Here is a 46,697-nt window from a genome sequence, read left to right as displayed (position 1 = left end):
AGGTCCTCGACTGGAAGACGCCCGCCGAAGCTCTCGACGAGCAGCTACGGTTGCTCCAACCGGCAGGTGTTGCAACGACCGGTTGAACCTAGGCAGTGAACGAAGGTGGCATCGGTTCCAAGCGTGCTAGGGGGCCACCTCTGCCAAGCCCCAGGATCGGTAGGCCTGGCATCCGGCTGAGGGGCAGTCTCGGGGCGTTGGCGTGCGGCGACGACGAGGCCGGCCGTCCAGCCAGGTGCTCGTCCTTGCGGCGGCGGCTGAACCGCTGGTCCTACCGGATGGCCGCTCATCGCCAGCGCCCACGAGACCAGCGAATTGGAGTTCCACATCTCGCCGGTGTGGAGCTCATCGCGGCCCCACGTGGCACACGGGAACTTCGGCAGGATCTCGAGGAGCTGCTCAGCATGGGCCGCGTCGACACCAACGAGTTGCGGACCTGCGACGGCAGCGGCGAGGTCAGGGATGCTGCCGTTGCGCCACCGTCGGACCTCGTAGCGGAACAGGCGCGAGCGGCCCAGCAGGCGGTGACCTACCGGCCCCTCAGCGACCACACCCCGGTTGTCAGCTGTGCTGCTCCAGACCGGGGCCATCTCGACGGTGTACAGGTCACCGCGTACATGGACCCGAAGGGCTGAGTGATAGAGAGACAGCGGGTTCCGATGGGTACGTCGTGCTGCGACGCTCTCGTAGAGGCGTCCTGCGCAACGGACGGAACGCTGACCTCCGGCACCGAGCGGCAACCAATAGAGCTCGACGCACGTGCCGGCCCGGTGCTCGGTCGCACCGCGGGTGCCGAAGCCGACCGAAGATTTGGGCTGCACCGCACATCACCTTCATCGATGCGTGAGACGCTGCACGCCGTGCGCGGCCGCATCGACGACAGCGGCGACCGCGACGACCGCAACTGCGATCAGCGGGAAAAGTGCGCCTACCCCCATGGCGAGCAGCTGACGCTTCATGATGCCCTCCTCGTGCCCAGTACCGACGTTCTCCTCCCAGCAGACCGCTCCTCCACGCCGGGCCGGCAGGGCTCAAGGACGGGAAAGCGGGGGCCTTATGGCTCCTGCTGCTCGACTCGAGTCTCTCGGCCCTGACGGTGGTCCCGACCGGCGCCCTACCGTCAGTGAAGAGGGCTGGGCCGAGCTCAGCCACGGACGAGGAGCCGAGATGGGCGTCTTCAGGAAGGTGCTGTGCGGCCTGGGCCGGCATTCCGGGCAGTGGTCATATCCCGGCAGTCGCTGCGAAGTCGTTCGGACCTGTGACTACTGCGCCAAGACCGAGGAGATCAGCCGCCATACGTGGGGCGAGTTCGCCTACATCGATGCAGACGGCTGTGTTCAGGCTCGTCGCTGCGGACGGTGCGGTGCCACGGAGTCTCGAATGGAGCACGTGTGGGGACCATGGCTGTATCTGAACACCGAGTTCAATTCGCCGCAGACCCATACCTGCCGACGCTGCCATACGACCGAGAGGACCGCTCCCACGGGGCGGTGATCAGCCTGTGCGCGGGCCTCGGGAGCACTGGTCGCCGCGCCGTTCCGCGCGGTGCTTGATCCCGAGCAGCATCCGGCGTTCCATGATCAGGCTGCCGGGAGTCATCGCCAGGTCATAGAGGAACCGGCGGATTCGTCCTGCGCTCCGGAGCTGGATCCGGTTCCGGCTGATGAGCCGCGTTCCGGAAGCCTCTGCGCGCAGCGTGAAGCTCCACACCCAGGCACCGTCGGTCGAGCGGATCGCGAGGGTCCGCTCGGGTTCGCAGATTTCGACGCGCATGTCCGGACCGGTCTTGCCCAACGGCAGGACGTCGCCGACATCGAGCTTCTGGAACTGCGGGAGGATGTCGTCGGCGCTGTGCATGTCGAGGCCGAGCAGGTTCTCGATCCAGTCGTAGGTGTACGCGCCGCCGCGGCCGCTGCCCATCTGCACCAGCCAGGGCCAGACGGCCGCCGGGGTGGCACCGATGGTGATCGCGCGGGTGGAGACCAACCCGGCGTCCGGCAGCAGGTCGTCACCGGCGAGCGGGCCGGCCGCCTCCTGCGAGGTGGCGCCCCAGGTCAGCAGTCGGCGCCGGACCGGTCGTGTGCCGGCCACGGCCGCCGCCGTCACAACGGCGGCGGCGAGCAGTCCTCGGGTTCTCATCGCGACAGCACTACCTTGAGCGCGCCCGAGTGCGCGGGGTCTGCGAACACGTCGTACGCCGTCATGAACTCGTCGAGGGCGAAACGGTGCGTGACCATGTGGCCCAGGTCAAGCTGCCCGGCCATCAGCATGGTCAGCAGCTTCGGCGTCGAGGACGTGTCGACCAGGCCGGTGGTGATGGTGACGTTACGAATCCACAGGTCTTCCAGGTGCAGCGTCGCGGGCTTGCCGTGCACGCCGATGTTCGCCACGCGGCCGCCGGGCCGTACCAGTGCGGCGCACAGCTCGAAGGTCTGCGGCGTGCCGACGGCTTCCATCGCCACGTCCGCGCCCAGCCCGTCGGTCAGGGCATGCACCACTGCCATCGGATCCTCCGCGCCCGCGACCACGGTCGTGTCCGCGCCGAACATCTTCGCGGCCTGCAGCCGGCTTTCCGCCTTGTCGACAACGACGATGTGGGCCGGCGAGTAGAGGCGCGCCGTCACCACGGCGGCCAGCCCGATCGGTCCGGCGCCCACGATCACGACGGTGTCGCCGGGGCGTACCCGGCCGTTGAGCACGCCGACCTCGTACGAGGTGGGCAGGATGTCGGCAAGCAGCACCGCCGCCTCGTCGCTGACCTGATCCGGCAGCTTGTACGTCGACAGGTCGGCGAACGGGATCCGCGCGTACTGCGACTGCACGCCGTCGATGAGATGGCCGAGGATCCAGCCACCACCGCCGCGGCACTGTCCGTACGCACCCTCCCGGCAGTAGCGGCAGGTTCCGCAGGCGGAGATGCACGAGGCGAGCACCCGGTCTCCCGGCGTCAACCCGGCGACGCCGCCACCGGCCTCGACGACCGTGCCGACCGCCTCGTGGCCGAGCACCCGGCCGGGGACCACCTCGGGCACGTCACCGCCGAGGATGTGCAGGTCGGTGCCGCAGATGGTGACGGCGTCGACCCGGATGACCGCGTCTCTCGGATCCTGGATCCGGGCGTCGGGGATCTCCGTCCAGGACCGGACTCCCGGCCCGCCGTACACAAGGCCCTTCATGACCGACTCCTCTCGCTGTCGTCACCTCCACGCTCGTCCTGCCGCAGCCCGCCCAGTAGGGACGTCCGGCCCTACTGGGTGGGTCGTCGGCCGGGCTACCAACGGGGAAAGAGAAGGGGTGCGACCACGATGACCGGATATGTCTACGACTTCGTCGAGGGCAACAAGGACCTCAAGGACCTGCTGGGAGGCAAGGGCGCCAACCTGGCTGAGATGACCCGGATGGGGCTGCCCGTGCCGCCCGGCTTCACCGTCACCACCGAAGCATGCCGGGAGTACCTGCGCACCGGCGCCATGCCCGCCGGACTGTTCGACGAGGTGGAGCACCACCTGCACCTCATGGAGACCCGGATGGGCAAGAGGTTCGGCGACGCCGACGATCCCCTGCTGCTGTCGGTGCGCTCCGGTGCGAAGTTCTCCATGCCCGGGATGATGGAGACGATCCTCGACATCGGCCTCAACGACGCGAGCGTGGCAGGCTTGGGCCGGCAGAGCGGCGACGAGCGGTTCGCCTGGGACTCCTACCGGCGGCTCATCCAGATGTTCGGCAGGACCGTGTCCGACGTACCCGGCGAGGCCTTCGAGACGGAACTGGAGGCCGCCAGGGCCACCGCCGGCGTCGCTGTGGACCCCGAGTTGAGCACGGCCCAACTGCAGGATCTCGTGTACGCGTACAAGAAGGTGTTCGCGGAGCACACCGGCCGTGACTTCCCGCAGGCTGTGCACGAGCAGCTGTTCCTGGCGATCGGGGCGGTGTTCCGGTCGTGGAACGCCGAACGCGCGAGGGTCTACCGCCGGCAGGAACGCATTCCGCAAGACCTGGGCACCGCCGTCAACGTGATGGCCATGGTCTTCGGCAACCGCGGCGAGAACTCCGGCACCGGGGTGGCCTTCACCCGGGACCCGGCCACCGGGCGCCGCGGCGTCTACGGCGACTATCTGCGCAACGCGCAGGGCGAGGACGTGGTCGCCGGGATCCGGAACACGGTCGGCCTGAGCGAGCTGGCGACCATCGACCCGGTGAGCTACCGGCAGTTGCTGTCGATCATGCAGCGTCTCGAGCAGCGCTACCGCGACCTGTGCGACATCGAGTTCACCATCGAAGACGGCAAGCTGTGGATGCTGCAGACCCGCGTCGGCAAACGCACGCCGGCCGCCGCCTTCGTGATAGCCGCGCAGCTGGTCGACGAGGGCGCGATCAGCCTCGACGAGGCGCTGCAGCGGGTCACCGGCGAGCAGCTCGCCCAGCTGATGTTCCCCAGCTTCGACACCGACGCCGCTCCCCCGCCGCTCACCGTCGGTGTCCCCGCCTCACCGGGCGCAGCGGTCGGCGCGATCGTCCTCGATTCCGCCGCGGCGGCCGCGGCCACGGGGCCGGTCATCCTGGTACGCCGGGAGACCAACCCCGACGACCTGCCCGGCATGATCGCCGCGCAGGGCATCCTCACCGCGCGCGGCGGCAAGACCTCGCACGCCGCCGTCGTCGCCCGCGGCATGGGCAAGACCTGCGTCTGCGGCGCCGAGGGGCTGATCATCGATGGCGACGCCGTCAGCGTGGCCGGCCGCTTCCTGCACGCCGGAGACGTCATCTCGATCGACGGCACCACCGGCAAGGTCTACCCGGGTGCCGTCGCGGTGCGGCCTTCACCGGTCGTGCGCTACTTCGAGGGTGAACTGACCGCCCATGGCGACCCGCTGCTGGCCGCGGTGCAACGGCTGACGATCCACGCCGGCCACCTCGCGCGGCTGCGGGTGCACGCCAACGCGGACACCGCCGCGGACGCCGCCCGCGCCCGCCGCTTCGGCGCCACCGGCGTCGGCCTGTGCCGCACCGAGCACATGTTCCTCGGCGACCGAAGGGAGCTGGTCGAGCGGCTGATCCTCGCCGACGACGACACCGAGAGGGAAGAAGCCCTTGCCGCACTGCTGCCGTTGCAGCGCAACGAATTCGAGGACCTGCTCGCCGCCATGGACGGCCTGCCGGTGACCATCCGGCTGATCGACCCGCCGCTGCACGAGTTCCTGCCACCGTTGGAGGAGCTGACCGCGCGAGTGGCCCGTGCGGAGGCGCTCGGCGAGGACCCCGGTCGCGACGGCACGCTGCTCGCGGCGGTGCGCCGCATGCACGAGCAGAACCCCATGCTCGGCCTGCGCGGCGTACGCCTCGGGCTGGTCGTGCCCGGCCTGTTCGCCATGCAGGTCCGGGCGATCGCGGAGGCCGCGGCGGCGCGGGTCGCCGACGGCGGCGACCCGCGGCCGGAGATCATGGTTCCGCTGGTCGGCGCCGTCCAGGAGCTCGAGACGGTACGCGCGGAAGCCGACTCCGTCCTCATCCGCGTGCCCGGCGCCCCTCCGATCCGTATCGGCACCATGATCGAGGTGCCGCGCGCCGCCCTGACCGCCGGGCAGATCGCCGCCGCGGCGGAGTTCTTCTCCTTCGGCACCAACGACCTCACCCAGATGACGTGGGGGTTCTCCCGCGACGACGTGGAGGGCGCCTTCTTCGGCCGCTATCTGGAGCTCGGCATCTTCGCGGCGTCGCCGTTCGAGACGATCGACGCGGACGGCGTCGGTGAGCTGGTGCGCATCGCCGTCGACCGCGGACGCGCCGTGCGGCCCGAACTCACCGTAGGAGTGTGTGGCGAACACGGCGGCGACCCGGCCTCGGTGCGGTTCTTCCACGACGCCGGCCTGGACTACGTGTCCTGCTCGCCGTTCCGCGTACCCGTCGCCCTGCTCGAAGCCGGACGCGCCGCGACCCGCACGACCGGCTCGGACAGCAGGTAGGAGCAGGGCCCTGAGGTCCCCCCGGAGGGGACCTCCGGCCCTGAGCAGCGGGCGCGGCCCTCGGGAACGCTGGAGGGAGAAGAAGGAGGGGCCATGGCCACCACGCTCCACGACGCCTGGCGCGGCTTCCGCGGCACCGGCTGGCGCGAGACCATCGACGTCGGCGGATTCATCCACGACAACATCGAGCCGTACACCGGCGGATCGGAGTTCCTGACCGGCCCGACGCACCGCACCGAGCGGATCTGGCAACAGCTGCAGCGGATGTTCGTCGAAGAGCGCCGCCGCGGAATCTACGACGTCGACGCCCACACGCCGTCCACGATCACCTCGCACGAGCCCGGATACCTGGACCGTGACCATGAGCTCATCGTCGGCTTGCAGACCAGCACGCCGCTGCGCCGGGCCATCATGCCGGGAGGCGGGCTGCGGATGGTGGAGGCCGGCCTGGCAGCGTACGGCTACAGCCTGGACCCGACGGTCAAGGCGATCTTCAGCCGGTACCGCAAGACGCACAACGACGGCGTCTTCGACGCCTACCCCGCGGACGTGAAGGCGGCACGGCGATCGCACATCATCACCGGCCTGCCCGACGCGTACGGTCGGGGCCGGATCATCGGCGACTACCGCCGGGTCGCGCTCTACGGCGTGGACCGGCTCATCGCCGAGCGGCAGGTACGCAAGGCGGAGCTGGACGCGCAGCTGTCGTCCGAGGACGTCATCCGCGACCGCGAGGAGCTCGCCGAGCAGATCCGTGCCCTCCAGGAGCTGCGGTTCATGGCGGGTCGCTACGGCCACGACATCTCGGGCCCGGCCGCCACCGGCCGCGAGGCGATCCAGTGGCTGTACTTCGCCTACCTCGGGGCCATTAAGGAGCAGAACGGCGCCGCGATGTCGCTCGGCCGCACCTCGTCGTTCGTCGACATCTACCTGCAGCGTGACATCGCCGAGGGCCGGCTCACCGAGCAGGACGCGCAGGAGCTCGTCGACGACTTCGTGATCAAACTGCGGATCGTCCGGTTCCTGCGTACCCCCGCGTACGACGAGCTGTTCTCCGGCGACCCGACCTGGGTCACCGAGGCGCTCGGCGGCATCGGCTGCGACGGCCGGCCCCTGGTCACCCGCACCAGCTACCGATACCTGCAGACCCTCTACAACCTCGGTCCCGCCCCGGAGCCGAACCTCACCGTGCTGTGGTCGCCGCGGCTGCCGGAGGGCTTCAAGCGGTTCTGCGCCCAGGTGTCGATCGACACCAGCTCCATCCAGTACGAGAACGACGACCTCATCCGCCCCGCGTACAGCGACGACACCGCGATCGCCTGCTGTGTCTCGGCGATGCGCGTCGGCAAGGACATGCAGTTCTTCGGCGCCCGCGCCAACCTGGCCAAGGCGCTGCTGTACGCGATCAACGGCGGCCGCGACGAGATGACCGGCGAGCAGGTCGCCCCCGCCTCGCCGCCCGTGACCGACGACGTCCTGGACTTCGACGAGGTGATGTCGGCCTACGACCGGACGCTGGACTGGCTCGCGGAGACGTATGTGGACGCGCTCAACGTCATCCACTTCATGCACGACAAGTACGCCTACGAACGCCTCGAGATGGCCCTGCACGACTACCCTGTGCACCGGTTCCTCGCCACCGGCGTCGCCGGCCTGTCCGTCGCCGCCGACAGCCTCAGTGCCATCCGGTACGCCCAGGTCAAGGCGCTGCGGGACGAGACCGGGCTGGTGGTCGACTACTCGGTCGACGGCGAGTTCCCGATGTTCGGCAACAACGACGACCGCGCCGACGCCATCGCGGTCGACCTGGTCGAACGGTTCATGGCCAAGATCCGCCGGCAGCCCACGTACCGCGACGCCGAACCTTCGCTCTCGGTTCTCACGATCACCTCGAACGTCGTCTACGGCGCCCACACCGGCAACACCCCGGACGGCCGCCGAGCCGGCGAGCCGTTCGCACCCGGCGCCAACCCGATGAACGGCCGCGACAAGCACGGCATGGTCGCCGCCGCGCTCTCGGTCGCCAAGCTGCCCTACCGCTGCGCCCGCGACGGCATCTCGCTGACCATCACCGTCACCCCCGACGGCCTCGGCCACGCCCGCGGTGAACGAATCATCAACCTGGCCGGTGTCCTCGACGGCTACACCGACAGCGGCGGCTTCCACATGAACGTCAACGTTCTGCTCCGCGAAACCCTCGAGGACGCCATGGCGCACCCCGAGAACTACCCGCAGCTGACCATTCGGGTGTCCGGCTACGCGGTCAACTTCGTCAAGCTGACGACCCAGCAGCAGCGCGACGTGCTCTCCCGGACCTTCCACGGGTCGCTGCGATGACCACCGGCTCCGTCCACTCGTTCGACATCTCCACCGGGGTGGACGGACCGGGCACCCGGTTCGTCGCCTTCCTGGCCGGCTGCCCGCTGCGCTGCCTGTACTGCCACAGCCCCGACACCTGGTACCGGCGCAGCGGGAAGCCGACCACCGCCGCCGCACTGCTCACCGAGGTCGGCCGCTACGAACGCTTCCTCAAGGTCGCCGGCGGCGGGGTCACCATCAGCGGCGGGGAACCCCTGCAACAGGCCGCCTTCACCCGGGAGGTGCTGCGCGGATGCAAGGACCTGCGTCTGCACACCGCCCTGGACACCAGCGGCTTCCTCGGAAGCTACGCCGACGACGCCCTGCTCGACGTGACCGACCTGGTGCTGCTGGACATCAAATCCGGTGACCCCGCCACGTACCGGCGGGTGACCCGCACTGGGCGTCTCGAGCCGACCGTACGGTTCGCCCACCGCCTGGCCGACCGCGGCATCAGCATCTGGATCCGTTTCGTGCTCGTGCCCGGCCTCACCGACGATCCGGCCAACGTCGACGAGGTCGCCTCCATCGCGGCCGGGATGCCCACCGTCGAGCGTGTCGAAGTGCTGCCCTTCCACCGCCTCGGTGCGGCCAAGTACGCCGCCCTCGGCATACCGTTTCCCCTGACCGGCACGCCGGTCCCGGACGGGACACTGCTCGAACGGGTACGCGGACAATTCCGCGATCACGGGCTGACCGCGTATTGACCGGTCAATGGTGCGGCCGGTCACCGAGCAGACGGGTGGCGAGCACCGCCGCCTGGGTGCGCCGTTCCAGGCCGAGCTTCGCGAGCAGGTTGGACACGTAGTTCTTGACCGTCTTCTCCGCCAGGAACATCCGCCCCGCGATCTCGCGGTTGGTCAGCCCTTCAGCGATGCCCTCGAGGATGCGGCGCTCCTGGTCGGTCAGCGCCGCCAGCTCCGGCGGCGGGTCGTCACCGTGCCGGATGCGCTCGAGCACCCGCCGCGTCAGCGCGGGGTCCAGCAGCGACTGCCCGGCCGCCACCCGGCGTACCGCGTCGACGAGGTCGGTGCCACGGATCTGCTTCAACACGTACCCTGAGGCGCCGGCCATGATCGCCGCGAAGAGCGCCTCGTCATCCTCGTACGATGTCAGGATCAAGCCCTTGATCGACGAGTCGGCGGCCCGCACGTCGCGGCACACGTCGATGCCATTGCCGTCCGGAAGTCGTGCGTCCAGAATCGCCACGTCGGGCCGCAGCGCAGGGATGCGCCGAGTCGCCTCCCGGGCGAGACCGGACTCGCCGATCACCTCGATGTCACCCGCGGCCTGCAGCAGGTCGACCAGGCCGCGGCGGACCACCTCATGATCGTCGAGCAGGTAGACACGTATCACTTCTTCTTCCTACCGCGTCGCGGGAACCAGCCCAAGCGCCGCGACCCTGTTGCCCGTCCCTGACCGGGACTACCCTGACCGGATGGCCGAAGAGGACCGGCACAGCCCGCCGTCGCTCGGACTCCGCCCTCTGTCACGCGTACGGCTCGACGAACTCCTGCAGGAAATGCTCGACCGGGTCGGTGACGTCATGGCCAGCCGGGAACGGCTGCGCTCCCTGCTCGACGCGGTGGTCGGAATCGGCACTGACCTCGATCTGCGCAGCACTCTGCAGCGCATCGTCCAGGCCGCCTGCGCGCTGGCGGGCGCCCGTTACGGCGCGCTCGGCGTGATCGGTGCCGACCGCACCGAGCTGGTCGACTTCATCACCCATGGCATGGATCCGGCGATCCACGCCAAGATCGGGGACCTGCCGCGCGGCCGGGGCGTGTTGGGCCTGCTCATCAACGCTCCCCACCCGGTACGTCTCCCCGACATCCGTAAGCATCCCGACTCGTACGGCTTCCCACCGCACCACCCGCCCATGCACAGCTTCCTGGGCGTGCCGGTCCGCACGCGGGATCAGATCTTCGGCAACCTCTACCTGTCCGAGAAGCGAGGCGCCGAGGAGTTCAGCGACGACGACGAGGAGATCGTGGTCGCCCTGGCCGCGGCCGCGGGCGTCGCCATCGACAACGCCCGCCTGTACGCCTTGGCGAAGCGCCGAGAACGCTGGCTCGCCGCCACCGCCGAGATCACCGGGGTGCTGCTGGGCACGGTGCACCGCACCGAGGCGCTGCGGCTGATAGCGCGCCGGGCCCGCGAGGTCGCCGACGCGGAGCTGGTCCTGGTGATGCTCTACGACGAGGACGACGCCCAGTACACCATCGAGGTCGCCGACGGTGCGCAGCCGTCCTACGCCGACCTCCGCGGTCGCACCATCCCGGTGGATCAGGCGGCCGCCGCGGAGTTCGGTCGGGAGAAGTACCGGGCCCTGGACGATCTGCGTAGCGTCACCGAATGGCCCGGGACCGTGCCCGAGAGTCCGGCGATGGCCGTCCCTCTCGCCGGTCCGGACACCCTGCACGGGGTCCTCATCGTCACCCAGCCCGCCGGACAGCCACCCACCGATGAGGACGCGGTGCAGCTGTCGACCTTCGCCGGGCAGGCGGCGCTGGCGCTCGAACGGGCCCGGGCGCAGGAAGAGCGCCAGCAGCTCGTCCTGCTGGAGGATCGGGAACGCATCGCGCGGGACCTGCACGACGTGGTAATCCAACGGTTGTTCGCCACCGGCATGCACCTGCAGGGTGCTGTGCACCAGGCGGTCAAGCCGGAGGTGGCCAAACGCATCAACGCAGCAGTCGACGACCTGGACACCACCATCCGCGACATCCGCCGTTCGATCTTCGAACTACGCGCCCCGACGGGGCCGTCGCTGCGAACCGACCTGCACGATGTCATGGAGGCCGCAAGCGAAAGCCTGGGGTTTCGACCGGTTCTGGAGACGTCCGGGCCGGTCGACAGCGCCATTCCCGACGACATCCAACCGCAGCTGCTGGCCGTGCTGCGCGAGGCCCTGTCGAACATCGCCCGGCATGCCCGTGCCACCACGGCCAGGGTTTCCGTGCGGGCCGCAGACGGTGAGGCCGTGCTGTGCGTCGAGGACGACGGGATCGGCTTCGACCCCGCGCGGGCCCGCGGCGGTGTGGTGAACATGGGTGAGCGGGCGCAGGACCTCGGCGGAACGTTCCGGGCCGAGCCCGGTCCGGACAGCGTCGGAACGGTGTTGACTTGGCGGGTTCCCCTCGGCGGCGGAAAAGGGGACTTTGGACCCTGAGCGGCAGGTGCCGGTAGACGGCACGGTGGTGGGAGATCCCGACACAGGAGGGTTCCCACCATGAGCACCACGGTGACCTCGATCGCGGCCGGCATGGGTGGGGCCGGCGGCTGGCAGGCGCTGGCATGGGCCGTCGAGCACGCCGAGCGGACCGGCGGGCGACTCGTGCTGCTGCACGTCTGCCCACCCGGTTCGGCGCTGGCGCGGATGACCGGCGACCCGGTGGTCCCTCAGGTGGAGCTCGTCGATCCCGCACTCGCCCGTGCTGTGGCGAAGGCCCGGGCCGGCCTGGGCGGGCAGCGCGTCGCTCTGCGCATCCGCAGTGGCGAGCCGGCTGCCTGCCTGGCCGAGGCGACGGCCGGGGTGCGCCTGCTGGTCATCGGTGCCGGCAAGGGAGGCCGCACGGTACGCCAGGTGCTCCGGCATGCGCACTGTCCGGTCGTGGTGGTCAGGCTGGCCACATCGATGATCTCGCAACCGATCGAGGTGCCGGCCGCTCGCAACCAGCTGCGCCGCTCGCTGGGCCGTACCGGTTTCCCGCAGCTGGCGCTGCGCTTCGGCTACGGCCTGCCGGGGCGACCGACGCCGCGCCGGGACGTCACGGACGTCCTGCTGCGCTGAGGCCGGCCGACGTCGAGGTGACACCGACGGGAGGAGACGACGTGGGCACGACCACAGCGCAGGCCGGCAGCGGACTCACCGCCGCGAAGGCGGCGAAGCTGCTGATGTCAGAGGGCCCGAACACAGTGGCCACTCCGGCACCGCGTCGCCTGCCCGGCCGCATCGGACGGCAGCTCGCCGACCCGTTGATCGCCCTCCTGCTCGCCGCCGCGGTGGTCACCACGCTGCTCGGGGACTTGCCGGACACGGCGGTCATCGTCCTGGTCGTCACGGTCAACACGTTGATCGGGGTGATCCAGGAGGTCCGTGCGGATGCGGCGATAGCGGCCCTCGACCGCCTGGCGGCGCCGACGGCGAGGGTCGTCCGAGACGGCAAAGATCTGATCCTGCCCGCCGCCGATCTGGTCCGTGGTGATCTGGTACGCCTGGAGGCAGGCGACGTCGTGCCGGCCGACCTGCGGCTGACCGACGCCCAGCGGGCCACCTTCGACGAGTCCGCGGTGACCGGCGAATCGGTGCCCGTACCCCGGTTCGACGGCGACGAGGCCGCATCCGGGACCGTGCTGACCACGGGGCGTGCCGCCGGGGTCGTCGTCCGTACCGGTGCCACCAGCGCTCTCGGCCGGATCGCCTCTCTCGTCGCCGGCACCAGACCCGGCCCGACGCCGCTGCAGCGGCGCATCGCCGCGCTGGGACGCCTGCTCGGCCTCACCGCGGTCGCGGTGTCCGCTGTCGTCTTCGCGCTGGGTGCGCTCGCGGGCCAGCCGCTCTCCCGGATGGCCCTCACCGCCGTCAGCCTCGTCGTCGCCGCCGTACCGGAGAGCCTGCCCGCCGTGGTGACGCTGGCCCTGGCACTCGGGGCCCGGCGCATGGCCCGGACCCGCGCGATCCCCCGCCGCCTGCACGCGGTGGAGACCCTCGGCTCGGTCACCGTGATCGCGTCCGACAAGACCGGCACGCTGACGCAGAACCGGATGGCGGTCCAGCAGGCCGTCACCGCGGACGGCACCCGTTACACCGTCACAGGCACTGGCTACGCACCGCACGGCGAGGTACACCCGGCAGGACGGCCGGACCCCCTGGGCCTGCTGGCCCGGGCGGGCCTGCTCTGCAACGATGCGAACCTCATCGCGCCCAGCCCTGAGCGTCTGGAATGGGCCGCGGCAGGCGACCCTCTCGAAGCCGCCTTGATCACCTTCGCCGCGCGCTGCGGTGTGGACACCACCGCGGAGCGCGCCGCGACGCCGCGTATCGCCGAATCTCCCTTCGAACAGGTGACCCGCCGCATGACCACCGTGCACCAGCAACCCGACGGCACGTTCCTCGTCGTTCGCAAGGGCGCACCGGAGAACGTCCTCGATCCCGAGGCGGACGCTGCCCTCCTCGCCGCCGCCGCCGCGCTGGCGGCCGACGGGCTACGCGTGCTCGCCATCGCCACCGCGGTCACCGCCACGCCGGCCGACCCCGCCGACCCGCCTGCGTTGCGGACCGCCGGCCTGGTCGGCATCGGCGACCCGCTCCGGGCCGACGCCCGCGACACCGCCGCAGCGTTCGAGTCGGCCGGCGTCCGTCTGCTGCTCATCACCGGCGACCACCCGGCCACGGCCGGCGCCATCGGCGCGCAGCTCGGCGTCCTCGGCGGCACCGACGCGGTCGCTGTCAGCCCGCCGAGCGCCGACGACATCGCGCACGCCCGCGTGTACGCCCGTACCCAGCCGGAGCAGAAGCTGGACATCATCGCCGGCCTGCAGCAGCGCGGTGAGGTCGTCGCAGCCGTCGGCGACGGCGTGAACGACGCACCGATGCTGCGCAAGGCGGACATCGGCGTCGCCATGGGCGGCGGCACCGAGGTCGCCCGGCAGGCCGCCGAGCTCGTCCTGGTCGACGACAACCTGGCGACCGTGGCGGACGCGATCGGCGAGGGCCGCCGCATCTACGACAACATCCGCCGGTTCCTGCGCTACGCGCTGTCCGGCGGCATCGCCGAACTGCTGGTGATGCTCGCCGGTCCGCTGCTCGGCATGCCGCTGGCCCTGCTGCCCGGCCAGCTGCTGTGGATCAACCTGCTCACCCACGGGGTGCCCGGCGTGGCGCTGGGCGCAGAACCGGCCGAGGCGGACGTCCTGCGCCGCAAGCCTCGCTCGCCGCAGGAATCCGTGCTCGGCGACGGACTGCTCCTCAGTGTGCTCGCCGGCGGTCTCTGCCTGGCGACCGTGGTTCTGGCCGCCGGAGTCGTCGCCCACCACCACGGACGACCGTGGCAGTCGGTGATGTTCGTCGTGCTCGGCCTCGCGCAGTTGGGCGTCGCCCTCGCCGTACGAGCCAAGGCCTCCCCCCGAACGCCGCGCAACCGGTCCCTCATCGCGGCCGTCGCGGTGTCCGCTGTGCTGCAGGTCGCCGGCGTACTGCTGCCACCCTTGCAGACGCTGCTCGGGACCGAGGCGTTGACCGTGCCCGAGCTGCTGATGTGCACAGGCATGGCGACGCTACCGGGTCTCGCGTTGCGGGTCGTGCACCGCAACCGCGTCACCACCTGACACAGGCGACGGACACCATCCGCCCTACCGTGACGCGACGCCGCGGACGTCAATGGGAGTGCCCCGGTGCAACGGCCCGACGGAAGGAGCAGCTGTGAGCGCCAGCTACCTCATCGTCGCCCGGGTCGACGGCTCCGAAGGGGGCCGGCGGGCCCTGGACTGGGCGGCCACCGAGGCCGCCGGTCGGGGCAGAGCCGTGCAGGCCGTCACCGCCTGGTCGTCGTGGATCATGATCTGCACGTCCTTGTCCGGCTCCATCGCCGGCAGCTCCGCGCGCAGCACGTACTCCTTGTCGCTGACCTTGTCCTCGAACCGGATCACGGGCGTGGGACGCGGGAGCTCCATCTCGAACCAGTCGCCCATGTCGCCGAACAGGCGTGGCAGCAATGCAGCCATTTCCGACTCTCCTTTCTCCTGGCTATCTCCGTCGCACCATCAGAGTTGAGGGCCGGGCGGCACCGGGCCGCATCTGGCGGGCCGGGGGTGGGTCAATGCCTTGATCAGCGTGACGACGTGCACGGACGCTGCGACGACACTGCCGACGATCCCCACGGTCAGCACCACCGGGGTGATCACCGCCCAGTTCACCGGTCCGTCGGCGAAGGCGAAGGGAAAGACCTGCCACATCCGGACGATGACCGCGGCACCGACGATGGTCGTGGCCAGGGAGCCCAGCGCCACCGCCCACGGCGGATCATGGGCGATTTCCAGCGCATAGACGACCACGCCGACGACCAGGGAGGCGTTGACGAGACCCAGGACTGCGACGGTGTCGGCGGTGAGGAAGGGCACGGCGTCCCAACCCGGGCGTACGTTGATCAGATAGAGCAGTACGACGTTGACGGCCGCGGCCACGGTGTAGCCGGCGCGGCGTGCGGCCGGCGCGGGACGGCGCTTGAAGACGTCGGCGGACATGGCGGACCTCCTGGCGGATGTCTGCGGGTGAGGCGGCGGTCGGCGCCCCGGAAGACGCCTGCTCCGGGTACGGCCTCAGGTCAGCAGGACGTCCGTCACCGGGCGGCGGGGGGTGGCGGGCACCGGGCGGCCGTACCCGATCCTGAGCACCATCTGCGCCCAGGTGCCCGTACGCGTGTCGGTGAGCAGCGACCGGACCGCCGGGACCTCGACCGGCTGGCTGATCGGCGTGGTCGCCAGGCCCAGCCCCGTGGCCGTCAGCAGCACCCGCTGCAGGGCCTGCCCGGACTTGACCCACTGGGCCGTGCCGTCGCCGCGCGTGGCCAGCACCGCGATGGCCGGGTGCGGCTCGAACTCGACGGAGTCCCGTTGCGGCAGCGCGAAATCGCGTATCGGCAGAACGCCCAGCGCGTCGGACGGGCCGATCGCGCTCCGCGGTACGCCGTCACGGCGGCCGTTGCGGAGTCCTGTCCACCGCGCGAGCTCACCGTCATAGCCGTAGCGGCCCCGCAGGCGGCGATCGGCGGCCCTGGACATGCCCAGGATGGCGTCGCGGCCGACGGGATTCGCCAATGCCAGGGCCGCGCCTTCGAGGTGGGCGGCGACGACGAGCCGTTCGACCGCGCTTGCCGGCAACGCGGCACGCGCGAAGGGCAACCGGTTGGTGTGCCGGCGCTCGACGGCCATGGCCAGGGAGGCGACACGGGAAGTGGGGGCCAGCCGCCGGCCCGCCCAGACCCTGGACACGAGACGCGAGTCGTCCCCGGACGGGAAGAGGTCCAGGACGGGCAGGTATCCGGCATTGCGGATCGCCAGCCGCAGGGTGAACAGCGCGGCGCCGACGCTGACCATGAGCTCGCGCCCGAGGGGGTCGAGAATGGACAGCTGCCGGGTGCTGTCGGCGTACACGTCGACATGGTCATCGCCGATGCGGAACCGCCACGGCTGGCTGTTGTGCAGCGAAGGCGCGGCGGTGGCCGCGCGAACGCATTCCAAGAGGAGTGCATGCGGCAACGGCATGGCGTTCGCCTGTGCAGTGACGGTGGTGGTCAACCCGCACCTCCCGCTCTCGTCGTCTCAGCCCACCAGGAAGACCGGGCACTGCGCACGCTGCACCATGGCACGGCTCACCGAACCCAACAGCGCACCGGCGAACCCGCCGGGGCCTCGCCGGCCCACCACGACGGCTGAGGCGCGCCCGGACGCGTCGATCAGCGCGGACACGGGATCACCCGCGACGAGCCGCTTCCGGACGACCACGTCGCCCGGGTCCGGGACGTGCTGCATGGAAACAGCGCCGGTGCCGGCGTGCAGCACGATCAGCTCGCAGCCGCGAACCCGGGCCTCCTCCACGGCGAACGCGACGATCTCCGCCGAGGTCTCGACGTCGACACCCACGACCAGTGGCCTGGCACCGAAATCCGGCCCCGGCGGCCATCCCGGCACGCGGACGACCATCACCGGCGCGCGGTGGTGAGCGGCCATGCGGTCCGCGACACTGAGCCCGAAGGCGGTCCGCGTCGGCCCGTGCCGATGTCCGACGACCATCAGGTCGGCGTCCCGGGCATCCGAGAGCAGCAGCGGCCCGGCGGCCCCGATGGCGATCCGGCTTGTCACGGGCACCGCCGGCGAGCAGGCGTGCACCCGGTCGGTCATGCGCTCCAGCAGCCGGGCGGCGGCGGCACGCGACGCCGCGCTGAGCTCGTACGAGGGCTGCACGTGCAGCGTTCGCAGGCTCCAGCCGCGCAGCTCGGCCTCCACGGCGGCATGATCCACCGCCGGGTAGCTGGTCGGTGTCTCGTCGACGCCGACGACCACCACCCCGGTGACGGTCTTGCTCCGCGGCGCGCCGGTGGCCGGCTCCCGGTACCCGGTCGCACCCAGGTACCGGTTGACGATCTCACCGAAACGAGTGTGCGCCGTCATCGTGGCGGCCCGCCGAGCCTGCGCTTCCGTTCTTCTGTCGTCGAGGTTGGTCATGGCGACCTCCCGGGTGTGCGTTGGCCTACCTCCAGCACACCCGCTCCGCACCCACGGCTCCAGGGCCGTTCGTCCCCGCAGCCGCGGCTGACCGTCCCCGTCTCACCAGCGGCGCAGTCGTCGGCCGGTCCGTCACGACGTCAGATGGACGGGCCGATGGGTGAACTGCTCGATGTCGCCCGCGGCGACGTCGAGCAACTTGTACGCCAGGTCGGCCAAGGCGCGTGCGGCGGCGAGCTCGTCCCCGATCTCCGGCACCTCCCGATCCGACGGACGGCGCCGCGCCTGCCCCTCGCCGCGCACCATGCGCGCGCCGTGCAGGATCGCATCGGCGTGGGTTCGACGTTCATCCTCGTGCTCACTGATGGCGATCTGGACTGTCCACGTCCGTACGTGGGTCATGGCGGCACCTCCGTCGGGTCCGGTTCCAATCCCCTCCACCCCAGCGCGGCCCGCGACCGCGCTCCAGGGCCATTGGTCCCTGGAGCACTCTCCGTTCCTCCCTGGTACCGCCGAACGTCGGGCGACGAGGGTGGAGAGTGGGAGCAGCTGTTGCGCTTCGCCGGACGGTTGCGGGAATCCCGGCAAGTCCCCGACTCCGAAGGAGACCGGCATGAAAGCCCTGATCGTCTTTGAATCGATGTACGGCAATACTTGCTCCATCGCACAAGCGGTCGCCGATGGCCTGCGAGCAGGCTATGACGTGAGCGTCGCCGACGTGACCGAGATGCCCCGAGCCGACGGAATGGACCTGGTCGTCGTCGGCGGGCCCACCCATGCCTTCGGCATGACACGGCCATCGACCCGGCAGGACGCGGCACGGCACGGCACGGTGCGTCCCGATGCCGTCGCGGTCGGCCTGCGGGAGTACTTCGCATGTTCGCCGGTGCTGCCCGGCGTTCCGGCAGCCGCCTTCGACACCAAAATCAACAAGCCACTGATCCCGGGGTCGGCGGCGCGCAAGGCCCAGAAGGAGCTGCGGAGGCTCGGGTGCCGGATCGTGCTGCCGGCGGAGAGTTTCCGCGTGACCGGAACGACCGGCCCGCTGGTGGAAGGTGAGTGCGAGCGCGCCCGCCGGTGGGGCGCCGCCTTGGCGGAGGCAGCGAGGAGTCAGCACCACAAGGTCTGATCAGCAGACCAGCACCGCGGCGCCGTTGACCCGGTCGGCCGCCAGGTCACCCAGAGCCGTCGCGGCTTCCCCCATCGGGTACGCGGAAACCGAGACGGTGAGGTGATGGCCGGCTGCGAAGGCCAGCAGGTCGTGTCCGTGAGATGGATCCCGGCCACCGCCAGCGTCCCGCCGCGGTCGAGGGCTCGCAGCGCCACCGGCACCGTTCACCGACGGGTGCGAAAAGGATGGCGGAGTCGAGCGGTTCCGGTGGGGTGTCGTTCGCGCCGCCGGCGGAGGCTGCGCCGAGTTTGAGCGCCAGGTCCTGTGCCGCCGCCGAGCGGGTGAGCACATGGACGCGCGCTCCCTGCGCCATCGCCACCTGAGCCGTGAGGTGTGCCGAGGCGCCGTAGCCATGGATCCCCAGGCGGCCACCGGGCGGGAGCTCCGCGCGGTGCAGCGCCCGGAAGCCGATGATCCCGGCGCACAGCAGCGGCGCCAGCTCCGCCACGGAGTACCCGTCGGGCAGGACGTACGCGAAGTCCGCGCGTACGGTGGTGCAGTCCGCGTAGCCACCGTCGGCGTCCCAGCCGGTGTAGCGCGACCGCGGGCACAGGTTCTCGGCGCCCGACCGGCAATGGCGGCACTCACCACAGGCCTCGCGCAACCATGCCACCCCGACCCTGTCGCCGGGGCGGAAACCAATGACGCCCTCCCCTGGTTCGAGCACATGCCCGACGATCTCGTGGCCCGGTACGACCGAGGGCCGGTGCACAGCCAGCTCACCGGCCGCCACGTGCAGAACCGTCCGGCAGACTCCGCAGGCCTCGACCGCGACGAGCAGCTCACCCGGTCCCGGCCGCGGCACCCGCATCGGCACCCGGCGCAACGCTCGCCCGAGATCCGGACCAGGTTCCCGCACCTGCCAGCCCAACATGGGAAGCCTCCCAGCGTCCGCGGCGCCGACTCGTCTCACCAGAATGGCCGCGACTCGGAGCACCGGCACAGGGCCGATCGGCCCGCTCAGCGCCGGCGTGCAGCGGCACCTCCGGTGACACGCGGGCGCCGGATGGACCCCCATCCCGAGGGAACCAGCAGGACCGGGCATGCCGTCCGGTGCTGCAGTGCCCCACCCAAGGAGCCGTACAGCAGCTCCACGAACCGCCCGCTCCGCCCCATGCCGGCGACCAGCAACCGCGCGCGCCGCGACGCCCTTTCCAGCGTGTACCCGATGCCGACGTCGTGCACGAGGAGCCGCTCGACGTCGACGTCGGGGAAGCGTGCCGTCCAGCCGGCCATCTCGTCGTCCAACCGCGCCTGGGCGTCGCGCCGGGCGGCCGTGAAGGCGACGCCGGACGTCCCGGTGATCGGTCCGTCGCCGGAATACGCCCATACGTGCAGTGCCACCAGCGGACTGCTCGTTGCCGCCGCCTCCTCGAACGCGCAGCGGGCAGTGGCGGCGGAATCACGGTGTGCGGACACGGCGAGCACCACGGGGCCACGACCCGGGACGGCGCCGCGATGCACCAGCAGCGGACAGCAACCGTAGTGCGCAAGGTAGGCGGTCGTCGAACCCCAGCTGGGCCGGGCCAGGCTGCTGTCGCGGTGACCGACCACCAGCATGCGGGCGCGTTCACTGCGGGCCACGAGCGCCTGTGCGGCGCTGCCGTCGGCGAGTTCCACGGCGACATGCAGGCCGGGAACCCGTAACCGCGCGCGTTGCACCGCGAGATCGAGCAGGTGCTGTCCGTCGTCTCGGGTCGGCAGAGCGCCGCGAGTGCGGAACGCCCCGGAATAGTGCCCGGGCCAGACGTGGACGATGAGCAGTGGGGCACCGTGGCGGGCGGCGTGATCGGCGGCAAGGTCCACGGTCTGCGGATGAGAGCGCGACCCGTCGATACCGACCACCACGGGAAGGTCTTGCTTCGACGACACGACGCTGGACATACCGGGACGGTAAGCGCCGGGCGAGCCACGCCGACACGGCCGCACGACCGTGCTGCCCGGGTCGTGTGGCAGGTACCCGCCGGTCCGGTTCCCGGCTTTCCGGAGCTCGCCCCGGCTGAAGGGGACCTTCTACCCTGCCCGCCACGTCCGCACCCGGCCGATGCTCGAGGAGGTGACGAGGGAGGAACCATGACGACCAGAGAGATCATCGTGGCGACGGCCGGAACGACCCACGGCGAAGCGGCTGTGCGATGGGCGGCCCGAGAGGCCGAACGCCGCGGGGTGCTGCTGCGCATCGCATACGTGTACGACTGGGAGTGGCGTGAGGCCCGCTTCGACTACAGCAACCAGTACGTCGGCATCGCACGACAGATGGCGGAGGCGATCACGACGAACGGGTTCGACCTGGCACGGAAGGTCGCCCCGAACGTACGGATCGAGGTGGACACCCTCATGGGACACGCGGCCTCGCGGCTGCTGGCGATCGCCGACCGTGCCGAGCTCATGGTCGTGGGCAACCGCGGACGTGGCGGCTTCGCCAGCCTCCTGCTCGGCTCTGTGAGCCAGCGGGTGGCCGTCCACGCGCCGTGCCCGGTGGTGGTCGTACGAGGACGCGGTGACGTCACCGACGGTCCCGTCGCGGTCGGAGTGGACGACTCCCCGGCAGCCGATCACGTCCTCAGCACCGCGTTCGAGGCCGCGTCCCGTCGTGGAACCGCGCTCGCCGTCGTCCGTTCGTACCTGCCGCCGGTTCCGCTGTGGCTCGCCGGAACGGTGCCGGCCAGCGACGTCGCGACGCCTGAGGCCGATGCTGAGGAACGGGCACGCCTGGAGCAGCTCGTCGCTCCCTGGCAGGCGAAGTATCCGGACGTCGCGGTCGAGACCATGCTGTCGCACGACAGTGCGGCATCTGTCCTGACCGGCGTGTCGCACGGTACCCAGCTCGTCGTCGTCGGCACGCACGGGCACGGCGTCCTGGCCGGCTCGTTCCTCGGTTCGACCACGATGCAACTGCTGCATCACGCCGACTGCCCCGTGTACATCGCACGCATCCCGCGGGAGCGGACGACATGATCACCCCCATCCGGTTCGCCGACGAGGCGGATGCCCTCACCTCCGACGGCGGGATCGTCACCATCCGGCCGGTCGCCCGCGGCGACCGGCCGGCGTTGTCTTCGCTGTTCGCCACGGCGTCCGCGGAGAACCTGCGGCTGCGGTTCTTCGCCCTTCCGAGCGACGCGTCGATCCGCGCCGAGATCGAGCGCTTGTGCCGCCCGGAGGACGGGCGCCACGTCGCATTGGTCGCCACCGAGGGGGGTCGGGTGTCGGCGCCTCATCCTGCGAGGGGACCGCCGGTGAACACGGCCGCGATCGAGGATCTGCTGCTGCGCCCGGGCCGGCTCGCGGAGGACCACCCCGGAGAGTGGACCTCAGGATGGTGCCACCGCGTGGACCTTCGCCGCGGCCACGCCGGGCACGGTCCGGGCGAGGACCTCCACGACCGCACGTTCGGTGTCGTTGCTGAAGACCCCTTCCACGGTCGCCACGCCGCCGTCCACGACCGCGGTCCAACGATGCACCCCGTCGGCGTACTCGTCGAGGCGGTGCTGGACCTCCTGGGCCAGGATCTCGTCGTTGCGCACCATGACGCGCAGGATGTCGCGGCGGCTGATGATGCCGATCACGCTGCGGCCGTCGACCACCGGCATGCTGCGCACGTCGTGCTGCAACATCGTTTCGGCGACGTCCGCGACATCCGCGTCCGGCGTCGCGGTGAGCGGAGACGGAGACATCACCTCGGCAACCGTGCCGGGTCGCCACTCGGGGTCGGTGTCCGGGTGCCGGCGCAGGTGGGCTGTCGGATCGGAGGGTACGCGGTGCCACAGCAGGTCGCTCTCGCTCACCATGCCGACGAGCCGGCTGTCAGCGTCGACGACCGGCAGGGCGGTCACCGCCTTCGCGGCCATCAGTTCCGCGGCGGCCTCCACCGTGGCGTTCTGCCAGATCACGTGGACCGGGCTGCTCATGATGTCCTTGGCGCGCATGGTGTCACCTCCGGTTGGCCATCTGCTGGGTAAGGTCCACGAGCCGGTTCGTGTAGCCCCATTCGTTGTCGTACCAGCCGAACACCTTGGCCAGTCGTCCGCTCGCCTGGGTCAGTCTCGCGTCGAAGACGCAGGAGGCCGGATCGCCCACGATGTCGGTGGAGACGATCGGCGCCTCGGTGTAGCGGATGATGCCTTCCATCGGGGCGCCCGCCGCGGCCGCCGCCGCGACGGCAGCGTTGATCTGGCCCGGACTGACCTCGGCTGCGAACTGCAACGTGAGATCACTGACGGAGCCGTCCACCACGGGCACGCGCAGGGCCACGCCGTCGAGCCGGCCGGCGAGCTCGGGCAGGACGAGGCCGACCGCCTTGGCGGCGCCGGTGCTCGTGGGAATGATGTTGACCCCGGCGGCCCTTGCCCGGCGCGGGTCCTTGTGCGGCGCGTCGAGGACGTTCTGGTCGTTCGTGTACGCGTGCACCGTCGTGAGATACCCGGCCTCGACGACGAACGCCTCGTGCAGCACCTTGAGCAGCGGCGCCACGCAGTTCGTGGTGCACGACGCGGCGGAGACGACCGAATGCAGAACCGGGTCGTACGTGTCGGCGTTGACCCCGGGCACCAGGGTCGCGTCGACGCCCTTCCCCGGCGCGGAGATCAGCACGCGCTCGGCCCCGGCCTTGAGGTGCAGGGCCGCGTCGTCGCGCCGGCGCAGCTTGCCGGTCGACTCGATCACGAGGTCCACGCCGAGGTCACCCCAGGGCAGCGCCTCGGGGGAACGCTCGCAGAAGGTGGGGATCCGATGCCACCCGACGGTGAGCGCCTCGTCGTCGTAGCTCACCTGCGCGTCGATGCGGCCGAAAGTGGAGTCGTACTCGAGCAGGTGTGCCAGCGTGGCGGAATCGTAGAGGTCGTTGATCGCAACGACCTGCAGGCCCGCGTTGATGAGCTTCTTGTCCGTCAGCGTGCGCACGTAGTTGCGACCGATGCGACCGAAGCCGTTGATCGCGATGCGGTAGGTCATGGTCAGCCTCCAGCCTTGGTGACGCCTCCAACCTTTCGCGGGACGACCGGCCGGGGGCAGGGTCGAAGGACCCGTGACGGCGGGAACTGCGCATCGATCGGGACCTAGGTCCTGGTGGAGTCGGGCGGTCAGGCCCGGGTGCGGGCGCTGCGAGCGGTGCATCGTCATCTCAGGACATCGATTGAGGAGGACACCATGACGACCATCGGCCGCGGACCCGCGGCTCACCACCTCGAGACCGTCGAGGCACCCGGCTCCATGCTCACCAAGACCGCCGCGCGGGCGCTGGCCGTTTTCCGCATCTCGCTCGGCTTCGTCTTCCTGTGGGCGTTCCTCGACAAGACCTTCGGCCTCGGCTACGCGACCCCGTCCGAGCGTGCCTGGATCAACGGCGGCTCCCCGACCAAGGGCTTCCTGTCGTCGGTGGACGTTGGCCCGTTCCAGGGCACCGCCCACTCGATCGCCGGCGACCCGTGGGCCGACTGGCTGTTCATGCTCGGCCTGCTCGGCATCGGGCTCGCCTTCATCCTGGGCATCGGCATGCGCATCGCCGCGGGCGCCGCCACCCTCATGATGGCGTTCATGTGGCTCGCCGAGTACCCGCCCGCGCAGCACACCAGCGCCGGTAAGCCCAGCGGCTCCAACAACCCGATCACCGACTACCACTTCATGTACGCCGTCGGCTCCATCGTGCTCGCGCTGACGTACGCGGGCCACACCTGGGGTCTGGGCCGCTGGTGGGCCGGGCTGCCCTTCGTGCAGCGTAACCGCTGGCTGATCTGATCCCGGCCGGCGCCCCGGCGTCGCAGGGAACAAGTGCAGAACTGGCGGTGTGAGCAACCGTCCGGCCGGGACCTCAGGGTGGTCGCCCCGACCGGACGGCTCCGTCCACGTCAGGAGGCTTCCGATGATCCGGCGACCGGCGCCGGCGACCCGTGAGCCGACTGGCTGTTCATGCTCGGCCTGCTCGGCACTCTCGGGTCCCAGAAGGACAGCATCCCGCTGACCAGGGCTTGCCAGGTCATCGGGCCCACGATGCCGTCGATTCCTGCGGATGGGATGTCGGCGTGCAGTGCGGCGTGCCCAGGCCGTCGGGCCCACGCTTCCGGGACCTGCTGCCCTGCCCCTCGCCATCGATGAGGCCGACGATGGAGGGAGAAGGGAGAGTCCGATGAAGGCAAGGAAGATCATCGTCGGCTACGACCGCTCCTGCGAAGCCCGGGCCGCCGCTGCCTGGGCTCTGGACGAGGCCGACCGTACCGGTGCGCTGGTGGAGTTCTTCTACGCGTACGAGTGGCCCACCTGGGTGCCGGCGGCCTCCACGGTGCCGGCCCCCGCGGTGTGGCCGGACGGGGAGACCGACCGTGCCATCAAAGGCTCCCTACGGGAAGCCGTGGCTCAGGCGCGGGAGACCCACCCCCGGGTTCCCACCAAGGTGTCCATCGTGCACGGGAGTACCGCGTTGACGTTGATCGAACGGTCGGCCGAGGCGGGCCTGGTGGTGCTCGGGAGCCGAGGTCACAGCGCGGTGGCCGGCGTGCTCGGCTCGGTCAGCGTGGCCGTCAGCGCCCACGCCCACTGCCCGGTCATCGTCGTACGCGGAGAGACCGATCGCGCCGCGCCGGTGGTCGTCGGCGTGGACGACTCGCCGTGCGCACAGCTCGCGCTGAACTTCGCCCTGGATCAGGCGCTCGAGCGCCACGTACCTGTCCGCATCATCCACGCGTGGCGCCCCGTCACCGGCATCTGGGAGGACAGCCCGCTGGTCACCCACACGGTCACGGCCGAGGAACGCAGGCCGTTCGACGAGATCGTGTCGGCATGGCGGGACAAGTACCCGCAGGTGAAGATCACCGCCGACGCTGTGGTCGACCACCCTGCTCACGCGCTGGCGGTGGCGAGCGCCACGGCGCAGCTCGTGGTGGTGGGCTCGCGTGGGCGTGGAGCGTTCCGCGGGATGGTGCTCGGCTCGGTGAGCCAGCATCTCCTCCGGCAGTCCGCTTGCACTGTGGCCGTCGTCCGCGAGGTCTCCGCAAGCTGATGCTCCGGCGCGCCGGGTTTCCGCAGGGAGCCCGGCGCTGTGCCGTGCGCCGAAGGGGATGGCCATGAGGCTGAACCCTGCGCGACGCCGTAGCCAGCGGCACCCGCCGGCCACCGTCATGACGCCCCGCGGTCGTCCCGGCGCCGGCGGAACGCGCGGTACAGCTCATCCACTCCCCACACGAGCAGCGGGAACGGGATCAGGAACGCCACCTGCGCCGGACCGAGTGCCGCTGTGCCGAAAACCGACTGCAACGGCGGAAGGTAGATCACCGCGGCGGCGAAGACCAGCTCGAACGCGATGCCGCCCAGCAGCAGCCGGTTGGTGAAGAGGCCGATCGAGCGCAGCGACGCCCGGTCGGTGCGTGCGGCGAAGGCCGTGCCGATCTGGCAGGCCACGATGCCGGCGAACGTCATGGCGGTCGCCTCCCGATAAGCCTCGTGCAGTCCACTGCCCGGCCCGGTGGCCGCGCCCGGATACCAGCCGGCCCGCCACAGGGACCAGAAGAAGCCGGCCATGACAAGTGCCGCGGAGGTGATCCCCAACAGTCCCCAGGCGCGCACCAGCATCCGCCGGTCGATGACGCCCGACTTCGGCGGCCGCGGTGGGCGGCGCATCAGGCCCGGTTCCGCTGGTTCGCGTCCGAGCGCCAGCGCGGGCAGCGTCTCCGTACCGAGGTCGATGGCGAGGATCTGCAGCACTGTCAGCGGCAATGGGATCGATCCACCGGAAAGGGCAAAGATCAGGAAGGGCACGACCTCGGGTACGGCGTGCGCGAAGATGTACAGCACGAACTTGCGCACGTTGTCGTACACGCGCCGCCCGGCGTGCACGGCCTTCACGATGGTGGCGAAGTTGTCGTCGGTCAACACCATCGTGGCGGCCTCCCGGGCCACGTCCGTGCCGGAACCGCCCATCGCGACGCCGATGTCGGCGTGGCGCAGTGCCGGGGCGTCGTTGACGCCGTCGCCGGTCATCGCCACGATGCGGCCGTGCGCGCGCAACGCCTCGCAGATGCGCAACTTGCCCTCGGGGGTCGAGCGGGCGAAGACGATCTCCTCCTCCCCGGCCAGCAGCCGGTCGAGGTCGGCGTCGCCCATCGCCTCCAGCTCCTCGCCCGTCACCACCCTCCGGCCACCGCCGATACCCGCCTCCCGGGCTATCTCGGCTGCCGTCGGCCCGTAGTCGCCGGTGATGACGTGGATCCGGATGCCGGCCCGGTGCGCCCTTTCCACCGCCCCGGGCACACCCGCCCGCAGCGGGTCAGCCAAGGCCAGCAACCCTAGAAGCGTCAGATCCGCCTCGGCGACCTCGCGCGGCGGCGCCGCCTCACCATTTCGGGCGAAGCCGTAGGCCACAGCCAGCACCCGTAGGCCCGCGGCGGCGTACCGGTCGACGGCGGCCAGCAGCTCGGCGCGCACCTCCGGGGTGAGCGTCACGGCTCGCCCGCCGGGACCGACGACTCGCTCACACAATGGCAGCACGGATTCCACCGCGCCTTTGGTGTGCACGCGTGCGCCATCGATCGTGGACATGCGCTTGAGGCGGCTGTCGAATGCGTACAGCGCACTACGCTCGGCGTCCCGTTCGGCGGCATGCACCGTCACCGACAGCCGGTCGGCGAAGCGCAGCAGAGCCAGTTCCATCGGATCGCCGGTGTCGTGCGGCGCCCCGTCCCCGGCCACCCTTGCCGTGGTGCAGCGGGCTGCTGCGGAGGCAAGCTCCCGCGCCCGCCCGTCACCACTGGCGGCTGCGGCATCCAGCTCGGTGCTGCGGAGCCAGATCCGGGCGACGCGCATACGGTTCTCGGTCAGGGTTCCCGTCTTGTCGGTACAGATGACCGACGTCGACCCGAGCGTCTCCACAGCCGACAACCGCTTCACCACCGCGCCGGCGCGGGCCAGTTCCCGTACGCCGATCGCCAGGGCCAGGGTGATGGTCGGCAGCAGGCCCTCCGGAACGTTGGCCACGATCAACCCGATGGCGAAGCTGACGGCCGCGGCCCAACTCAGGCCGGCAGCCACGCCGACGGGCAGGAACGCGGCCCCGGCGGCGACCGCCACGATGGCGATGATCCATGTCGCCCTGCGCACCTGGCGCTCGAGCGGGCTCCGCTCGGTACGACCACGCTGGGACAGGGCGGCGATCCGGCCGATCTCGGTGTGCATCCCGGTACGGGTCACCACGGCGAGGCCTTGGCCGGCTGTGCAGACAGTGCCGCTGAACACCATCTCCCGCGCTTCCAGTAGCGGGCCGGCGACCACTTCCGCGTCGGCCGACCGGGGCGCGGGCACCGATTCGCCGTTGAGCGCCGACAGATCGACCGACAACGCGCCGTCCACCAGCCGGCCGTCCGCGCAGATCCGGTCCCCCTCGGCGACCACCATGACGTCCCCCGGCACCAGCTCCCTCGCCGGTACGTCACACAGGGCTTCGTCACGCAGCACCCGGACGGTGGCGGGCAGGTACGCCGCCAGCGCCTCGACCGCCCGCTCGGCCTGCATCTCCTGCACGAACGCGAAACCGGCGTTGAGCAGTATCACGGCCACCACTGCGACCGCCAGTGCCGGCGTGTGTCCCAGCCACGCGAGAGCCGCGGCAACCATGAGCAGCACGGCGAGGGGCTGAGTGAACTGGGCCAGAAGCTCTCGCGGCCAGCGCCGCCCGCCGCGACGGGACAGCTCATTCGGGCCGTACACGGTGAGCCGGCGGGCGGCTTCCCGGGTGCCCAGCCCCGCGGGACTGGTACGCAGGTCCCGGAAGAGCTCGACAGGGGGACGCCGTTCGTCGACCGGAACAGGTTCCGTGGTCGTCTGCGTCATGGGTTCAGGCTTCGCCGCCGGCGCCGGGCCGGACAGGGTCCTTCGGCCCGTGCGGCGCGGTCCTACGGCCGTGGCCCGGACCTCACTCGGCACGCCCTTGAACCTCCGCCGGATCGACGGGGTACGCGTACAGCTCGACCAGCCGTACCCGTGCCGCTTTCAACCGGTCAGCAAGCACGGCAAGGAAACGCATCGACAGCTCTCGCCCCAGTTCGGCGTCTTCGGCCATCAGCCGGCGCACCCGGGGCGCGTCGAACTCGACAGCCTGGCACTCATCGGCGACGACAGCACCCAACGACCACCGGTACGGCGGCAACAGCCACGACCAGCCCACCGGTGCCTCCGCCTCGATCCGCTCGATGACGATGGCGCCACGCCCGGGGACTGCGAAGTCCAGGGCGACCGCTCCGGAGGTGAGCAGCCAGAAGCTGTTCGCCGGAGCGCCCTCGTGGAACAGTCGGGATCCTGAATGGCGCAGCACCGGCCGGCCGAGCACGGCCAGTCGACGCAGCCATTCGGTGGGCATGTCGCCCACGAACGGATGCAGGGCGAGGCGGTCGAAGACGGTCAGCGGCGCCATACTGTCCTCCCTGAGCTCTCGGCGTGACCGGGCCGTTCGCCGGGCGGCCCGGTCGGGTGCGGGTCGGTGCTCAGTGGCCGCTGAGCCGGTGCATCTCCCGCTGGACGGCGTCCTCCGGCGGGTTCTCCGGGGCGTAGACGTCCCAGACGTGGAATGCCAGCCCGATGCCCCAGCCGAGCAGCGGGAACATCGGCCAGTAGAAGCCGCCCGGCGTGGTGAACAGCCAGATGCCGTTGAGGAACAGGTTCACCAGCACGTACGCAAGCAGGTGCGCCTGCAGGTCGCGCTTCTTGCGCAGCCGGGCCAGCGCCAGCCGACGTAGCTCGGCGGTGTCGTCCTCCGGGGTGACCCCGGCGGGGTGGAAGGTCGTCATGGTCGTCCACCCTCTTCTCCCTCGGTGTCCCACGAGACGGCGTGTCTCGCAGCTCGATGGTCGCCGACGGCACGACGGGCGGACAGAGTCGCGAGCCCAGGAGTGCGGGGCCGGTCTGCCCTCTCGCTGACGTCCCCTTCTCGTGGCCATCGGCCCTGTCAGCGGCAACCACGGCGAGCGATGCTGGACTCGACGCCACCGGAGCACCGGTCCGGCGACCAGGCCCCTCAGGCCACACCGTACGCGATGCCGGTGCCCAGAACGTTGCTGTCGTCGTAGTCGTACTCGAGCTTGTCCTCGACGCCGACCACGCCCGCGATCTGGCGGGTGAGCCGCTTGGCGATGTCGGCGCTGGACCAGCGGTCGACGCGGCCCTTGAGGGTCACCAGGCCGTCCTGGACCGTGACCTCGACCCTCGGGACGTCGTCGAGGAGATAGACCCGCAGGATGCCGTCCCGGACATCGTGAAGGATGTCGTCGTCCGAGCGCAGATGCACCTTGAGCAGATCGCCGCGGGAGACGATGCCGACCAGGCGGCCGAGGTCGTCGACCACCGGCAGGCGCTTGACGTTCTCCCGGTCCATCAGACGGGCGGCGGCGGCGATCGGCGTACCGTTCGGCGCGATCACCGGCGGGGAGCTCATCAGGTCGGCTGCGGTTCGTGCGTCGGCCTTGACCCGGTCGCCGCGCCGGCGCCGCCCTTCGAACAGCCGAGGCTTCTCGTCGCCCGCGTACTCGATCTTGCGGAGCAGGTCCGCTTCCGAGACCACGCCGGTGACCCGTTCGAAGTCGTCCACCACCGGCACGGCGCTGAGCCGATGCCGGATCAGCAGGTCCACCACCGTTCGGTAGGGGGTGTCCTCCGCAACCGTGACGACCGCCGTGGTCATGACGTCGTCCACATGCCAGTTCTTCATCACGAGACCTCCTTGTGGCGTCACTTCGAACGCTAGAAGCCCCGTTGGGCACCGGTCAGGGCCAAGAGTCCTCTTTCGGCGGGTCGAGTCGCAGGCCGCTCGAGAGATCACTTCCGCTGCCGGGCAGGGGATGAGGTGTGGGGTACGACCAGGACCGGGCGGAACGCGTGATGGAGCGTCGCCATGGCCACGGAGCCGAGCACGATCTCCTCGACGGCCGACCGCCCCCGCGATCCCATCGCGATGACGGCCGCTTCACGGCGGCGGGCGTACGTGCACAGCGCAGCCGCAATCGACCGCGTGGAGCTGGGCAGCATGCCGTCGCCATGCAGTACGGTGACCGACCGGCCGCTGGTCTCGAGGCCGTGTCCGGTGCCGTCCTCCACGGTGACCGGGACGATCTCTCGTTCCCGGAACAGGCGTTGCGCGGCAACCAGCGCGGCGTCGGCTCCGCCGGAGCCGTCCCAGCCGATCACGACAGGGCCGGCTCGCAGGGCGCCGGACTCCTCGGCCAGCAGCGGATGCGGTATCACCAGCACCGGCTCCCGGGCGTAGTGCACCACCATGTCGGACACGCTGCCGAGCAGCGCCCTGGTGCCGCCGAGTCCCCGTGATCCTACGATCACCGCCTGGGCGTCGAGCTTGCCGGCCAGCTCGGCGATCTGTACGCCGTCGCCGCCGTAGCCGCGCTCGACCACCGCCTCGGCGTCCCACCCCGCGGCACGCGCAAGCACGACACCGGCCCGGGCGATGCGCTCGGCCTCGCGGGCGCCTTCACGCTCGACCGCCTCCACGAACCGGTCGATCCCCGCTGTGCCGCTCCAGAGCCGCCGCCGCAGGGAATCACTGGCGAAGGGTGGTGTCCACAGATGCACGATGCTGGCCTGCGTGTCCGGGAACAAGGCCGCGCCGGCATCGATCGCGGCCATCGCCGCCGGGGAACCGTCGAAGCCGATGATCACTCGAGGTACCTGTGCGGTCATGGTTCCAGGCTCGGCGCGACGCCTGAACGGCACCAGGGCCGGAAGTCCGTCGCTGGTCACCGGGTGCCGAGCGCCCCATCGAAGTAGGACCAGTCGACCCTTCACCGGCGTTCCCCACGCGATCCAGGATGGGGAACACGGCCGAAGGGAGCACATCAATGGCTCGCACCGACATCGTCGTAGGAACCGACGGCACGATGGCCGGGGCCGCGGCCGTCCGCTGGGCCGCTGCAGAGGCAGCGCGGCGGAATGTGCTGTTGCGCATCGTGCATTGCTTCGACTGGGATCACGACTCGTATCGGCACGGCTGCAGCAGCGATTCGGCCAGAGCAGCACAGGCCATGGCCGATGCGGTGACGACTGCGGCGCTGCACCAGGCTCGCGCCGTCGCACCCGGTATCTGGCTGGAGGCGGACGCGATGATCGGCGACCCCGCCTCCCACCTGATCGAGCTTTCCGACGCCGTTGCGCTCGTGGTGGTCGGCAGCCGGGAACGAGGCGATCTTGCCGCCCTGATCCTGGGATCGGTGAGCCGCCGCGTAGCCGTGCATGCCTCGTGCCCGGTCACCGTCGTTCGTGGCCGTCGCGATGTGCGCGAGGCGCCGATCGCGGTCGGCGTCGACCTGTCCCCACGCGGCGAGATGGTGCTGCAGCGCGCGTACGAGCTCGCTGAGCTGCGCGGATGCGACCTGCGTGTGGTGCACAGCTACACACCGGTCATCTCTCCGTGGGTCGGCACCATGTCGACGACCGCCGTTCCGGCGCGCTTGCTGGACGAGGCCGAGGAGGACCGCCTGCACGCGCTGTTGGCGCCTTGGCAGGACAAGTACCCCCAGGTGGGCACAACCGTCTGCCTCACCCGCCGGCCCCCCGCAAGCGCTCTGACCCTCGCGTCGAAGCGTGCCGGGCTGCTGGTCGTAGGAAGCCACGGGCACGGCGCCGTCTCCGGCACGCTGCTCGGCTCCACCAGCCTGCACCTGCTGCACCACGCCGACTGCCCGGTGACGGTCGTCCACACTCGCGTGGCCCAGCTACAAGAAGGGAGCAGACGATGATGTACTACGGAAGCGGCATGGGCGCCGGAGGCTGGGTCCTCATGATCCTCACCGTGGCGCTGTTGGCGGCGCTGGTGTTCGTCCTGGTGCGGCCGCTCGCCGGCCGTACCGTCGAACCCCCCGCCTCGCCGGACCCGACCGCGGACGCCGAAAGGGTGCTGGCCGACCGCCTGGCCCGCGGCGACATCGACACCGACGAGTACCAGCGGCGCCTGCAAACGCTGCGAGCCGAGCGCCGACAGTAGAAGCCGGGCGACCGTCCGGGAGGGGACCTGCGGCCCTGCCCGTAACGGCGGCTGCGGCGGTGTGCTGAAGGCGACCGTTGCAGGAGGTGTCATGAACCGCTGTCCGCTGCGGGTCGAGGCACGGCGCGACGAGTCACTGAGCCGGTGGCTGTGGCTCGTCAAATGGCTGTTGCTGATCCCGCACTCCCTCATCCTGGCCGTGCTCTGGGTGGGCTTCGTCGTGCTCACCCTCGTCGCGTACCTCGCGGTCCTGATCACCGGCAGGTATCCGCACGCAATCCAGGCCTACAACGTCGGCGTGCTGCGGTGGACGTGGCGCGTGGGCTATTACGGCTACCAGGCGCTGGGCACCGACCGGTACCCGCCGTTCACACTGGCCGACGTACCCGACTATCCGGCGCGTTTGCGGGTGGATGCCCCGGCCCGGCCACGGCGGTGGCTGCCACTCGTTGCGTGGTTGTTCGCGATTCCGCACCTGGTGCTCGTCGGGGCGCTCACCGGGGGCGCCGCCCTCCTGCTGACCGCGGAGGACAACGGCAACGGCGTCCCGGTAGGCGTGGTGACCGCCGGAATCCTCATCGCCGGAGTCGGCCTGCTGTTCGCGCGGCGGTATCCCCGCGGCTTGTACGACCTGCTCGTCGGCGTCGCCCGCTGGAACCTCAGGGTCATCGCCTACCTCACGCTGCTGACGCCGTACCCGCCGTTCCGGTTGGATCAGGGCGAGCGTGAGCCGGACGGCGACCCGGACGACCCACCGGACCGCCCGCAGGCACACCACGGCTCCCGGCAAGGCTCCGTCGTGGGCCCGGTCACCGCACTCGTGGCGGGGGTGATCCTGCTGCTACCCGTCGTCGGCACCGGCGTCGCGGGAGGCGCCCTGCTCGCCCTCCAGAGCGGCCGCGACAGCTCGGGGTACGTCACGAGTTCCGCCCTGCAGCTGACATCCGCCACCGCAGCGGTCACCACCGAGGATCTCACCATCGAGCACGCCGGCGAATGGACGCGTCTTTTCGCCGACGTGGGCGGTGTGCGGATCAGCGCGGACAGCAGCACTGCTCAACCGGTGTTCGTCGGCATCGGCCGCCGATCCGACGTCGACCGCTGGTTGACCGGAACGGCCCGGGACCGGATCGCTGACGTGACCGGTACGACCGTCCGCTACGAGCGCACCAGCGGCGTGGTCCGGGCGACGACGACGCCCGCGGCACAGGACTTCTGGCTCGCCTCGACGAGCGGAACCTCCGGCGCCCGGATGACGTGGCGGGTCACCGACGGGCAATACACGGTGGTGCTCGCCAACGCCGACGGCTCCCCCGGCGTCTCCGCCGACGTGCGGGCCGCGACGCAGATCCCCGACCTGACAGGCCTGGGCATCGGCCTGCTCGTCAGCGGAGTCGTCCTGGGCGCGCTGGCAGTCATGCTGATCGTCGTCGGGGGCACGGGACTTGGTCGCCGTCACAGCGAACCGCCCACTCCCCCGGCGCCCCCGGCGCCTCCCGTGCCGCCGGGTGGATCGCCGCCGCAGTGGGAATCACCTCGCCCGTCCCTGACGGCTTCGCCTTGAGGCGGATGTACAGACCGGCCGCGCCGGGGCGTACGCCCCGGCGCGTGGCGGCCATGCCCGCTCATCACCTCGCCCTTGGCCGGTGAGCGACGCCGGTTCCAGCAGCTTCCGGCCGCCCGCGACCCGGGCGTACGGGAAGCCCGGCCATGATGGCGGCGAACAACGCCTCGTCGCCCTCGTACGAGGTCAGCATCAGCCCCTTTGATCGACGAGTCGACCGCTCGCAACGGCCTAGTCGGGACCCGGGCCACCCTTGAGGTCCTCAACCTCGATCGGCGCTGCAACGGGGCAGGTCAGAATGACGGTGGCGCCCTGGCTGTCGCTGGTCCAGGTGAGCTGGCCTCCGTGGCCGGCCAGCCACAGGCCGCGCCCGCTCAGTGCGCCCGGAGCCGGACGGCCAGGGGGATGTACCTGCGGAATCCCGGGGCCATGGTCAGTGATCCTGCACCGGAGGTGGTCGTCCGTACGTCGCAGCTCGAGGTGTCCATGACCGCCGCCGTGGCGCACGGCGTTGGTGGCGAGCTCGTGAACGGCGAGGACGAACCGGTACAGGGCGGGATCGGTGAGGCCGTTTCGCTCCGCGAGCCGAGTCACTTCATGGCGCAGCCCGTCGAGATCATCGTGGGCGAAGTCGCGGGCCGTCAGCGGGTGGCCCGGATCCCGGCCCGGATCGCCGTTCAAAGGGTGCTGCTGTTCAGGCATCGTTACCTTCGGAGCTCACGGCGGACTGGTCTGACTGGAGATTCTCGCTTGCCGCTATGTAATGGCGTACGGCCAGGATGCAGGTGTCGTCGTCGGGGTTGGCTCGGCGCAGCCGCGCCAGCAGGTCGGCCAGAGGTTGGCGGCTGCCCGAAGTGGAGATGTCGTTGAGCGTGGCGATGACAGGGGCGAGCCCCTCGGCGAGGGTGTGTCTACGGTGTTCGATCAGTCCATCGGTGTAGAACAGCAGCAGGTCGGCGGGGGCCAGGTTCACCGTGGCGCTGTCGTAGTTGGTGGTGCGGGCAGCACCGAGCAGCTGCCCGCGTGGCCGGGCCAGTTCGGTGGTGGTGCCGGCGCGGGCATGCAGCGGCGCAGGGTGCCCGCCCTGCGCCCAGGTCACCGATCGGTTCTGCGGATCGAACCGGGCAACCGCAGCGGTCGCGGTGGTGGCGCAGGAGTAGAGCAGCCGGTTGAGGTGCCACAGCAGGTGCGCCGGGTCGGTGGTGGTGGTCACGGTGAGGCCGGAGAGCATGTGCCGCAGCTGGGCCATCACCGTGGCGGCGTGCATACCGTGGCCGGCCACGTCGCCGATGGCGAGCACCACGCTGCCGTCGTCGGCTTCGGCAGCGTGGAACCAATCGCCGCCGACCCGACTGGCCTCCTCGGCCGGTAGGTAGCGGACGGCGACCCGCAGCCCGGGAAGGTCGAACGGCTCGGCGGGTACGGGCAGCACGATCTGCCGCAGTTGAGCGGCGAGTTCATGCTCAGCGGCAAGGCTGTGCTGGTGTTGCTGCAGCAACTGCTCCGCCTCGGCCAGCGCCGCCCGGGTCGTGTGCTGCATGGTGACGTCCTGGACGATGCCGTACACCTTCACCGGCCGGCCCTGTACATCGCGGACCGCGTCGACGACCGTGCGCACATGCTTGACCCGGCCACCGACGCGGATTCGGGTGGTGACATCGACGGTGTCCCCGCGCCCGAAGCCCTCCGCCGCCTGCCGGCGGATCGGCTCGTCCTCGGGCAGTGTCAGGGCGGTCTGCTCTTCGCTGGACAGCGGCCCCAGGGCTGGGTCGCGCTCATAGATGCGGTACAACTCGTCCGACCAGATGATCTGCCCGGTGATCAGATCGGCTTCACCCCAGCCGAGCTGACCCAGCCGTTCGGTTTGCGCTATCCGTTCGGCCTGCCGCGTCTGCTCGTCCTGGCGTACCCATCGGCTCAGCACTCCCGGCCCTACCGGCGAAACCCAGGCGCTCATCAACACGTTGGCGGGTGACCGATCACTCCTGCCCACGTAGGAGAAGGGCCCCACCTCGCGCGCCCGCCCGTCAGCCACCACGTCGCGCCAGGCCTGCCACACCGGCGTGTCCACCGTGGCGGGATATACCTCGGTAATGCGCCGGCCCACCGCCCGGGCCACGTTCTGGCCGGAGAAGTCGGCCGTCTCCTGACTTACTGCAACGACAACCCAATCGGTGATCTCGGAGCTGTCGCCGAACTCCGGCGACAGCACCATGAGGTTACCCGGCACCGCGTCGAGGACCTGCTGCATCAGCGGACCCCAGTCGTCGACCGCCCGTGGCGGTGCAGGCGCGGAAACCCGCTGCCCCGACCCCTCGCACCGGGGGCGCAGCGCCTGGTCCACCTCGACATCCAGGGGCCGGATGCCGGGCCCTCGACGGCCCTGGAGTGCCGTCAGGATCTCGCCGGCCACCGCAGTCACCGGGCGGCCCTGCTGCGCTGCGCGGTTGAGCAGATAGGTGTGGGCCTCGTCGACCTGGCAACCAACCCGGCCCGCCAGGAGCCCAGCTGCCCGTTGCACCTGTGCGGCGGGGTCCAGCTGTGCCCGCGCCACCGTCTCCTCCAGCGCGACCAGCCGCTGCCGGTACTCGTGATGCTGCTCCACGGTCATCGCGCCTCCGTCGGCGGCCCGCAGCGGTCCGCCCTGTCAGACGTTTCCTGCCGGCACCTCGAACGTACGGGTCCAGCGCCCCCGCCACTGTCGTTGCTCACCGCCCGGCACCGCTGCCGCCACCATCAGAGCCGCCCAGACCGAACAGCTCCAGCAGGCCGGCGATCTCGAATTGGCCGTACACATTCGCGTTGGGACGCTCCACCCGGAACGCGGCACCGCAATCCGCCGCGGCGCGCAGGACAGCCACCAACGCCCCGAGGCCCGAGGAATCCAGGAAGCTCACCTCGGCCACGTCCACCACTACCAGCTTCGGCCGACCCTCGGCCACCGCCTCTCGCATCGCCTGCGTGATCGGCGCCGAGTTGACGAAGTCGATATCGCCGCGCAACGCCAAACAGAGCGTCCCTTGATCAAGGCTGACCGACAACGGCCCCACACCCGCCACCTCCTCGCGACAGGCCGACAAGGGCCAGTCTCCACCGGCACTCCCCTAGCGGTTTACCGGACACCGACCGCCCGGCATATGGCCCAACCGGTGCGGTTACCGCACGTTCACCCTCACGGTACGCGGCCATCGACTGCGTTCACCCTGGAGAGGGTCGCCGGCAGTGAAGTGACCCTTGGAACCGGACGCCGCCGGACTTGGATCCTTGCCGAAGAACACTGCCGCTGCTGCTCCGAAACTGAGCGATTGCCCGCGCCACGGGCCGGCCGTGACGTCCGTCCACTCGCGCGCGTCTGGGCAGGTATGGCTCGGAGCTCACACCGACAGCTGGCGCAATAGGAGCGATCTCCGATCGCCGCGGCGCTGGCCGCCCAGCTGACCCTGCGGCTCGACCATAGTCACCTGACTATAGTCGTGGGTATGGGGTCACGACCAGTGCGGCTCATGGGAGCGCATGAGATCCGGATTCGGCTGGGCGTCACCCGGCAGCGCACCTACCAAATCACGAGTCAACTGGACTTCCCCCGCCCGGTCGCAGATCTTGCTCAAGGCAAGGTGTGGTTGGCCGAGGACGTAGAGGCCTGGATCGCGGCCCATCGGTCGCCGGCGGCTGACGTGCCGAACAAGCGGCATTGATCGTCGCGCCATCCGCGGCTTCAGCGAGGACAGCGCCGGGTTGTCGCCGCGTCGGTTCCGAGAGGGCTGATCAGCCCGGGTCGGAACCGACGAGCGCCTGCAACGTCTCGGTCAGAGTGTCGACCGGCCGCTGCGGGTCGAGGCTGCGCCCGATGGCCAGCCCGATCGCGAGGTCGAGCAGGGCCGCGGCGAGCGTCGGCACCGGCAGCGCCGGGCGCCGGCCGTCACGGTCGAACTGGCCGGCGAGGGCTGCGGCGAGCAGCTCGACCGCGGCCCGGTGCTTGCGGACCAGGCCGTCGCGCAGGACCGGGTCACGGCGGGCCTGCACCGCGAGCTCGATGCCGAGCAGGGTCCAGCCGGCGTCGCCGACGGCGTGTTCGGCCCAGTCGCGCAGGGCGTCCGCCCGTTGGGCCCAGGTGTCCCCGGCGGCCAGGGCCGCGGCGACGGCCGCCAGTTCCTCCTGCTCGAGCTGCTCGAGGACGGCCAGGCAGAGCTCGTCCTTGCTGCGGAAGTTGGAGTAGACGGCGCCCTTGGAGAAGCCGGCCGCCTCGGCGACCTTCTCCAGCGAGGTGGCGTGGTAGCCGTCCCTCAGGAACAGCAACCGGGCTGTCTCGAGGAGCTGCTCGCGGGTGCGTTCGCGGCTCTCGGTCCGGCTCAGTCGGCGCATCGCCCCATCCTAGGTCCCCCTACCGTTGGACTTCGAATACCTATAGTCTTCCGATACCGTGGGTATCTCAAAAGAAGGAGAGGGCGGCATGGACGAGGAGGGGAACTTCGAGGTGGTGATCGTCGGCGCCGGCTGCTCCGGCATCGGCGCGGCCATCGCGCTGCGGCGAGCCGGCGTGCACGACTTCCTCGTGCTGGAGCGGGCGGACGACGTGGGCGGGGTTTGGCGGGACAACACCTACCCCGGCTGCGCCTGCGACGTGCCGTCAGTGCTCTATTCGTACTCCTTCGCGCCCAACCCCGCCTGGTCGCGGCTCTATTCCGGACAGGCGGAGATCGGCGCCTATCTGCGCCGTACCGCGCACGAGCACGGGGTGCTGCCGCACCTGCGGTACGGCACCGAGCTGCGGTCGGCGCGCTGGGACGAACTCACTGGGCGCTGGCACCTGGACACCGGCCGGGGGCGGTACACCGCCCGGGTGCTCGTCGCCGCCGCCGGACCGATCGCCGAGCCGGCCGTGCCCGACCTGCCGGGGCTGGACACCTTCGCCGGCACCGCTTTCCACTCCGCCCGCTGGGACCACGGACACGACTTGACCGGCCGGCGCGTGGCCGTGGTAGGCACCGGCGCCTCGGCGGTGCAGTTCGTCCCGAAGATCGCCCCCCACGTCGGCGAGCTGCACCTGTTCCAGCGCACGGCGTCCTGGGTGCTGCCCAAGTTCGACGGTCCGGTGCCGCCGGCGGTCCAGCGACTGTTCCGGCGGATCCCCGCCGCTCAGGCTGCCGCCCGCGGCGCGGTGTACGCACTGCACGAAGCGGTCGGCGTCGGCTTCGACCGGCCCAGGGCGATGCGGCCGATCGAGCGGTGGGCGCTGCGCCGGATGCACCAGGCCGTCACCGACCCGGATCTGCGCGAGGTGCTCACCCCCCGGTTCGCCCTCGGATGCAAGCGGATCCTCTTCTCCAACGAGTACTACCCGGCGCTCACCCGGCCCAATGTGCAGGTGCACGCGACCGGCGTACGGGAGATGCGCGCGGACGCCGTGGTCGGCGTCGATGGCAGTGTCACGCCGGTCGACACGATCATCTTCGGCACCGGCTTCCGGGTGACCGACCCGCCGATCGCCGAGCGGATCGCCGGCCGGGACGGCCGCACCCTCAGCGAGGCCTGGCGGGGCAGTCCCACCGCGTACCTGGGCACCACGGTCACCGGCTACCCGAACCTGTTCCTCACCCTCGGGCCCAACAGCGGCTCCGGACACGCCTCGGCGTTCAGCATCATCGAGCCGCAGCTCCATTACCTGGTCGACGCGGTCCGCACGATGCGCCGGCGCGGGCTCGCCACCGTCGAGCTGCGCCCCGAGGTGCAGGCGGAGCACGACATCGCGCTGCACCGCGCGCTCGCCGGCACGGTCTACAACGCCGGCGGCTGCGCCAGCTACTACCTGGATCGCACTGGTCGCAACAGCACGATCTGGCCGTGGTCCATCACCACGCTGCGGCGCCGGCTGCGCCACTTCGACGCCGACCGGTACGTCCTCCGCGAGGCTGCGCCGACCCTCGAAGCCCGATGAGCGCCACCCCAGCCACGGCGCCGAGCTGGCAGCATGCCGCGGTGGTCCGTGCCCTGCGGCTGGTACGGGCCAACCGGATCCTGGCTCCGGGCCGGGTACCGAAGCCCAACGCACCGGCCCGCCGTCGTCGGCTCCCCCCGCCGCCACCGTGGACCCGGCGAGGTGTACAGGTCGAGCGCAGCGCCCACCTCGGCTGGCCGATGTGGACCCTGCGTTCCGCGCGCCGGCCCGGTGACGGGGCGGTCGTGGTGGCACTGCACGGCGGCGCCTACGTGCGGGAGATCACGGCCGCACACTACGGCTACTACGCCGACCTCGTGCGGCGCACCGGAAGTGCCGTGATGGTGCCCGGCTACCCGCTGGCGCCGGCCGGCACGGCCGGGACCGTCGTCCCCGCCGTGGCGGACCTGCTCACTCGAATCATTGCCGAGCACGGCCCAGCCGCCGTTCGGGTGCTGGGCGATTCAGCCGGCGGCGGCCTCGCCCTGGCCGCCGTGCAGGAGCTCCGCCGCCGCGGCGCGCTGGTGCCGGGTCGGCTGGTACTGCTCAGCCCCTGGTTGGACGTGACCCTCAGCGACGCGCGCAGCGCCACGGTGGCCGACCCGATGCTCGACCTGGCCGGCATGCGGGCCTGCGGACGGCTGTGGGCCGGTCGGCTCAGCCCGACCGATCCGATGGTCAGCCCGTTGTTCGGGCCGCTCGACGGGCTGCCGCCGACGACCGTCTACGCCGGCACGCTGGACCTGCTGCACCCCGACGCGGTCCGGCTGCGGGAGGGGGCCGGGGCCGCCGGGTCGGAGGTACGGCTGGAGCTGCGCACCGGTCTGCTGCACGACTGGCTGCTGGTCCCGATGCTGCCCGAGGCCCGCCGTGCCCGCGGCGACATCCACCGGTTGCTGGCCCGGGCCGGCTAAGACCGTGTATCAGTAGGTCGCGAGGTTGGTGAAGCGATGCGCCGTTGCGAGTCACGCGGTGATGCGCGATAGCGGCCTATGGCTGCCGGACCACGAACCTGCCCATCATGGCGAGGTCCTCGTGTTCGATCATGTGGCAGTGGAAGACGTACTCACCCACGTTGTCGTTGAACGTGGTTGCCACCGATATGCCCTCGCCCTGCGGCACGAGGAAGGTCTCCTTCAGCCCCGCCTCCGCGGGCGGGATGGGCAAGGGGGTGCCGACTGTGGGGTTGTTGAAGTCACCGGCCACCCGGAACCGGCGCACCAGTCTCCAGTCGACGTCATGCAGATGGATGGCATGCGGTGACGGTGACACATTGAAGAACGTCCAACGCTCGGTGGTCCCGCGGACCGGGTCTGCGTCGATGCGGTCGGGATCGAACGACTGGTTGTTGATGGTCCACCGACCGTTACGGATCCGCAGGTCGAACTCGCGGTCCCGAGTCGGCGTGGGCAGCGGCGGCACCGGACGCAGCGTGGCCGGCACCGTACTCGGATCGGTGGCGACATCCCGGTCGACCCGGAACTGGATGAGTTCGCGCGGCGGGTTGCCGTTGGTGCCGGTCGTTTCCGTGTCCAGCAGCACCAGGTTCTGCCCGAGCAGCCCGTTGAAGTCGACGACGATCTCCGCCCGCTCGGCCGGCTGCAGGTTGATGGAGGTGCGCTGCACCGGTGCCGGCAGGAGACCACTCTCGGTGCCGATCTGCGTCATCGCCGCTCCGTTGCTCAGTGCCAGCGTCATCGGGCGCCGGTTGGCGGCGTTGAGGATCCGGATCCGGTACCGGCGGTCGGCCACGTCGAAGTAAGGCTGCGGCCGGCCGTTGACCAGCCACGTGTCGCCGACCGTGCCGAACAGCTGGAAGTTGTACGGGATCTGGTTGTTCGCGTCGAAGGTGCGGTCGGTGATGATGAGCGGAACATCGAACTGGTCGCGGGGCAGCGGCAGCGCGGAGTCCACGGCGTCGTCCACGATGAGCAACCCTACGAGGCCGTTCCAGACGTTACGGCCCGTGACGTCCATGCGGTGGTCGTGGTACCACTGCGTGGCGGCCCGCTCGGGACCGCCGCTCTCCGTGTTGTCGTAGACGTACGTACGCTGGCCGCCCTGCCCGATCAGCTGGGTGTTCGGCTGGCCGTCCTCGGTCGACAGGGCGTGGCTGCCGTGCTGGTGGACCGTGAGCTGACCGGCGGCACCCGGCAGGTTGTTCTGGAACGTGATGCGGGTGGGCTGACCGCTCGGCCGCCGGATGATCGGGCCGGGGAAGAGCCCGTTGTACGTCCACATCTGCGTCGCCGGGCCGGTCGGCATGATCTGCACGCTGGCCTGTCGCATCTGGATGGTGATGGCAGCGTCGGTGAGTGTCGGCGGGATGTTGAGTGGGGTGCTGAACGGGACGACCGCGGCCGTGGCGGGACGGCTCCACGCCACGTCGCCCGCGACCAGGAGCGCAGCGAGTCCGACCAGGGCCGTCATCCGGTACCGGAGCCGGGCCGAGCGATCCGTGCCGCGGCCGGTCACCCCGGTCGGTCTGCGCCTGCGGGCCACGAACAGTACGAGCAGCATCAACGGCAGAGCCACCAGCACGACGAAGAAGGTGTCCTGGATCGCGAACGCCACGGTGTTCGCCCCGGAACCCGCGACGGCGTCATTCGCGGGTGCGTAGAACGGTGCGTTCATCGCGGCGTGGTCAGCCGCCGAGTGCCCGGTTGTTGCCAGCATTTCGTGGTGCGCCCGCTCCACGGTCCGGGCGTCAGCACCCGCGAGAGCGTCCTGCGCACGGCGGCATTCCGCCTCGCTGAACATCGGCAGACACGACGTGTCGTACCGGACCGCCGCGAGGTTCGGCTCATCCGGCGTCGCCTGCAGGGCGGTCCGGATGCCACCCTGAAGCGGCGCTGTGAGGAGGAGAAGTCCCGCGAAAAGGCCCGCGGTCACGCCTGCATGCGCCCACAGCGAGAACGGCCCACCGGCGCGCCGGCCGGCCCACCACGCAGTCCCGGCCACCGCCAGCAGGGCCGGCGGCAGCGCGACGAGCGCCCCCACGCTCAGGTGCCGCAGGCCGTGGGGGTCACCGCCGACGAGCACGTCTGGTGGCATGACGCACCACCAGGCGGTCACGGCCAGAGTCAGCAGAAGGGCGACGAGCGAGATCGTTCCGGTCGTGGTGACCGGTCGGGGCCGACGGCCCGTACCGGTGGAAGCCTGGTCCATGTCGTTCTGCCTTCCCGGTGGTTGGGCGTCGCCCGGCCGCCCCGATCGGTCGATACGAGCGGGCTGGGCGCAGGCGGGCAGCGGTGGGAGACCCCTGGAGGAGACGGGGTGGCGCGGTGGTGAGCGGCGGCAAGCCCTCGGCGTGGCGCGCGGCCGGCGGGAACCGTGACCGGCGGCTGGAGACCCGTGGGTGCGGCGATGCCTTCGAGGAGTGTATGGCGGCTGCCGATTCGGCGAAGTAGCCAGAAACCCCCGGGGGTACGCTCCGCATCCCCCGGGGGCCGCCGGGCGGACGCCACCCGGTCAGGCCGACTCGGGATCCAGCAGTCCCAGCGCGTAGGCCTTGCTCAGAGCGGCCGCCCGGTTGTACACGCCGAGCTTGCGGAACAGATGGCTCTGCGCGTTCTCCACGGTTTTCGCCGCGATGCCGAGTGCGCGCGCTGTCTGCCGCACCGTGCAGTTGCGTTCGATGCAGCGCAGGATGTCGTGTTCGCGGGGAGTGAGGGCCAGGGCCGGGGTGGGCGGATGCGCCGCCGCTGCCCACAGTGATTCGGCGAGCAGCGCCCCGGCAGCCGGATCCATCGCCATGTAGCCCACAGCCGCCAGTTCGAGAACGGGGATCAGCCGGTCGGCGACATCGCCGGACTGGATGATGGCGATCACCCCCTGCGACAGGGCGTACTCCATGAGCAGGTGGTCGACCGCGTCGTCGTGCACAAGGACGGCAAACCCGCCCAGGGTGGCGCCTAGCCGCCACTGTTGCGGTGTAGGGCTCACCAGGATCCGGATCACCGTTCCGGGATACAGGCGCGGCCATTCGAGCTCGGCGACCGGTGCCCGAAGGAGCTCCCGGACCATCGGAAAGCCGTGCCTGATCAGAGTCATCTGGACCGCGTCGAGCGTGGGGCCGCTCGCGCCGAGCAGCACCGGGAGCAACGAGCGGCCGGGTCGCCCGGTGCCCCGGCCCGCCAGTGCCGGGTGGTGCGCCGACGGAGTCCACTCGATGAGCCCGAGGCGGGCAGCCCGGGTGATGGCCTGCGCTGCGCTGGTGGCGTTGAGCTTGGCGTACACGCTGCGCTTGTGGTGGCCCACCGTGCCGGGGCTGATGTTCAGCATCCGGGCGATCTCGCCCGCCTGGTACCCGGAGGCGACCAGCAGCAGAACCGTCCGCTGGCGTGCCGTGAGGCCTTTACCGATCGAGCTGGGTTCCCCGCCGGCGGGTAGTGCGCGCAGCAGGGCCGACAAGCCGTGCAGACCGGGCGAGTACGGGACCACCGCCGTAGCCCCGGACTTGCGCATGGCTGCCTGGTCCAGCACCGTGCCATGCTCGTACACGAGAACCAGGCGCAACGCGGGATGCCGGGCACGCAGTGAGCGAACCGTCGTGAGCGCCTCGTCCATCCGAAAGCCGGCGTCGATCACCGCGGTGTCCGGATCCTGCGATCCGGTCAATGCGAGCAGCCGTCGTGCGTCCGCCACCTCCCCGATGATCGTGAAGCCCCGCACGGTTCTCAAGTACGCCGCCAGCGCGTCCCGGCGGAGCTGATCGGGCGAGCACACCACGATTCGGCGGCGCACGGCGCCATCCTGCAGCGTCACATGTCTATTTCAATCTTTTATCGATATTTGTCAATGATCTGTAAGGTCGGTGAACGCCATCCCGCAGTCACCGTGCTGGGCGAAGGGATGGTTCAGGCCGGTCGCATCTCCCTGGACTCGCAAGGCAATCAACTCCTATGGGCAGCGCGGTGCTCCCTCGAAGCCGAGCTTCGAGCCGGATCCCGGGCTCGACCTGCCCGCCGTCCACGTCGTGGCGCGCGGCTCCACCTGAGGCCGTGCGGCGAATCCATGCACGATAGGCTCCGCGAAATTCGTCGTAGACATCGAGGGCCATCGTGCTGCAAGAGCAGGAGTGCGTCTCCCGGACGCCGCGCGGTTGGGAGACGCAGACCGCTGCCGTCATCGTCGCCATCGCGGTGGCGGCCGTCCTCGGCATGATTCTGCTCGTCAGCGATTTCGCGCTGTGGGCGTACCTGGCCTCCGAAGGTGCGACAGGCCTGTCCCCGATGGTGCGCACCGTATTCGAGAACGCGGCGGCGTTTGACCTGATCTATCTGTTACTGGTGCTCGGATATGTCGGTGGCTTCGTGTGGTGGCAGCACAGCACCCGGCAGCTGCTGCGGCGCATCGGCGACAGCACGGGTGCCGCCGCCCGCCATTGGGCGGTAGGGGCCTGGAACGGGCTCATCGTCGCCGGGTTTCTGATCCGCTTCGCCATCACCAGCAGCAGCGGGGAGCCTGAGACCAGGATCGCCTACACGTCGCTGGGAGTAGGCCTGCGCGTCGTCGCCATTTCGCTGTTGCTGATCGGCGTTTGGGAAATCCGAGGACAAGTACGCGAGGCCGTGGCCGACAGCGGCGTCGTCCTACGCGTCGAGGACATGCCCGCGCGCGCATCCGCGATCCCCGCCCAGCTACTTGCCGCGCCCGCGGCGCCCGCACCGGCCGCGGACCTGCCCGACGCCGACGACGAGTTCTGGGACCGGGTCCGGCGGACGGCCGCCGGGCTGCGCCAAGACCTCGCCCTGCTCGAGTCGTCCGGACCGTACGAGCACCGGTGGCTATGGGTTCCGGCGAGCGGCGACGTCACCTCCGCGCGCGCCGCCGTCGCGCCCGACGCGGTGATCACGATCTTCTCGAAGCCGCCGGTAGCGAACGAAGCGAAGGGCTTCGAACCGGAGCCTGCGGAGGGGTATCACGGCTTCCTCGAGGACGCCGAGTCCGGAGTTCTGTGGTTCCAGTCCGTGGCGCCCCATCGAGTACCCATGTTCCTGGCCCGGGCCCGGTCCGCGGCCCGGTGGGGTCTGTACCCGATCGGGGATCCAACCGCGATCACGGCGGTGAACCGAGCACTCCGACCCTGATGAGATCGAGGACTTCTCAAGTACGCCGGCTGGCGACCGATTCAAGCGCACACCGACGTACGCCGGTCCGCGGACAACCGGACGGCACCCGTACGGGCACTGGCGGCGCACCGCAGCCCTGTGAATCTCTTTCGTATGCCCGGCCGATGACGAGGCCGGACAACTCGGGGGAGATCAGATTTTGCGTCGCTCGACCATTCGCCAGACGGTTCTGTCGCTGACCGCGGTCCTCGCCGGTATCGGCGCGGCACTCGCCGGACCGACCGGGGCGCAGGCCGCACCCGCGGCCCCCACCGCCGAATGTGTCACCGATGTCCGGCTTGTTCCGTCGTGTGGCGTGCTGTGGGGCGCCGCGGCCGGTGGTTTCACCGACGCGCCGCGCGATGCCGCGCTCAAGGACTGGGAGAAGCTCAGCGGCCG

The 46,697-nt window shown here is 70.6% G+C and carries 41 protein-coding genes and 4 pseudogenes; 20 read left to right on the top strand and 25 right to left on the bottom strand.

The window, feature by feature from the left end; translation table 11 throughout:
- The first annotated feature begins 338 nt into the window (after window positions 1–338).
- The gene (locus AB0J80_RS36990) at window positions 339–635 is read left to right on the top strand and encodes a hypothetical protein (RefSeq protein ID WP_364714330.1); all 297 of its coding nucleotides are present in this window, start codon (window positions 339–341) and stop codon (window positions 633–635) included.
- Window positions 636–833: 198 nt separating this feature from the next.
- On the opposite strand, the gene AB0J80_RS36985 is transcribed toward AB0J80_RS36990, so the two are convergent.
- The 3 genes from AB0J80_RS36985 to AB0J80_RS36975 all read right to left on the bottom strand — a co-directional run bounded on the left by AB0J80_RS36985 (window position 834) and on the right by AB0J80_RS36975 (window position 3,176).
- Window positions 834–959, bottom strand: a complete 126-nt coding sequence (locus AB0J80_RS36985; RefSeq protein WP_364714328.1) for a hypothetical protein — start codon at window positions 957–959, stop codon at window positions 834–836.
- Window positions 960–1,494: 535 nt separating this feature from the next.
- Entirely contained in the window at window positions 1,495–2,139 is a 645-nt protein-coding gene (locus tag AB0J80_RS36980; protein ID WP_364714326.1) for an SRPBCC family protein, read from the bottom strand.
- Window positions 2,136–3,176: a zinc-dependent alcohol dehydrogenase family protein gene (locus AB0J80_RS36975; protein ID WP_364714324.1), complete on the bottom strand. Its 1,041-nt coding sequence runs from the start codon at window positions 3,174–3,176 to the stop codon at window positions 2,136–2,138. Before AB0J80_RS36975 ends, AB0J80_RS36980 begins: the two co-directional genes overlap by 4 nt.
- Before the next feature lie 129 nt (window positions 3,177–3,305).
- Between AB0J80_RS36975 and ppdK the strand changes: the two genes are divergently transcribed.
- The 3 genes from ppdK (at window position 3,306) to pflA (ending at window position 9,028) form a co-directional block, all read left to right on the top strand.
- Window positions 3,306–5,963: a pyruvate, phosphate dikinase gene (gene ppdK / locus AB0J80_RS36970; RefSeq protein ID WP_364714322.1), complete on the top strand. Its 2,658-nt coding sequence runs from the start codon at window positions 3,306–3,308 to the stop codon at window positions 5,961–5,963.
- Between the two features lie 93 nt (window positions 5,964–6,056).
- Window positions 6,057–8,300, top strand: coding sequence for a formate C-acetyltransferase (pflB, locus tag AB0J80_RS36965; protein ID WP_364714321.1), 2,244 nt, complete (start codon window positions 6,057–6,059; stop codon window positions 8,298–8,300).
- A complete protein-coding gene (pflA, locus tag AB0J80_RS36960; RefSeq protein ID WP_364714320.1) occupies window positions 8,297–9,028 on the top strand; it encodes a pyruvate formate-lyase-activating protein in 732 nt (243 codons plus the stop codon). The genes pflB and pflA overlap by 4 nt, the downstream gene beginning before the upstream one ends.
- Window positions 9,029–9,032: 4 nt before the next feature.
- Here the strand turns inward: pflA and AB0J80_RS36955 are convergent, their stop codons facing one another.
- Window positions 9,033–9,677, bottom strand: coding sequence for a response regulator transcription factor (locus AB0J80_RS36955; protein WP_364714318.1), 645 nt, complete (start codon window positions 9,675–9,677; stop codon window positions 9,033–9,035).
- Between the two features lie 82 nt (window positions 9,678–9,759).
- Here AB0J80_RS36955 and AB0J80_RS36950 point away from each other — a divergent pair, with 82 nt between their 5' ends.
- From AB0J80_RS36950 to AB0J80_RS36935, 4 genes and pseudogenes are all read left to right on the top strand, one after another.
- On the top strand, window positions 9,760–11,493 hold the full coding sequence (locus AB0J80_RS36950) for a GAF domain-containing protein (RefSeq protein ID WP_364714316.1): 1,734 nt from the start codon (window positions 9,760–9,762) through the stop codon (window positions 11,491–11,493).
- Window positions 11,494–11,553: 60 nt separating this feature from the next.
- Window positions 11,554–11,934 (top strand): annotated as a pseudogene (locus tag AB0J80_RS36945) (universal stress protein); the annotation flags it as partial.
- Window positions 11,935–11,946: 12 nt separating this feature from the next.
- Window positions 11,947–12,114 (top strand): annotated as a pseudogene (locus AB0J80_RS36940) (nitroreductase); the annotation flags it as partial.
- 41 nt (window positions 12,115–12,155) lie between these two features.
- The gene (locus AB0J80_RS36935) at window positions 12,156–14,651 is read left to right on the top strand and encodes a cation-transporting P-type ATPase (protein WP_364714315.1); all 2,496 of its coding nucleotides are present in this window, start codon (window positions 12,156–12,158) and stop codon (window positions 14,649–14,651) included.
- Window positions 14,652–14,756: 105 nt separating this feature from the next.
- Here AB0J80_RS36935 and AB0J80_RS36930 read toward each other — a convergent pair whose 3' ends face one another.
- The 5 genes from AB0J80_RS36930 to AB0J80_RS36910 form a co-directional block, all read right to left on the bottom strand.
- On the bottom strand, window positions 14,757–15,047 hold the full coding sequence (locus AB0J80_RS36930) for a hypothetical protein (RefSeq protein WP_364714313.1): 291 nt from the start codon (window positions 15,045–15,047) through the stop codon (window positions 14,757–14,759).
- A gap of 39 nt (window positions 15,048–15,086) precedes the next feature.
- The gene (locus AB0J80_RS36925) at window positions 15,087–15,566 is read right to left on the bottom strand and encodes a hypothetical protein (RefSeq protein ID WP_364714311.1); all 480 of its coding nucleotides are present in this window, start codon (window positions 15,564–15,566) and stop codon (window positions 15,087–15,089) included.
- 75 nt (window positions 15,567–15,641) lie between these two features.
- On the bottom strand, window positions 15,642–16,562 hold the full coding sequence (locus tag AB0J80_RS36920) for a nitroreductase (protein ID WP_364714309.1): 921 nt from the start codon (window positions 16,560–16,562) through the stop codon (window positions 15,642–15,644).
- 81 nt (window positions 16,563–16,643) lie between these two features.
- Complete coding sequence (locus tag AB0J80_RS36915) at window positions 16,644–17,546, bottom strand: universal stress protein (RefSeq protein ID WP_364714307.1); 903 nt, start codon at window positions 17,544–17,546, stop codon at window positions 16,644–16,646.
- Window positions 17,547–17,678: 132 nt separating this feature from the next.
- A complete protein-coding gene (locus AB0J80_RS36910) occupies window positions 17,679–17,948 on the bottom strand; it encodes a dsRBD fold-containing protein (RefSeq protein WP_364714306.1) in 270 nt (89 codons plus the stop codon).
- Between the two features lie 211 nt (window positions 17,949–18,159).
- On the opposite strand from AB0J80_RS36910, the gene AB0J80_RS36905 reads away from it, so the two are divergent.
- Window positions 18,160–18,675 (top strand): flavodoxin domain-containing protein, encoded by a 516-nt coding sequence (locus AB0J80_RS36905; protein WP_364714304.1) that lies wholly within the window; start codon window positions 18,160–18,162, stop codon window positions 18,673–18,675.
- A 46-nt stretch (window positions 18,676–18,721) separates the two neighbouring features.
- Here AB0J80_RS36905 and AB0J80_RS36900 read toward each other — a convergent pair whose 3' ends face one another.
- Window positions 18,722–19,591 (bottom strand): zinc-binding alcohol dehydrogenase family protein, encoded by an 870-nt coding sequence (locus AB0J80_RS36900; protein ID WP_364714302.1) that lies wholly within the window; start codon window positions 19,589–19,591, stop codon window positions 18,722–18,724.
- An 86-nt stretch (window positions 19,592–19,677) separates the two neighbouring features.
- On the bottom strand, window positions 19,678–20,601 hold the full coding sequence (locus AB0J80_RS36895; RefSeq protein WP_364714300.1) for a universal stress protein: 924 nt from the start codon (window positions 20,599–20,601) through the stop codon (window positions 19,678–19,680).
- Between the two features lie 189 nt (window positions 20,602–20,790).
- Between AB0J80_RS36895 and AB0J80_RS36890 the strand changes: the two genes are divergently transcribed.
- Complete coding sequence (locus AB0J80_RS36890; protein ID WP_364714298.1) at window positions 20,791–21,675, top strand: universal stress protein; 885 nt, start codon at window positions 20,791–20,793, stop codon at window positions 21,673–21,675.
- Between the two features lie 356 nt (window positions 21,676–22,031).
- Here AB0J80_RS36890 and AB0J80_RS36885 read toward each other — a convergent pair whose 3' ends face one another.
- Together AB0J80_RS36885 and gap are read right to left on the bottom strand one after the other, a co-directional pair.
- Complete coding sequence (locus tag AB0J80_RS36885) at window positions 22,032–22,646, bottom strand: CBS domain-containing protein (RefSeq protein WP_364714297.1); 615 nt, start codon at window positions 22,644–22,646, stop codon at window positions 22,032–22,034.
- A gap of 4 nt (window positions 22,647–22,650) precedes the next feature.
- Window positions 22,651–23,670, bottom strand: coding sequence for a type I glyceraldehyde-3-phosphate dehydrogenase (gene gap, locus AB0J80_RS36880; RefSeq protein ID WP_364714295.1), 1,020 nt, complete (start codon window positions 23,668–23,670; stop codon window positions 22,651–22,653).
- A gap of 195 nt (window positions 23,671–23,865) precedes the next feature.
- Between gap and AB0J80_RS36875 the strand changes: the two genes are divergently transcribed.
- Window positions 23,866–24,453, top strand: a complete 588-nt coding sequence (locus tag AB0J80_RS36875; protein ID WP_364714293.1) for a DoxX family protein — start codon at window positions 23,866–23,868, stop codon at window positions 24,451–24,453.
- A 388-nt stretch (window positions 24,454–24,841) separates the two neighbouring features.
- The gene (locus AB0J80_RS36870) at window positions 24,842–25,711 is read left to right on the top strand and encodes a universal stress protein (protein ID WP_364714291.1); all 870 of its coding nucleotides are present in this window, start codon (window positions 24,842–24,844) and stop codon (window positions 25,709–25,711) included.
- A 116-nt stretch (window positions 25,712–25,827) separates the two neighbouring features.
- Here the strand turns inward: AB0J80_RS36870 and AB0J80_RS36865 are convergent, their stop codons facing one another.
- The 5 genes from AB0J80_RS36865 to AB0J80_RS36845 all read right to left on the bottom strand — a co-directional run bounded on the left by AB0J80_RS36865 (window position 25,828) and on the right by AB0J80_RS36845 (window position 31,386).
- Window positions 25,828–28,533: a cation-transporting P-type ATPase gene (locus tag AB0J80_RS36865; RefSeq protein ID WP_364714289.1), complete on the bottom strand. Its 2,706-nt coding sequence runs from the start codon at window positions 28,531–28,533 to the stop codon at window positions 25,828–25,830.
- An 82-nt stretch (window positions 28,534–28,615) separates the two neighbouring features.
- Entirely contained in the window at window positions 28,616–29,113 is a 498-nt protein-coding gene (locus tag AB0J80_RS36860) for a cyclic nucleotide-binding domain-containing protein (protein ID WP_364714287.1), read from the bottom strand.
- A 70-nt stretch (window positions 29,114–29,183) separates the two neighbouring features.
- Complete coding sequence (locus AB0J80_RS36855) at window positions 29,184–29,486, bottom strand: 2TM domain-containing protein (RefSeq protein ID WP_364714285.1); 303 nt, start codon at window positions 29,484–29,486, stop codon at window positions 29,184–29,186.
- Between the two features lie 227 nt (window positions 29,487–29,713).
- The gene (locus AB0J80_RS36850; RefSeq protein WP_364714283.1) at window positions 29,714–30,403 is read right to left on the bottom strand and encodes a CBS domain-containing protein; all 690 of its coding nucleotides are present in this window, start codon (window positions 30,401–30,403) and stop codon (window positions 29,714–29,716) included.
- A gap of 107 nt (window positions 30,404–30,510) precedes the next feature.
- Complete coding sequence (locus AB0J80_RS36845) at window positions 30,511–31,386, bottom strand: universal stress protein (protein ID WP_364714281.1); 876 nt, start codon at window positions 31,384–31,386, stop codon at window positions 30,511–30,513.
- Window positions 31,387–31,514: 128 nt separating this feature from the next.
- Here AB0J80_RS36845 and AB0J80_RS36840 point away from each other — a divergent pair, with 128 nt between their 5' ends.
- From AB0J80_RS36840 to AB0J80_RS36830, 3 genes are all read left to right on the top strand, one after another.
- Window positions 31,515–32,441, top strand: a complete 927-nt coding sequence (locus AB0J80_RS36840; protein WP_364714280.1) for a universal stress protein — start codon at window positions 31,515–31,517, stop codon at window positions 32,439–32,441.
- Window positions 32,438–32,686, top strand: a complete 249-nt coding sequence (locus tag AB0J80_RS36835) for an SHOCT domain-containing protein (RefSeq protein WP_364714278.1) — start codon at window positions 32,438–32,440, stop codon at window positions 32,684–32,686. The genes AB0J80_RS36840 and AB0J80_RS36835 overlap by 4 nt, the downstream gene beginning before the upstream one ends.
- Before the next feature lie 91 nt (window positions 32,687–32,777).
- The gene (locus AB0J80_RS36830; protein ID WP_364714276.1) at window positions 32,778–34,250 is read left to right on the top strand and encodes a DUF4389 domain-containing protein; all 1,473 of its coding nucleotides are present in this window, start codon (window positions 32,778–32,780) and stop codon (window positions 34,248–34,250) included.
- A 90-nt stretch (window positions 34,251–34,340) separates the two neighbouring features.
- Here the strand turns inward: AB0J80_RS36830 and AB0J80_RS36825 are convergent.
- From AB0J80_RS36825 to AB0J80_RS36810, 4 genes and pseudogenes are all read right to left on the bottom strand, one after another.
- Window positions 34,341–34,483: pseudogene (locus AB0J80_RS36825) on the bottom strand (DNA-binding response regulator); the annotation flags it as partial.
- Window positions 34,482–34,952, bottom strand: a complete 471-nt coding sequence (locus tag AB0J80_RS36820; RefSeq protein WP_364714274.1) for an ATP-binding protein — start codon at window positions 34,950–34,952, stop codon at window positions 34,482–34,484. The gene AB0J80_RS36820 and the pseudogene AB0J80_RS36825, both read right to left, overlap by 2 nt.
- Window positions 34,945–36,861, bottom strand: a complete 1,917-nt coding sequence (locus tag AB0J80_RS36815) for a SpoIIE family protein phosphatase (RefSeq protein WP_364714272.1) — start codon at window positions 36,859–36,861, stop codon at window positions 34,945–34,947. The genes AB0J80_RS36820 and AB0J80_RS36815 overlap by 8 nt, the downstream gene beginning before the upstream one ends.
- Before the next feature lie 97 nt (window positions 36,862–36,958).
- Entirely contained in the window at window positions 36,959–37,300 is a 342-nt protein-coding gene (locus tag AB0J80_RS36810; protein ID WP_364714270.1) for an STAS domain-containing protein, read from the bottom strand.
- A gap of 429 nt (window positions 37,301–37,729) precedes the next feature.
- Between AB0J80_RS36810 and AB0J80_RS36805 the strand changes: the two genes are divergently transcribed.
- Window positions 37,730–37,945: a DNA-binding protein gene (locus tag AB0J80_RS36805; protein WP_364714269.1), complete on the top strand. Its 216-nt coding sequence runs from the start codon at window positions 37,730–37,732 to the stop codon at window positions 37,943–37,945.
- Window positions 37,946–38,015: 70 nt separating this feature from the next.
- On the opposite strand, the gene AB0J80_RS36800 is transcribed toward AB0J80_RS36805, so the two are convergent.
- Window positions 38,016–38,612 (bottom strand): TetR/AcrR family transcriptional regulator, encoded by a 597-nt coding sequence (locus tag AB0J80_RS36800; protein WP_364714267.1) that lies wholly within the window; start codon window positions 38,610–38,612, stop codon window positions 38,016–38,018.
- An 88-nt stretch (window positions 38,613–38,700) separates the two neighbouring features.
- On the opposite strand from AB0J80_RS36800, the gene AB0J80_RS36795 reads away from it, so the two are divergent.
- Both AB0J80_RS36795 and AB0J80_RS36790 read left to right on the top strand, forming a co-directional pair.
- Complete coding sequence (locus AB0J80_RS36795) at window positions 38,701–40,185, top strand: NAD(P)/FAD-dependent oxidoreductase (protein ID WP_364714265.1); 1,485 nt, start codon at window positions 38,701–38,703, stop codon at window positions 40,183–40,185.
- Window positions 40,182–41,099 carry an alpha/beta hydrolase fold domain-containing protein gene (locus AB0J80_RS36790; protein WP_364714263.1) on the top strand — a complete coding sequence of 306 codons (918 nt, stop codon included), beginning with the start codon at window positions 40,182–40,184 and terminating at the stop codon, window positions 41,097–41,099. Before AB0J80_RS36795 ends, AB0J80_RS36790 begins: the two co-directional genes overlap by 4 nt.
- Window positions 41,100–41,175: 76 nt before the next feature.
- Here AB0J80_RS36790 and AB0J80_RS36785 read toward each other — a convergent pair whose 3' ends face one another.
- Window positions 41,176–43,353: a multicopper oxidase family protein gene (locus tag AB0J80_RS36785; RefSeq protein WP_364714261.1), complete on the bottom strand. Its 2,178-nt coding sequence runs from the start codon at window positions 43,351–43,353 to the stop codon at window positions 41,176–41,178.
- Between the two features lie 303 nt (window positions 43,354–43,656).
- Window positions 43,657–44,931, bottom strand: coding sequence for a LuxR C-terminal-related transcriptional regulator (locus tag AB0J80_RS36780; protein WP_364714259.1), 1,275 nt, complete (start codon window positions 44,929–44,931; stop codon window positions 43,657–43,659).
- Between the two features lie 398 nt (window positions 44,932–45,329).
- Here AB0J80_RS36780 and AB0J80_RS36775 point away from each other — a divergent pair, with 398 nt between their 5' ends.
- Window positions 45,330–46,277 (top strand): hypothetical protein, encoded by a 948-nt coding sequence (locus tag AB0J80_RS36775; protein ID WP_364714257.1) that lies wholly within the window; start codon window positions 45,330–45,332, stop codon window positions 46,275–46,277.
- Between the two features lie 181 nt (window positions 46,278–46,458).
- Window positions 46,459–46,697, top strand: a pseudogene (locus tag AB0J80_RS36770) (endoglucanase); the annotation flags it as partial.

It is taken from the genome of Actinoplanes sp. NPDC049548, from assembly GCF_040676695.1.
Taxonomy (GTDB): domain Bacteria; phylum Actinomycetota; class Actinomycetes; order Mycobacteriales; family Micromonosporaceae; genus Actinoplanes.
This window is presented reverse-complemented; position numbering and strand designations above follow the sequence as displayed.

Bases quoted from the DNA above. Each gene is read 5' to 3' on its own strand.
- AB0J80_RS36985 (WP_364714328.1), bottom strand. From the start codon at position 959: ATGAAGCGTCAGCTGCTCGCCATGGGGGTAGGCGCACTTTTCCCGCTG.
- AB0J80_RS36980 (WP_364714326.1), bottom strand. From the start codon at position 2,139: ATGAGAACCCGAGGACTGCTCGCCGCCGCCGTTGTGACGGCGGCGGCC.
- AB0J80_RS36975 (WP_364714324.1), bottom strand. From the start codon at position 3,176: ATGAAGGGCCTTGTGTACGGCGGGCCGGGAGTCCGGTCCTGGACGGAG.
- ppdK (WP_364714322.1), top strand. From the start codon at position 3,306: ATGACCGGATATGTCTACGACTTCGTCGAGGGCAACAAGGACCTCAAG.
- pflB (WP_364714321.1), top strand. From the start codon at position 6,057: ATGGCCACCACGCTCCACGACGCCTGGCGCGGCTTCCGCGGCACCGGC.
- pflA (WP_364714320.1), top strand. From the start codon at position 8,297: ATGACCACCGGCTCCGTCCACTCGTTCGACATCTCCACCGGGGTGGAC.
- AB0J80_RS36950 (WP_364714316.1), top strand. From the start codon at position 9,760: ATGGCCGAAGAGGACCGGCACAGCCCGCCGTCGCTCGGACTCCGCCCT.
- AB0J80_RS36930 (WP_364714313.1), bottom strand. From the start codon at position 15,047: ATGGCTGCATTGCTGCCACGCCTGTTCGGCGACATGGGCGACTGGTTC.
- AB0J80_RS36925 (WP_364714311.1), bottom strand. From the start codon at position 15,566: ATGTCCGCCGACGTCTTCAAGCGCCGTCCCGCGCCGGCCGCACGCCGC.
- AB0J80_RS36915 (WP_364714307.1), bottom strand. From the start codon at position 17,546: ATGACCAACCTCGACGACAGAAGAACGGAAGCGCAGGCTCGGCGGGCC.
- AB0J80_RS36910 (WP_364714306.1), bottom strand. From the start codon at position 17,948: ATGACCCACGTACGGACGTGGACAGTCCAGATCGCCATCAGTGAGCAC.
- AB0J80_RS36905 (WP_364714304.1), top strand. From the start codon at position 18,160: ATGAAAGCCCTGATCGTCTTTGAATCGATGTACGGCAATACTTGCTCC.
- AB0J80_RS36900 (WP_364714302.1), bottom strand. From the start codon at position 19,591: ATGTTGGGCTGGCAGGTGCGGGAACCTGGTCCGGATCTCGGGCGAGCG.
- AB0J80_RS36895 (WP_364714300.1), bottom strand. From the start codon at position 20,601: ATGTCCAGCGTCGTGTCGTCGAAGCAAGACCTTCCCGTGGTGGTCGGT.
- AB0J80_RS36890 (WP_364714298.1), top strand. From the start codon at position 20,791: ATGACGACCAGAGAGATCATCGTGGCGACGGCCGGAACGACCCACGGC.
- AB0J80_RS36885 (WP_364714297.1), bottom strand. From the start codon at position 22,646: ATGCGCGCCAAGGACATCATGAGCAGCCCGGTCCACGTGATCTGGCAG.
- gap (WP_364714295.1), bottom strand. From the start codon at position 23,670: ATGACCTACCGCATCGCGATCAACGGCTTCGGTCGCATCGGTCGCAAC.
- AB0J80_RS36875 (WP_364714293.1), top strand. From the start codon at position 23,866: ATGACGACCATCGGCCGCGGACCCGCGGCTCACCACCTCGAGACCGTC.
- AB0J80_RS36870 (WP_364714291.1), top strand. From the start codon at position 24,842: ATGAAGGCAAGGAAGATCATCGTCGGCTACGACCGCTCCTGCGAAGCC.
- AB0J80_RS36865 (WP_364714289.1), bottom strand. From the start codon at position 28,533: ATGACGCAGACGACCACGGAACCTGTTCCGGTCGACGAACGGCGTCCC.
- AB0J80_RS36860 (WP_364714287.1), bottom strand. From the start codon at position 29,113: ATGGCGCCGCTGACCGTCTTCGACCGCCTCGCCCTGCATCCGTTCGTG.
- AB0J80_RS36855 (WP_364714285.1), bottom strand. From the start codon at position 29,486: ATGACGACCTTCCACCCCGCCGGGGTCACCCCGGAGGACGACACCGCC.
- AB0J80_RS36850 (WP_364714283.1), bottom strand. From the start codon at position 30,403: ATGAAGAACTGGCATGTGGACGACGTCATGACCACGGCGGTCGTCACG.
- AB0J80_RS36845 (WP_364714281.1), bottom strand. From the start codon at position 31,386: ATGACCGCACAGGTACCTCGAGTGATCATCGGCTTCGACGGTTCCCCG.
- AB0J80_RS36840 (WP_364714280.1), top strand. From the start codon at position 31,515: ATGGGGAACACGGCCGAAGGGAGCACATCAATGGCTCGCACCGACATC.
- AB0J80_RS36835 (WP_364714278.1), top strand. From the start codon at position 32,438: ATGATGTACTACGGAAGCGGCATGGGCGCCGGAGGCTGGGTCCTCATG.
- AB0J80_RS36830 (WP_364714276.1), top strand. From the start codon at position 32,778: ATGAACCGCTGTCCGCTGCGGGTCGAGGCACGGCGCGACGAGTCACTG.
- AB0J80_RS36820 (WP_364714274.1), bottom strand. From the start codon at position 34,952: ATGCCTGAACAGCAGCACCCTTTGAACGGCGATCCGGGCCGGGATCCG.
- AB0J80_RS36815 (WP_364714272.1), bottom strand. From the start codon at position 36,861: ATGACCGTGGAGCAGCATCACGAGTACCGGCAGCGGCTGGTCGCGCTG.
- AB0J80_RS36805 (WP_364714269.1), top strand. From the start codon at position 37,730: ATGGGGTCACGACCAGTGCGGCTCATGGGAGCGCATGAGATCCGGATT.
- AB0J80_RS36800 (WP_364714267.1), bottom strand. From the start codon at position 38,612: ATGCGCCGACTGAGCCGGACCGAGAGCCGCGAACGCACCCGCGAGCAG.
- AB0J80_RS36795 (WP_364714265.1), top strand. From the start codon at position 38,701: ATGGACGAGGAGGGGAACTTCGAGGTGGTGATCGTCGGCGCCGGCTGC.
- AB0J80_RS36790 (WP_364714263.1), top strand. From the start codon at position 40,182: ATGAGCGCCACCCCAGCCACGGCGCCGAGCTGGCAGCATGCCGCGGTG.
- AB0J80_RS36785 (WP_364714261.1), bottom strand. From the start codon at position 43,353: ATGGACCAGGCTTCCACCGGTACGGGCCGTCGGCCCCGACCGGTCACC.